We start from the raw sequence: 57671 nt of genomic DNA, 5'->3' as shown, positions 1-57671 counted from the left end.
AATAAGCCGCGCCATTGGCTAACACGTATCACTAAATAAGCGTAATATTTGTTGAATTTCGATATTTACAGCGCTTGTAAGGTCAACTTACAGGCGCTGTTTTTGTTTTAAGATCAGGTTTTCCCCGATATTATATGTTTTCTCTAATGCTTTGTAAAAAAATATGTCGACAATTTAGTTGACAATGAAATCTGAATTCCACACACTCTCCCCGTCCGGACAAAACACCATCAAGAGTGAAGAGCCGGTTGTCTTTTTTGGGGAACAAATTCATGAAATTCAGAAAATCGATCCTCGCGGGTTTGATGGCTTTTGCATTAGGTCATACCGCGCATATTGCTTCTGCTGAGACATTGCGCTGGGGAGCTGCACATGATGTCTATTCGATGGACCCTTATTCCTACGGCGACAGCTATACGATTGCGTTTCTCAGTCACATTTATGAAGGGCTCGTGCGCTATAATGCCGATCTGAAGATCGAGCCTGCTCTTGCAACCAGCTGGGAGGTTGTCGGCGAGAACACATGGCGCTTTAATCTGCGCAAAGATGTGAAGTTCCATGACGGTGCGGATTTCACCGCTAAAGACGTTCTGGCTTCGCTCACCCGTGTAAGCCACCCGACATCGCCGCTGCGTGGTAATCTGCCGGCCTATAAATCCGCTAAAATTGTTGACGACTATACAATCGATATCGAGCTGACTGGCCCTTATCCGCTGCTGCTCAACGACCTGACCAATATTCATATGTTTGATGAAGACTGGCTGGTGAAAAACGATTCTCTGCTGCCAACCGATGTGGGCGGGCAGAAGGAAGGCTATGCGACCTATAACACCAATGGTACCGGCCCGTTCAAGCTTGAAAGCCGTGTGCCGGATAGCAAAACTATCCTGCTGAAAAATGAAGGCTGGTGGGATAAGCCGCAGCATAATATCGACAAGATCGAATTCACCCCGATCACCTCTGCAGCAACCCGCGTAGCAGCTTTGCTTGGCGGCGATGTGGATTTCTCTGAATCCGCACCGACACAGGATCTGGCGCGTTTGGCTTCAGCTCCGGGGCTGCGCCTGATGGAGCGCACTGATCTGCGCACTGTGTTTGTCGGCTTCCAGCGTCGTGAGAAGCTGCACAACGGTAATGAAAACCAGTTCAACAAGCTGGGTGTGCGTCAGGCTTTTGCCCATGCACTGGATATGGATCTGATTAAAAAGCGCATTATGCGTGATAAATCCCGTAATGCCGGTACGATTATTGCACCGGAAATTCCGGGCTATGTGCCGGAGCTGGATACGCTCTACGGCTATGATGTGGATAAAGCGAAATCGCTGCTGAAGGAAAACGGCGCGGAAGGTTTCCCGTTCACACTGGTCTGTACCTATGAGAATTACCTGAATGAAGAAGAGCTGTGCAACGGCATGATTTCCATGCTGACCCGTGCAGGTTTCAAACCGTCGCTGGATATCGGGCCGACAGCCGTACAGGCACCGAAGCGTACAGCCGGTCAGGCGGATGCCTATATTCTCGGCTGGGCGAATGAGCCAATGCTCGACAGCTATTCTATCCTGATGCAGGTCATCCAGACCAAATCCGGCGTTGCCGGTGTGTTCAACTGGGGCGGCTGGTCCTATCCGGAACTGGACAAGCTGGTAACAACAGCTTCCACAGAAATGGATCGTGAGAAGCGTCTGGCTTTGCAGACACAGGCACTGGAAATCGTCAAAAAAGAAATCATCCAGTTGCCGCTGCATCAGCAGCCGATTGCATGGGTTCTCACCGATAAGGTGGAAAGCGTTGTCCAGCAGGCTGATAACAAGCCGCGTCACTGGCTGACTGTTCTGAAGAAATAATAAAATTAGCTATGCCGCAGTCATGCAGATTGCGGCATAGCATGATTATCCTTGGGAGAGGGAACTGAATGCTTGTATTTATAATCAAGCGACTGGCAAATGCGGCGATGGTTATGCTCGCCGTGGCATTGCTGGCTTTCATGATTTTCCGTTTTGCGGGCGATCCTGTTGAACTGATGGCCAATGAACAGATGAGCCAGATCGACCGTGACAATCTGCGCGAGCGGCTGGGGCTGAATGACGGTTTTATCACACAATATGTGCGTTTCGTCAGCGATGCTGTTCAGGGCAATTTCGGTATTTCCTACCGTAACGGTCAGGAAGTGCTGGGGCTGATCGCCGAGAGCTTTCCCGCAACGATGGAGCTGGTGATTGTCGCTACGCTGCTGTCGCTGATTATCGGTATTCCGATGGGGGTGATTACGGCCATCCATCGCGGCAAATGGTATACGGAGCTGTTCCAGTTCGCCTCGATCATCGGCGTGTCCCTGCCGAGTTTCGTAGTCGGTATTCTGCTTATTCTCGTCTTCTCGGTAAGTTTTGGTTTGCTGCCCGCCTTCGGCCGCGGCGATGTTGTGCAGCTCGGCTGGTGGTCAACAGGCTTCCTCACCCATTCCGGTCGCATGGCGCTGATCCTGCCGTCTATTGCTTTGTCGCTTTATCAGATTACGTTGATTATGCGTCTGGTACGCGCTGAAATGCTGGAAACCCTGCGCTCCGATTTCGTTAAATTCGCTCGCGCCCGTGGTATTCCGCGCTATCGCATCTATTTCCGTCATGCATTGCGCAACTGCCTGATGCCGGTTGTGACCATGACCGCGATGAATGTCGGTTCTCTGATCGCCTTTGCACTGATTACAGAAACTGTATTCCAGTGGCCTGGCATGGGTATGCTGTTCATTCAGGCTGTAACCTTCATCGATATTCCGGTAATGGCCGCCTATCTTTGCATTGTTTCTTTCATCTTTGTTGCGCTGAACACGCTTGTTGATATCACCTATGCGGTGATTGATCCGCGCCTGCGCGCCGCTACACGTTAAGGGGCTCTCATGACAGACAAAATAAACGCCCCGCTTGTGAAACCGCAAAGCCGCTGGCAGCGTATGCGCGACAGTGATCTGTGGTGGTCATTCACCCGCAATAAACCGGCAATGATTGCAGCTTTTCTGTTGCTTTTCATGATTGTTACCGCTTTTGCAGCACCACTGATTGCTCCGCAAAATCCGTTTGATCCGTCACAGCTTGATCTGTGGAATTCCGAACTGCCACCGATCTGGAATGCGGACGGTCAGTGGCCATATCTGCTGGGTACAGACACGCAGGGGCGCGATATTCTCTCCGCCATCCTTTACGGGTCGCGTATCTCCATCCTGATTGGTGTGGCTTCCGTTGTGCTGTCGCTGATTGTGGGCTTAAGCTTTGGTCTGATCGCCGGTTATATGCAGGGCATTATCGATAATCTGCTGATGCGTATCGGTGATGTGCTGCTTTCGATCCCGACTATTCTGATCGCAATTCTGGTCAGCGCTGTGGTGCGTCAGATGTTGCCTGCCGACCTGCGTGATTATGCGGCTGCGGGTGTTCTGGTGCTGGCGATCACACTGTCCGGCTGGGTGCAATATGCCCGTACCGTGCGTGCGCAGACGATTGTTGAGCGCTCCAAGGAATATGTGCAGGCTGCACGTCTTCTGAAAGTGCCGTCCCGCCGTATCATGATGTACCATATTCTGCCGAATACACTGACGCCGATCCTTGTGGCCGCGACGCTCAATTTCGGTATGGCAATTCTCACCGAAGCCACGCTCTCCTTCCTTGGTATCGGCATGCCGCCGAGCCAGCCGAGCCTTGGCACACTGATCCGTCTGGGCAACCAGTTCCTGTTCTCCGGCCTGTGGTGGATCACCGTTTTCCCTGTTCTGCAGCTCTGCCTGCTCGTTGTTTCTGTCAACGTGCTCGGCGACTGGCTGCGCGATGCCCTTAATCCGAAACTGAGGTAAAATTTATGTCTGATCTTTTGTTGCGCAATGTGCGCCCGCAGGCAGGTGCTCTCACCGATATTCTGATCCGTAATGGTCGTATCGTTGAATACGGAACCAATCTCAGTGCGGATGATGTGGCTGTTGAGGATGGTCAGGGACATATTGTTATCCCTGGTCTGATTGACGCTCATACCCATCTGGATAAAACCAACTGGGGTCTCGACTGGCATGTAAACGGCAAGCAGGCGAGCTTGCGCGAGCGTATTGATTTTGAACGTGAAAAGCGTCTCGAAATCGGCCTCGACCCGCATATTCAGTCGATGCGCCATGCGATTGGTCTGATCGCTCACGGTTCCAGCCATATTCGCAGCCATGTGGATATTGATACGACCCATGGCCTGAAAATTCTCGAAGGCGTGTTTGAAACCCGCGAGAAACTCAAAGACCTGATCGACATCGAAATCGTGGCTTTCCCGCAATCCGGCCTGATGGTGATGCCGGGTACATTGGAACTGCTGGATGAAGCGTTGCGTCAGGGCTGTGAAGTGCTGGGCGGTATTGATCCTTGCGGTATCGACCGTGATCCGAAAGGCCAGCTGGATGCGCTGTTTGCCTTGGCTGTGAAACATGGCAAGCCGATTGATATTCACCTGCACGAACTGGGTGAGCTCGGCGCTTTCACTATGGAACTGATCTTTGAGCGTATCCGTGCCAATGGCATGCAGGGTAAGGTCGCGATCAGCCATGCTTTCACGCTGGGTGCGAATGATTATCTGCGTGTTTCGAGCCTGCTTGAGCAACTTCGTGAACTCGATGTTGCCATTCTCACGACCGGCGCACCTTCTGTTCCGGTTCCGTCTGTGCTGCGCCTCAAAGAAGCGGGTATCCGCATGGGTGCCGGTTGTGACGGTATCCGCGACACATGGGGCCCGTGGGGACAGTCGGATATGATCGACCGTGCCAAAGTGATCGGCATGAAAAACGGCCTGCGTCGTGACGTTGATCTGGAACATGTGCTGCATATTTGTTCGCAGGGCGGTGCTGATGTGATGCAGCTGGAAGGCTATGGTCTGGATGTTGGTTGCAAGGCTGACATGACATTGCTCACCGGTCAGACACTGGCTCATGCCGTTGTTGATGTGGCACCACGTCCGCTGGTGATTAAAGGCGGTCGTGTTACTGCGCGTAACGGTAAAGCAGTGGTGGAAATGCCATGACAGACAAGACACAATTCACTGCACTTGAAAGCCTGAAGCTGGGTGCGCGTCCTGAAGGGCGTACACTGCTCACAGCACAATGGGTGCTGGGGCATATTGATGGCCAGCACCGCTTGTATAAAAACGGTGAAGTGGTAATCGAAGACGGCACTGTGCTGTTCGTCGGTCATGATTTTGCCGGTGAGGTTGCACGCCGCATTGATCTCGGCAACGCGCTTATCAGTCCGGGGCTGATTGATCTCGATGCGCTGTCTGATCTCGATACGACCATTCTCGGTATTGACCACCATCCGGGTTGGGCGAAAGGCCGTGTCTGGCCAAAATCCTATATCGACAGCGGTCCTTATGAAATGTACAGCCAAGATGAGCTGGCATTCCAGAAGCGCTTCGCTTTTGGCCAGCTTCTGCAAAACGGTATCACCACTGCAGCACCGATTGCCTCGCTGTTTTACCGCGAGTGGGGTGAAACTGTTGCGGAGTTTGACGCGGCAGCGGATGCCGCCGGTGATCTCGGCCTGCGTGTTTATCTGAGCCCTGCTTACCGTTCCGGCGGCATGATGCTGGAAAAACCGGGCAAGATTGTACCGGTCTTTAACGAAGAGCGCGGCTTTGCCGGTCTCAAGGATGCTGCGGATTACATCACCCGCCAGAATGGCCGTCATGGTGATCTGGTGCGTGGTATGCTGGCACCGGATCGCGTCGAAACCTGTACCGCTGATCTGTTGAAGCGCACGCAGGATGTGGCGCGTGAGCTGGATTGTAAAATCCGTCTGCATATGGCGCAGGGGCAGATGGAGGTGGAAACAGTGCGCAGCCTTCACGGCACCACTGCGCCGGTCTGGCTCAACAGCCTTGGTGTGCTTAATGACCGGATTATTGCTCCTCATGCCACCAATGCAACAGATGAAGATCTGACACTATACGCGCAAAATAATGTGTCGATCATTCATTGTCCGCTGGTTTCATCCCGCGGCGGCAGCACGCTGAAGTCGTTCTCCAGTGTGAAAAAGCGCGGCATCAATATTGCTATGGGCACCGACACCACACCGCCTGATATGTTGATGAACCTGCTGATCGGGCTGATTACCTGCCGTATCAATGACGGTACACCGGAAAGCATCCGCTGTGCTGATCTGTTTGATGCAGCCACACTGGGCGGTGCTAAAGCACTGGGACGCGACGATCTTGGCCGCCTGCAGGCAGGCGCTAAAGCTGATATTGCCGTGTTCGGCCTTGATGATACATTCATGGCACCAAGCATTGATCCGATCACCACGCTGGTCACCGGCGGTTCCGGCAAAGTCACTAAAGCTGTGTTTGTGGATGGCCGTCTGTCGATGCGCTTTGGTGAAGTTGCAGGCATTGATATGCAGGCAGCACGCGCACAGGCACAGGCACAATATGATGGCCTGATCGCTAAATATCCTGAGCGTTCCTACAATAATCCGCCGGTCTCAGAGATTTTCCCGCCGAGCTATCCGCTGGCCGGAAAACACGGAGAGGAAGCATAATATGGCAGAAACCTCTTCTCAAAAGCCGACCCTTGAGGTCAAAAATCTGCAGGTTGATTTTCCGGGACGTCGCGGCACACTGACTGCATTGTCGGATGTCAGCCTGTCCATCATGCCGGGAGAAATTCTCGGTGTGGTTGGTGAATCCGGTGCGGGTAAATCCATGACCGGTCTGGCTGTGCAGGGCTTGCTTGAATCTCCGGGGCATATTGCCGGTGGTGAAGTTTTGCTCAATGGCCGCCGCATTGATAATCTCAGCGACAAGGAAATGCAGAAAATCCGCGGCCGTGAAATCGGCGCGATTTTTCAGGACCCGCTGACATCGCTCAATCCGCTTTTCACTATCGGATCGCAGCTGGTGGAAACCATCACTCAGCATCTGCCGCTGAACCGCAAACAGGCACAAGAACGTGCAATTTCGCTGTTGAAAGAAGTGGGCATTCCGGCACCGGAAGACCGCATCAACCATTATCCGCACCAGTTTTCCGGTGGTATGCGCCAGCGTGTTGTGATTGCATTGGCACTGGCCGCAGAACCAAAGCTGATTATTGCGGATGAGCCGACAACCGCGCTGGACGTGTCTATCCAGGCGCAGATTACTTCGCTGTTGCGTCGTCTGTGCAAAGAACATGGCACGGCGGTGATGCTGGTCACCCATGATATGGGCGTGATTGCTGAAACCGCTGACCGTGTGGCCGTGATGTATGCCGGACGTCTGGTAGAAAACGGACCGGTTGAAACCGTGCTGAAAAACCCGAGCCATATGTATACCCGCGGACTGATGAGCTCTATTCCGGCGCTGGGCAAACGTGTGGAACGGCTGAACCAGATTGATGGTTCTATGCCGCGTCTTGATGCCATTCCGTCCGGTTGCGCATTCAATCCGCGCTGCGTGAAAGCGTTTGACCGTTGCCGTAGCGAGCGTCCTGATCTGATGCCGGCTGCGGATGGTACCGGTGTCAGCGCCTGCTGGCTCAATGCGGGAGCTGCCTGATGAGTGATATTGCTATGAAACAGACACCTGCTGCCCTTGAAGTCAAAGGTCTGAGCATTTGCTTTGACGTCTCCGCACCATGGCTCAACCGTGTGATAGAGCGCAAACCGCGTCAGATGCTGCATGCGGTCAATGATATCAGTTTCAGCGTGCCGCAAGGCGGTTGCCTGAGCCTCGTTGGTGAATCCGGTTGCGGCAAATCCACTGTGGCGCGTCTGGTGACGGGACTTTACCGTCCGAGCAATGGTGAAATCCGTTTTGCGCCATCAAAAAGCGGCGCGCCATTGTCAGCCCATATGATCTTTCAGGATCCTTATGCGAGCCTTAATCCGCGCTGGCGGGTACACAGCATCATTGCTGAACCGCTGCGTGAATTGAAACTGCGTAAGACTGAAGCCGAGATCAATGATCGTGTGGAAGAACTGCTGAAAATTGTTGGTCTTGCACCATCGGACGGCAAGAAATTCCCGCATGAGTTCTCCGGTGGCCAGCGCCAGCGTATTTCCATTGCCCGCGCTCTTGCCGGTGAACCGGAATTTCTGGTCTGCGATGAGCCGACTTCAGCGCTGGACGTCTCTGTGCAGGCACAGATTCTTAACCTGATGCGCAGGTTGCAGGACGAGCTTGGTCTGACCTTCCTGTTCATCAGCCATGATATGAGTGTTGTCCGCCATATGTCGGATCGCATTGCGGTGATGTATCTGGGACGGATTGTTGAGGAAGCGGATACAGAAACACTGTTTGCTGATCCGAAGCATCCTTATACGCGTCTGCTTTTGGAAACGATCCCGAATATTGCTGAACCGCATCGTGATCGTGTGGTCGGCGGCGGTGAAGTGCCAAGCCCGCTGAAACCGCCTTCGGGTTGCACATTCCATCCGCGTTGTGCGTTTGCGGACAGCCGTTGCTCGGCAACAAAACCGGAAATGAAAACCTATGAAGATGGCAGTCGTGTTGCCTGTCATCGCATTGGTGAAATCTGAGTTTAAATTTAGACGAACCCTCCGTGCCGGATGTCTTTGGATATCCGGCACCCATCCGGCAAAAGGCGGCAGAGTTCTCTCTGTCGTCTTTTGTTTTTTGCACATAAAAAAGCCTCCGGACATCGCTGGCCGGAGGTTTTTCAATAGCTTTAGTGTGCGTAGTTATTTCACACGCGGATAATCATAGGCACCGGCTTTGGAAGTGCGATATCCGGCGCTGACATAAGCTTCTGCCAGTTTGACCGCAGCGGTCACACCGTCAATCACCGGCAGACCGCAACGCTGTTCCAGCCGTTCGCACAGTTCAGACATACCGGCACAGCCGAGTACAATCGCTTCTGCATGGTCTTCGCGTTTGGCGCGCTCGATTTCCTGCATCAGCATTTCTTCCGTATGGCAGGCATCTTCTTCCAGTGCCAGCACCGGCATATCAATCGAGCGTACGCGACGACAATGATGGGTGGCACCATATTCCTGCACCAGATCCTCAATAATCGGCACCGAGCGGGGCAGGGTGGTGACGACAGAGAAGCGTTTGGAAATGGTCATGGCAACCTGCACAGCGGCCTGACAAATGCCGAAAACCGGCCCGCCGGCAACTTCACGGGCGGCATCCAGTCCCGGATCATCAAAACAGGCGACAACATAGGCATTAAAGCCATTCGCTTCACCTTCGCGGATGAGCTGCAGCATAGAAGGAACAGCCATCGCTTCATCAGCATGACCTTCAATACTGCGCGGGGTGTCTGCCGGATTGATTGCTTCAATGACGGTGGTCGGCAAAGCTGCGCGGCGGGCGCTGCGTTCGGCCTGATCGGTCATGGATTGGGTGGAGTTCGGGTTGATCAGAAGAATGCGCAAAACTTCAACCTTTATTGGTCAGGCGATCCTGAAACGCAGCTAATCCTGGCGATTTCAGTACAAACTGGTTATCGGAAGCGATGTAATTATCGGCATGCAGGCGGGCGATCGGCTGATAGACCTCCGGATTGACATAGCGGCCTGCCTCATCCAGACAGTCGCGGCGCACATGCATATGTACGACCTCACCAAGCACAATCACACGGCGCTCATAGTCGATCAGCCGTTCTACCCGACATTCCATGGAGCACGGCGATTGAGGCAGCCAGCGTGAGCAAACCTGCGTTCCGGCCTCTGAAGTCAGTCCGGCCATGGCGACTTCATCGACATCCGGCTCAAAACCGATCCCGCAAACCAGCATGGCGTCGGAAATCGCCATATCCACCATATTCACGGTAAATTCCTGTGTTCTGCGGATATTGAGAACCGTATCTTTTTCCCGACCGTCCTGCCTTGTCTGAATACCGAGAATGACAATCGCAGGATCATGGGAAAAGACGTTGAAAAAGCTCATCGGGGCGGCATTGTCCTGCCCGTTTTCCGCGCGGGTTGTGACCAGAGCAATCGGGCGCGGGCCGACAAAATTTGTCAGCAACCGGTAGCGATCCTGCGGATCCATGCGCGTGAAATCAAAATCCATTCATGTTCCCCCGTTTATTGTTGTGGAGTCGGTTCAGCTTAGAAAAATTCGGTAATATTGTCTACAAATATGTTGTCAATAATATCTTTCTTTGTTTGCAATTAAAGAAAGGAAATCTGCTGTATTCGGCAAAGCTAAGCTGATATATGAGATTGCAAATCCTGAAAGAAACGGAAGGTCTGGCTGATGATTGGTGGTTCTGATTACGCTACGGAGCTGAGCGCAATTCGCCCGTGGGTTGATATTGCACCGGCAATATCCATTTCGGAGCGGCTGGAGCGTATTGAAAAAGCCCGCAGACTGATGGCGGAGAGTGGCGCAGACGCGCTGATTGTTGGTGCAGGCACCAGCCTCAATTATTTCACCGGTATCGGATGGGGCATGATCGAGCGTCTGGTGGCGATGGTGTTGCCGCTGAAAGGCGAACCTTATCTGATCTGCCCGGCTTTTGAGGCGGGTTCTCTGGAAGCCGTGCGGATTATGGATGCACGCATCCGCCTCTGGGAAGAGCATGAAAACCCGTCTGAGCTCGTGGCGCAAATTCTGAAGGATGAGAATTGCAAGATTCTTGCTATTGATCCGGCGCTGCCATTCGGCATGGCCAGCAGCATAAGCAAAGCTGCACCTTCCGTAACCTTGCAGGATGCAAAGGGGATTATCGACGGTTGCCGCAGCGTGAAGTCACCGGCAGAAATTGCGATCATGAAACAGGCTATGCATATGACACTGGAAGTGCATCGCCGTGCCGCCCGCATTCTTCATGCCGGCATCAAAGCCAGCACAGTTCGCAATTTCATTCATGAAGCCCATAAGGCTATCGGTAGCAATGGCAGCACTTTCTGTGCCGTGCAATTTGGTCGCTCTACGGCTTTTCCGCATGGTCTGCCGCAGGATGATGTGCTGGCTGAAAACGATGTGGTGCTGGTGGATACCGGTTGTCTGGTGCAGGGGTATAATTCCGACCTGACGCGTACCTATATTTTTGGTACGCCGACTGCCGAACAACAACGCATCTGGGATATTGAAAAAGAGGCACAATTGGCGGCTTTTGCGGCTGCTAAAATCGGTGCAACCTGCGGCTCTGTGGACGATGCAGCGCGTGTGGTGCTTGAGCGCCACGGTCTCGGACCGGATTACCAGTTGCCGGGTCTGCCGCATCGTACCGGCCACGGTATCGGGATGACTATTCACGAAGCGCCTTATCTGGTGCGTGGTGATCAGACCGTTCTGCAAGCAGGCATGTGCGCTTCCAACGAGCCGATGATTGTCGTGCCGGAAAAGTTCGGCATCCGGCTGGAAGATCATTTCTATATGACTGAGCAGGGCGCGGAATGGTTTACTGAGCCGGCTTTCAGCATGACGCAACCATTCGCGTGAATTAAGAAAAAGCCGCTCAGTTTTGAGCGGCTTTTTTGTTTCCGGAGCGTGAATTATTTGCGCAATTCGGCTTCAATTTCATCCAGAACCTTGTCTTTGCCGATGCCGGTCAGAAAGGCCAGACCTTTGATAACCGGCTTGGTCACAGATGCTGAGATCGGTGTGGTGGAGACGATGAAATCCACATTATCTGCAAGAGACGGCACTTCCGTAGCTTTGGCCTGCTGAGCGTTGAAAGTGAGGCCGCGCTTTTTCATTTCCTCGGTTACAGTGGCATTCACCGCAGTTGAGGTGGCGATGCCGGTGCCGCAGGCAAAGAGAATGGTTTTCTGTTTAGCCATGAGGTCGCTCCTTATAATATTATTTAACCGAGTAGTTTTTTAAGGTCGTCTGTTGTCTGTGCCAGTTTCAGCCCGTCGAGAATCTCCGGTGACTGAATTGCGCCCATAATGGATTGCAGTGTTTCAATCTGTTTGTCCTTGTCATTAATGGCAAGCAGGAACACGGTGCCGACGCCGACTGTTTCCTCCGGATCTTCCATATTCGCGAAATCAACCGGTGTTTTCAGCGTGGCCATGGCAATTGCTGCTTTCAGCACATGCTCTGGATCAGTGTGTGGCACAGCCACATTGTCAGCTCGCTCCAGCGGCAGGCCGGTCGGCATGGATTGCTCGCGTTTCACAACCGCATCGGTATAGCTGTCTTTGACATAGCCGAGCTGATGCAACCGGCTGGCCAGGAGACGGATAACCTCCTCATTGGTTTTTGCCTCAACGCCGAGCAGAATTGCATCAGCTGTAAGGGAATTGAAGAGGCTGGTAGCCATCCTGTTTCTCCGTTTACTATGAATATTGTGCATTTACCCCGCGATAACGGGGTAAATGCTTCAGATGATTGTCAGGTTGCGGCCTGATCTGCAGACTCATCAGCGGCACCGGCTGCACGCTCCCAAGCCAGCGTATTGCGGCGGTAGAGTACAAACAGGGCAGCCACAACTACAGCCAGTACACCGATACCGGCAACGCCAAGCCACTGAATTGCTTCAATGATAACATATGGAATCCACAGGAAGCCATCGACCACCGAAGTAATCTGCAAAGCATTATCCGGCAGCTTGAAGCCTGAAGAGACGGCGGCGCTGGTGAATAGCGGTGCCAGAGCATTAGCCACATAGAAGCCGATTGTCAGCGTGATTGTACCGACAATAACCATGCGGAACACATTGCCTTTCAAAAGCGGGGCTGTAAGCGCCACGATGAAAGGAATAACCGCAAGATCAGCAAACAGGATAACGCGGTTGCCCGGCAGGATAACCGAGAGCAGGATCGCAATCGGCACAAGGATCAGCGACGAAGAAATCGCAGCCGGATGGCCGATCAGGATCGCTGAATCAAGGCCGACCAGCAATTCGCGGTCGCCGGTGCGCTTGCGCACAAATTCCTGCGCGGCATCAGATACCGGTAACAGGCCTTCCATCAGAATTTTCACCATGCGCGGCAGCAGCAGCATCACAGCGGCCAGTGTCATACCTGTACCGAGAACCTTGGCCAGTACCGTGCCGAAATCACCGGCATTGTAAAAGGCGATGGTTCCCAGAACTAAACCTATAATCAGGCCGAGCACCACCGGTTCCCCGAAAACACCAAAGCGGCGTTCAATGGTTTCTGTGCTGATATTGACTTTGTTGATGCCCGGGATGCGGTCGAGCACCCAGTTTACGACAATGGCAATCGGCAGAATTTGCGCCGATGCAATATGCGGAACAGAAATGCCTGGCACATCATAGAATTGCTGAACGGCACGCGCTGACCAGTCGGCAAATAGCAGCGACAGCGCGGCAACCAGAGCGGCAATGGCAATACCATAGGCCAGATTGTCGGTCGCAGCGACAACGAGCGATCCGATAAAAGCGAAGTGCCAGAAATTCCAGACATCAACATTGAGTGTGCGTGTCCAGCGCATCAGCAGCAATGCAATATTGACTGCGATACCGACCGGAATAACCCACAGGCCGACGGAAGAGCCGAAGGCAATGGCGGCGGCAGAAGGCCAGCCCACATCAACAATGTCACGCTTGATGCCGGTATTGGTAACGATTGCCTGCGCCACTTCACCGATTGAGGTGAACATCAGGCCAAGCACCAGATTGATACCGATAAAGGCAACGCCGATGGTAACGGCCGCGCGAAACGCCTTGCCGACCTTTGCCCCCAGGATGACGGCGATAATAAAGATCACGATTGGCAGCAGGACTGTTGGCCCCAGTGTATCAATCGCGGATTTCAAGCCATTCAGGAATTTATTCATATCTCCAAGCCTCCCGGGATATGTAAGAGCGTTATTATGTTGTGATGCAACATTTGTTTTTTAGTTAATACCAAAGTGTATCTGCGAAATTTATATCCAAGTCAATCGGGGGCAAATATGACCTGAAGAATTTCGCTCTTAATAAGCCGTGTTTTTAGCAGAAAATATACAGAAATTTACGCAGCTCAGAATTTTTCCCTGATGCCACGCATTGGTTTTCGTGACGCTGCGGCGGCATAATTTTACGTTCCTGTACCGTGGCATGCGACTGTTTTACCGCAGATGAATTGAACAGAGGTATTGACTTGAATACAAATGTTCAATACCCGATTATAGAACTGATAAAATCAGACAGAGCGCCAAGCACCCAAAACGCTCTCAGGAGGAACTCATGACCACCAATGTTGCGCTGACAGGGCTTGCCCGCGATATGAAAGCCCGTGCTGATAGCGGCAGGCCAATTCGTATCGGCCTGATCGGATCAGGTGAAATGGGCACAGATATTGTGACCCGTGTTGCGCATATGCCTGGTATTGAGATTGGTGCTATTTCCGAATTGCGTGTGCCGAATGCGCTGAAAGCTGTTGATATTGCTTTTCAGGAAAGTGGTCATGGCCGCGAGGTTAATACTGCATCTGACCTGACAGCCGCTATGGAAGCGCACAAAGTTGCTATAACCGACAATGCTAATCTGATCCTTGAGAATGATCTGATTGATGTAGTGATCGATGCGACGGGCGTGCCTGCCGTTGGTGCGGAAATCGGTCTGCGTGCCATGGAGCACGGCAAACATCTCGTCATGATGAATGTTGAAGCGGATGTAACTATCGGCGCTTATCTGAAGAGTGAGGCTGACCGCCTCGGTGTTACCTATTCACTTGGTGCCGGTGACGAGCCGTCATCCTGCATGGAGCTGATTGAGTTTGTGTCTGCTATGGGACACCCGATTGTTGCTGCCGGTAAAGGCAAGAACAATCCGCTGAACATTGATGCGGTGCCGGACGCCTATATGGAAGAAGCAATCCGCCGCAATATGAATGTGCGCATGCTGGTGGAATTTGTGGACGGTTCCAAAACCATGGTGGAAATGGCGGCAATCGCCAATGCCACCGGTCTGGTACCGGACAAAGCCGGTATGCATGGTCCGGCCGCAACGCTCGATCAGCTGTCCTCAACCCTGATCCCTGAAAAAGATGGTGGTGTGCTCTCCCGTGTGGGCGTTGTCGATTATACGATCGGCAAAGGCGTGGCACCGGGTGTGTTCGTCGTTGCTGATATGTCTCACCCGCGTATTTCCGAGCGTATGGAAGATCTGAAAATGGGTAAAGGCCCGTATTTCACATTCCATCGTCCTTATCACCTGACCTCGCTGGAAGTGCCGCTCACCTGCGCCCGCGTCGTGCTCTACGGTAAGCCGGATATGGTGCCGCTGGATAAGCCTGTGGCGGAAGTCGCAGCTGTGGCCAAGAAGGATATGGCGGTCGGTGAAACCCTCGATGCTATCGGTGAATATTGCTACCGCGCATGGATCATGACGGCCGGTGAGGCACGTAGCGCCAAAGCCATTCCGTGTGGTTTGTTGCAGGGCGGTATCGTTACTGCGCCGATCAAAAAAGGTGAGTTGATCACCTATGCCAATGCCGCTGTGGCAGCAGGTTCCAAGATCGCAGAATTGCGCGCCCGTCAGGACAAACTGGTCTACGGCGCCTGATAGTTTTGAATTTGATGTACGGTCTCATCAGGCCCCCGTTCTGATGAGTGCCTTGAGGAGTAAACTTTGATGGCTCAGGTCAAAAAGGCTCAGACGGACGACAGCGCGAAGGGTGATTTGCGCAATCTGCCCTTTGCTTTCCGTGAATATTCACCGGAAAAGCTCAAAGAAGCGCTGCATAAAATGTATCTGATCCGCCGCTTTGAAGAGGGGGCGGAAGAAAGCTATATGCGCGGACTTATTCACGGCACCATGCATCTGTCCATCGGACAGGAAGCCAGTGCTATGGGAATTTGTCTGCCGCTGGAAGAAAATGACATGATCGGCTCGACCCACCGTGGCCATGGCCATTGTATCGCCAAAGGTGCTGATATTGGCCGCATGTTTGCCGAGTTCTTCGGCAAGGAAACCGGTTATTGCAAAGGCCGCGGCGGCTCCATGCATATTGCAGACGTTTCCAAGGGCAATCTCGGTGCCAATGGTATTGTCGGCGGTGGTATTCCGATTGCTGTGGGTGCTGCGCTGTCGGCCAAGAAACAGAAAAACGGCAAGGTCGTTATTTCCTTCTTTGGTGACGGGGCCAACAATGAGGGCGCGTTTCACGAAGCACTGAACATGGCTTCGGTCTGGAAGCTGCCGGTGGTTTTTGTTTGTGAAAACAATGGCTATGGCATGTCAACCTCGACCAAACGCTCGACAGCGGTTGAAAATATTGCTGACCGTGCGGTGGCCTATAATATGCCGGGTGTGATTGTTGACGGTAATAATCTCTCTGACGTTGCTGAAGCCGCTCATGAGGCGATTGAACGTGCGCGTCGCGGTGAGGGGCCGACCCTGATCGAGAATAAGACCTATCGTCTGCGCGGCCATTCCAAGAGCGACCGCAACCGTTATCGTACCAAGGAAGAGATCGAGGATTGGGCAACCAATCGTGATCCGATCGCCCGTTTTGAGACTGATCTGAAAACTTACGGCTTCATCACCGATGCCGAAATTGAAACAATCCGCACCAATGTCGAAAAAGAGATCGCTGACGCTATCGAGTTCGCCAAGAACAGCCCGTCACCGGATCTCTCCAATCTGACACGCGATGTATACACGGACTGATAGAAAAATGGACACGACAATCCGTGAGTTGAGTTATTCGCAGGCTATTCAGGAAGCGATGGCAATCGCCATGGAACGCGATGAGCGCGTTTTCCTGATGGGTGAAGATATTGGTGTTTACGGCGGTGCTTTTCAGGTCACCGGCGATCTGGTGCATCGTTTCGGTGAAGACCGTGTGATGGATACGCCGATCTCCGAGCTTGGCGGTGCCGGTGTTGCTGTTGGTGCAGCGCTGACCGGTATGCGCCCGATTTTTGAATTCCAGTTCTCTGATTTTGCGGCGCTCGCAATGGAGCAGATCGTCAATCAGGCGGCAAAAATTCGTTACATGCTGGGTGGTGCGGTTTCCGTGCCTCTGGTGATGCGCTTCCCTGCCGGTTCCGGCACCGGTGCCGCAGCGCAGCACAGCCAGAGTATTGAGGCGTGGCTTGGCCATGTGCCGGGTCTGAAAGTTGTCCAGCCTTCCACCCCTTATGATATGAAGGGCATGTTGCTGGCAGCGGTTGAAGATCCTGATCCGGTGATGATTTTCGAGCATAAGCTGCTTTACAAAATGAAGGGCGAAGTGCCGGAAGGCTATTACACCGTGCCGCTTAACAAGGCGAAAGTGGTGCGTGAAGGTACAGACCTCACCATCGTTGCCTCAGCGATTATGGTGCATAAAGCGCTGGATGCAGCGGCAGAGCTGGCCAAAGAAGGCATTAATGTTGAAGTGATTGATCTGCGCTCTGTGCGCCCGATTGACCGCGAAACCATTATTGCCAGTGTGAAGAAAACCTCGAAACTGATGTGTGTTTATGAGGCGGTCAAGACATTGGGTATCGGCGCTGAAATCAGTGCGCTTGTCGCGGAAAGCGATGCATTTGATTATCTCGATGCCCCGATTATTCGTCTTGGCGGTGCGGAAACACCAATCCCTTATAATCCTGATCTTGAACGGGCAACGGTGCCGCAGGTGCCTGATATTCTCAAAAGCGCCCGCGAACTTGTGAAGGGGGCGCGCTAGTCATGGCGGTTGAAGTCATCCTGCCTAAAGTTGATATGGATATGGAGACCGGCCAGATTTCGCGCTGGTACGCCAAGGATGGCGATACGGTCACCAAAGGTCAGTTGCTGTTTGAGATTGAAACAGACAAAGCCGCTATGGAAGTGGATGCACCGGCATCCGGTATTCTAGGCGATGTGTCTGCTGCGGAAGGCGCAGTCGTGCCGGTCGGTCAGGCTGTTGCATGGATCTATGCTGAAGGTGAAGAGCGGAAGGTTGTCAGCCAACCGGTTGCAGAACCCGTTGATGAACCGTACGTGCAGCCTTCAGTCTCTGAAACCCCCGCTGTGCAACCGGTTATTACCTCCGTACCGGTTGCACAGACTGAAATTACAGGCATTCGTGCGACACCACTGGCACGCAGACTGGCAAAAGATGCAGGTCTTGATCTGAATGCGGTACAGGGCTCCGGTCCTAAAGGTCGTATTCAGAAGAAAGACATAGAGTTCAGCTTGACGGCTGCGGCACCTGCTGTTTCGCCGGTGCAGGCCACCGTATCCCGTCCGGTTGTCACATCACCGGCGCAAGGCGCGCTCAATGCCGTCTGGTTGCGCCAAGGTGAAAGAGGGCAGCTGCCGATTGTGCTGATCCATGGCTTCGCGTCAGATCTCAACAGCTGGCGTATGCTGCTGGCCGGCGGTACTTTGCGCAATCCGGTTCTGGCGCTTGATCTGCCAGCCCATGGCGGCTCACCGCGTTACGTGCCGGAGAGTATTGATGCGATTGCGGCCAGTGTGGAAACAACGCTGGCAGCTCATGGGGTTGAAGCCTGTATTCTGGTTGGCCATTCCATGGGCGGTGCTGTGGCAGCTGTCACAGCCGATCGCGGCATTGCGGATGTGCGCTCGCTGGTTCTGATTTCTTCTGCCGGTCTCGGCCCGCAGATCAATGGTGCATTCCTCAACGGTTTGGTGCAGGCCAAAAGTGAGGCAAGCATTGTGCCCTGGCTGAAAGAACTGTTTGCCGATGAAAACATGCTCTCCAGAGCTTTCATCAATGCAACGGTTGTGCAGGCTCAGGATACGGAACTGCGCGCAGCACAGGCCGGTATGGCGGCGCATTTATGTGCGGACAGTACCCAGACGTTTGAAATCCGCTCAAGCCTTGAGGGGCTGGCAATTCCTGTACGGCTGATCTTCGGTGCGCAGGATCGCATTATTCCCGTGGCTCATGCCCATGGCCTGCCGGGAGACGTGGGTGTGCATGTGTTCCGCAATTGCGGACATATGCCTCAGCTGGAGCAACGTGATGCTGTGCTGCGTATCATCGGAGAGTGCAGCAGGGCAGCACAATAAAACTGCAGAAAACAGGTTGCATACCGTTCCCTCTGTATAGCCTGTTCTTCTGATCCACCCCCGCAGGATGCAAGGTTTTCCTTCCATCCTGCGGGGATTTTTTAATTTTAATTCTGTGATGGCTGCGTAAGTGCAACGGCAGGATGGTCCGCGCCGAGTGCGCGCTGCACTGCTGCGCGTGCCGAGGCAAAATCCGGCATCACCCAATTGGGTTCCTGTCCCAAAAATTTGTCGAGAAAGGCAATGGCAAAACCCGGCATTTCAGACGCATTCTCACGATATGTCCACCAGGTGCGCAGATCATTGGCGCTCTGGTCAATATCAGGACTTGTTCCGAACTCCTGTTCCTGTATCGCGGCAATCGCGCAGATACAGTAATTGGTATAAAGAAAACCTTCCGGCCAGAAACGGATGATTTCGTTTAAATTCTCCATCTCGCCTGTCAGAACTTTATCCGGCGCGCTCACTGCTTTGGCGGGGCTGAGGCGGATCAGTTCTTTAAGAACCAGACCGGCGGCAAAAGTAATGAAATCCTTACGGTCTACAGCAGCATAATGCTTGTTCTGATTGACCAGCTCGATCCAGTTGAGAAAGGCTTCCGTCAGGCGTTTTTCATCAATATCATAGCGCATACCGGTCATCTCGGTAATCAGACCGGCATGTTTTCGCAAAGTTGCCCGAAACCAGCGCAGCTGACGCAGCCTGTGCCGTAAATCAGGCACATTTGCCATCTGGTTTTTGAATAGCAGATCCATCATGAGCTCTTTCTTGTATCGGTCTTTTATGCGGGCACTTCATTGACAGTAATCATAAGCGATGACAGGAGAAATGTCATGGTCCATTCGCTTTGACCTGCGTGTAATGAATTATACATATTGACATTGAAAAAAACAAATGTTCTCTAATTCACTCGGGAGAATGAGCTGATGACGGGTTCAGAGGCAGTCGGGAGGATATCGTATGGCGATATGGCAATGGGCATTATTAGCTTTGGCATTGCTCTGGGGTTTCCAGTCGCTGGGTGTCTGGTTCCAGATGCGTCACTATACCGATGTCATGAAGGGCATCAGCAATAAATACAAAGACGGATATGTTGGTGCCGGTCATGTGCGCGGGCGTTTCGGTAAGGGCGTTATTGTTCTGATCGTGGTGGACCGTGATCTGGTTGTGCGCAGATTACTGGAGATGAGTGGTCGCACAGTCTTTGCCAAATTCACCCGTCGTGATGCTTTTGAAGGGCTGACACTGGCCCAATTGCGGGAGCAGCTGGAGCAGGAAAAATTTCAGCCGGCTGTGGCACATGCGGTGCGTTCTGCAATCGAACAGGCTGAAAGGCTGGCTGATACGTCTGACGGAGAGACCGGACTAACCGGTCTGAAGACTGTGGAAGCCTGAACTAAAAAGAGTAGGGGAGGTCGCATTTCCGATGCGGCAATCAGGGAGGTAATATGTCAATTACAGCAATGTTGGCACAACATGCCGACGTCACCATGCAATCCCTGCACCATGCGGGGGGGCTGGTATCCGACGCAGTGTTAAACGCGGGGCTGCACAGCAAAATGGCAGTGCAGCAAAACGGCAATGATCTCGTGGTTCTGGCGCAGGCCAGCACTGATACGGGAACAGCGGCTGCAACCGGCGGCAATATCACTGTCGATCAGTTCCGTGAACGCCTGCAAAATGTGCAGCAGGAAGAGCAGCTGGGCTGGCTCACTGCTTTGGGTAAACACTTTATCGGTGTGTTCCAGAAGGGCGGCGAGGTTCTGACCGGCTTTGTTACCGGCATCATCCCGACATTGATCGTGCTGATGACCGCTTTCTACGCGATCACCGAACTGGTGGGTGAAAAGCGTGTGCATGGTCTGGCGCGCGGTGCCGGACGTATCGCGCTGACCCGCTATACGGTTTTGCCTTTGCTTTCGGTCTTCTTCCTGACCAATCCTATGGCTTATACTTTCGGTTCGTTTCTCGAAGAAAAGCACAAGCCTGCATTTTACGATGCTGCGGTTTCCTATGTGCATCCGCCGCTTGGTCTGTTCCCGCATATCAATCCGGGCGAGTATTTCGTCTGGGGCGGCATTCTTGTGGCGCTGCTGGAACTGGAAAAGAAGGGCGCAGTGCCGGGCGGTTATCATATCACGGTGCCCATCTGGTATGCGCTGGTCGGCCTCGTGGTGATCCTGCTCAAAGGTATGCTGACAGAACGTATTACCGCCATTATGGCGCGCCGTCAGGGCATTGAGCTCTGAGGGGCGGGAGGGGAACATGGCAAAAACCTATAAATCCGTAACGATTAATCCGGGTTCCGGCGGCTGGGGCGGCCCGCTGACCATTCAGCCGACCGAACAGCGCAACAAGGTTGTTTCTGTCACCGGCGGCGGTATTCACCCGATTGCCCGTCAGATTGCAGATCTGACCGGCGCAGAAGCGGTTGACGGCTTTAAAAGCCCGCCGATTGAAAGCGAAATGGCTGTTGTAATCGTGGATTGCGGCGGCACAGCACGCTGCGGTGTGTATCCGCGCAAACGTATTCCGACCGTTAATGTGATGCCTGTTGGCCAGTCCGGTCCGCTTGCGCAATATATTACCGAAGACATTTATGTGTCGGGTGTGAAGTCTGAAAATATCGCCCTTGCAGATGGTTCCGCACCGGCTGCTGCCGCTGCGGCACAGACCAAGGCTGAGGCGCCTGCCGCTGCACCGGTTGAACAGCCTTCTGAAGGCGGTCTGATCGGCTTTATCAGCAGTGTCGGCCGTGTAATGGGCGGTATTGTCGGCGTGTTCTTTAATGCCGGTCGCCGTACCATCGATCAGGTTATCCGTAATGTTCTGCCATTCATGGCCTTCGTTACAATGCTGATCGGCTTTATCCTCTATACCGGTATCGGCGATATTCTTGCACAGCCGCTGGGACCGCTTGCCAATAATATTATCGGCCTGCTGATCCTGTCCGCAATCTGCGGTCTGCCGTTTCTGTCACCGGTACTCGGGCCCGGTGCGGTGATTGCGCAGGTGGTTGGTGTGGCAATTATCGGGCCGCAAATTGCTAATGGTACAATTGCTCCGGCAATGGCTCTGCCTGCACTGTTTGCCTATAACACACAGGTCGGTTGTGACTTTGTGCCGGTCGGTCTGGCATTGGGTGAAGCCAAGCCGAAAACCATCGAGATCGGTGTGCCTGCGGTTCTCATCAGCCGTCAGATCATGGGGCCGGTTTCGGTGCTGATTGCATGGGCTGTGAGCCTGATGGTTCTTTAAAATACACAATACAAAGAGCGGTCTGGTCGTCAGGGGCTGACCGCTCTTTCAATACTAATTTGAATGACAGATTGAAAGGTTCCGCCATTATGACAATTTCTTTTAAAACGCGGATTACCGCTGTGGGTCCTGAAGTGGCGGATCTGGCTGAAGGCGGCGTAGTTATCCTGTTTGCTGACGGCTCTCCGTCAGAACTGGCTGAGGTATCTGTGCTTCATGCGGTGGAAGACCAACCGTCTGCAGAAGCCCCTGCTACCGGCGCAAAGATCAGCATCGGTTCTCTTGAGGCGACTATCACTTCTGTCGGCTCCAGCGCGTGGCAAAAAGTGCTGGATATCGGCCATGTGGTGATTTCGTTCAACGGTTCTGAAAGCACCGAGCGTCCGGGAGAAATTTGCGCTTCCGAAGTGGATACGCAGGCGCTGGTGGCACAATTGCAGGCCGGCGCCGCTATTATCATTCACGCATAATATTTAGACGACTGAAACAGGTATAGCATGGAACGCTCGACAATCGTACGGGTGCATGAAGGTTTACATGCACGGCCGGCTACCCGCTTTGTGAAGCTTGCCAAGAGCTTTGAATCGGACATTGAGATCGCTAAAGCGGACAAAAGTGTCAGCGCAAAAAGCTCTGTGAAGCTGATGCTGCTCGGGGTCAAGGAAAATGACACGGTGACCGTACGAGCCGAAGGTGCAGATGCGATTGAGGCACTGGAAACGCTGATCGGCTATCTGGAAAATCCGCTGTCGGGTCTGGATGAAAATGCGGATGCTCTTGTTGCTGCGAGCGTGCCAGCACCTGTTGAAATAGCCGTTCCGGCTGTTGCGCAGGCAGAGCCGGAAGATGCCGGTTTTATCACTGGTATTGCGGCCAGTGAAGGTGTGGCAATCGGGGAGGCCTATCCGTTTTTTCCGCCGGAAATCGCTGCCGATAACCGCACGTTGAAAACCTCTGAAATACCCGCAGAACTGACCCGCTTTCATGACGCTGTCGCGCATGTTCAGCAGCGCATGGATGCGGAGTTGAAAGCGGATAATCTTGCCGAGAGCGATCGCGGTATTATTGCGGCATTGAAGGATATTGCTGCGGACGAGACCTTGCTTGATGAAGCAACAGGCCTGATCCGTGGCGGGCTGGATGCGCTCTCCGCCATGCTCGGTGCCAGTGCAGCCGTTGCCCGTCAGTTCTCAGAGATTGATGATCCTTATCTCAATGCCCGTGCCGATGATGTGCAGGCCGTTGGCCGTCAGATTTGTCTGGCGCTTCTGGGACAGCAGGATATCAGTCTTGAAGCCTTGCCGGATGGTGCCATTCTGATCGCTGAAGATATCGGCGCATGGGATTTCGCCCGCGCACCGCTGAAAAAAATCGGTGCGATTGTCTGTGGCCATGGCGGCGCAACCTCCCATGTGGCGATCATTGCCCGCACCCATGGTATTCCGGCGGTGCTCGGTCTGGGTAAAGCGGTGCATCAGCTGAAAGAGGTGAAGCAGATTGCGGTTGACGGCAGTAAAGGCCGTGTTGCGCCGGATCCTGATGAAACAATATGTGCGGATTTCAAGCAGCGTATTACAGACGCGAAGCTTGAAAAACAGGCTTTGGAAGCCTACCGCACCATGATCCCGCAGCGGTCAGATGGTACGGTGATTGAGGTGGCCGCTAATCTCGGTGCGCTGGAAGAAATTGAGGTGGCGCAGGCCGCCGGTGCGATGGGCGTCGGCTTGTTCCGTACCGAGCTGCTGTTCATGAAACATATGCATCTGCCATCGGAAGATATGCAGACAGAAACCTATTCGGCTTTGCTGAAAGCTTTTGCACCTTATCCGGTGATTGTGCGCACGCTTGATATTGGCGGGGACAAGCCGATTGCCGGTATTGAATTTCCGCAAGAGGAAAACCCGTTTCTCGGCTGGCGCGGTATCCGTATGTGTCTTGACCGGCCGGATATTTTCAAGCCGCAATTGCGTGCCCTGCTGCGTTCTGCCGTGCATGGTCAGCTTAAAGTCATGCTGCCGATGATCTCGGATGTGGCGGAAATCCGTGCAACCAAAGCTTTAATTGAAACCTGCCGGCAGGAACTGCTCAGTGAGGGCAAGGCTTGCGGTCAGTTTGATCTTGGTGTGATGATTGAAACGCCTGCCGCTGTTTTCGCCGCACAACAGCTGGCACAGGAAGCCGCTTTCTTCTCAATCGGCACCAATGATCTGACCCAATATGTCATGGCTGCAGACCGGCTTAATCCGACCGTTGCCAAGCTGAATGATGTTTCACATCCGGCGGTAATGGCTGCCATTGAGATGACAGCAAAAGCAGGCATTGAGGCCGGTATTATGGTGGGAATGTGCGGTGAGGCGGCAGCAAGGCCGGATCTGATTGCAGAATTTATCCGCATGGGGCTGACAGAACTGAGCATGAGTCCCGCTTCAATCCCGCGGGCAAAGAAGCTGATTTCTGAGCTTAAATAAATTTAAACACCGCCGTAAAATACATTCTTATGGCGGTGTCTTGTCTTTACGGCAGATGAAAAATCAGTGTGGCAAATAGTTTTTGCAGAGCCGCTTCATCCTTGTTCTGCAAGCTTTCAAGAATACGCTCGCCGCGTGCTTCCACTGCCAGCAGGGCGCTTTCCAGATTATCAATATTTTCCATATCCACCGGTTTGGCCGTTGCCAGACCGCAGGCCAGACTAATGGCAGCAAAGCCCGAAATCAGGGCTTGTTCGGACAGGCTGCTGGACTGGCGCACCGGTTGCTGGCGCAATATTTCCTGAAACAGCGCCGTGCACAGTCTGGCAGTCTGCTGGATCACATCTGTTTTCGGGTCATGCAGGCGGGCAATATCCGCACTATAGCGCTGTTTCATATGGTTATAGACCGACATGAAAACCGCTTCCTGAATCAATACATTTTCAGCTTTATTACGGCGTAATACGGCTTTGGTCAGATAATACATATCGCGATGAAACGCGCGCTGCCCTTCTTGTCCGCTTGTGAAATAGAAGCTCAAACCCTGCACATCCGGCGCATTTTCATGAATGGACGGATTGTCGGAAACCAGTGAAATAGAGATATTTTCGGCCGTACTGAATGCTTTATCCATCACGGTTGCCGCAACATGTGCGGCACGGGTGAGGACAATATCCGGCAGGATTGCCGGTTCTGCAACCTCATTCTGACCGTGACGGGTACGGCGCAGGGCATAACGCAGGCCTCGCAGCTTGTCTTTGATACTGACGGCGATGTCGTTCGGAATGTCCTGATGCATGGTCGTTCATCCTGCGCGCATGATGCGGGTATAACCCGAAATGATGACGGGATTATTGTTTCTTCATGGCGGAAAAAGCAATAAGCTGCGTGCAGAAAAACATGCGTATCGGCCGGTCTTTCAGCGGGCAGTATAAGTATATGCAAAATATTCGGGGAATTGGGTTGAAAAGCACGAAACGCAAATCGGGTAATGTTCAGGAAACACCGGAATTTATCGTCGGATCAGAGAGCGTCGCCAGCGAAAATAAGACCAACCGGCTGCGCACCCGCGCGGCATGGATGTATTATGTCGAGCAGATGACCCAGAACGACATTGCGGATGTGCTTGGTGTCGGTCGTGTAACAATTGTGCGGTTGCTGGCTGAAGCCCGTGCCCGCAATGAGGTGAAAATCACGATTGAAGGCAAGCTGGCCGGTCTGACTGCTCTGGAAAGAATGCTGGAGCAGACCTTCGGGCTGGAACGGGCAATCGTTGCGCCATTGTCAACACCGGAGACCGATCCGATTGTGCCGATTGCCGCTGCAACCGGTGCCTATCTTTCCGAAAAAGTACAGCATGGCATGCGTATTGGTGTGGGCTGGGGGCGCACATTATCCGGCACTTTGCAGCATATCGGTGCGCGCAGTCTTAATGATCTTAAAGTGATTTCGCTTCTCGGCGGAATTGCACAGCCGCGCCGGTTCAATCCGCCGGAATTTGCCTGGCAATTTGCGCAGATTTTTCAGGGCGAGGGCTATCTGATCCCCGCACCGGCACTGGTTGACAGTCAGGAAACCCGCGAGGCATTGGTTGAGCGCTGCGGTTTGAAAGACGTTTTCGAAATGGCTGATGATCTGGACATGGTTCTGCTCAGCATCGGCGGCATTGAGACGGCCAGCAGCACATCTTATCGTGTTGGTCTGATTGATGACGCGCAGAAGCGCTCTTTGATTGAGAATGGTGCAGTCGGCGATATGCTGTTCCATTTCTATGACCGCAATGGCGAGATCGTTGCCGATCCGGTGCATGAGCGCGTGATGTCGGTCAGTATGGATAAGTTGCAAAAAGCTCCAATGCGTATCCTCACTTCCGGCGGGCCGGAAAAAGTTGTGGCATTGCTCGGTGCGATGAAACTGCTGAAGCCAACGGTTTTCATCACCGATGAAATCAGTGCCGCTGAAATGCTGAAGAAATATCAGGTTGAGAGTTAAAACTCTAACGTCCCCCTCCGGCTGAGGAGGGGGATGGCTAGCTGACCCTTGGATTAAAGATTTTTGATCGCATTGATGCGATCAATACCACCGACAACCGGTGCAAAATCATCCCAGACGGTCTTTGCACCGGCCTGCCACTGGTCATAATTTTCCGGTTGCAGAACCTGCGCACCATGCTCTTTGGCCGTGGTGATCGCTGCGGCTTCATCATCAACGATCAGCTGATTAAAATAGGTGGTGGCCTCTTGGGATGCTTCCTGCAGTACCTGCTGCTGCTCGGCGTTCAGGCCATTCCAGAAATTGGCAGAGAAATAGACCACGCCCGACGCCCAGATATGGCTGGTTTCCGTGACAAACGGCACCACCTCATAGAGTTTGAAACTCGCATAGGCGGATTTTGTCAGATCCATCGCATCGGCAACACCGGTTTCCAGTGCATTATAGGTTTCGGTGATCGGAATGCCCACAGGCGTGGTGCCGAAATTACTCCAGAGCTTGGTATGCAGCGGGCTTTGAATAACACGGATACGTTTGCCTTTAAGTTGCTCCGGTTTGGTCACGGCCTCTTTGGTCAGCAAATGCCGTGCGCCGTAATTGATGAAGCCGGTGGCAATAAAATTCTGAGCCTTCAGTTTTTCTTTCAGATCATTGCCAGTCTCGCCCTGCACAGTTTTCAGCACATGGTCAGCATCTTTGAACAGGAATGGCAGGTCGAGAATTTGCAGTTCCGGCACCCAGCCGGACAAAGCGGAAACTGTGGAGAGACTGCCTTGCACGGAACCAAGGCGGATACCCTCAGCCACTTCCTTCTCACCACCCAAAGCACTGTCTTTGACGATATTGAAACGGAATTGTCCCGGCAGTTTTGCTTCCACGAGATCACGGATTTTCAGCCAGATTTTGGTTTCCGGCTTATCATCGCCGAACAGTGAGGCAATCGTGATGGCGGTTTTGGCCTGTGCCGTACGGATGAGGGCTGGCATGGCAAGTGCAGTTGCAGTGCCGAGCGTGGCTGTGCGCAGAAAATGGCGACGGTTAAGCGTAATCATAGCGGATAATCCTTTATGCGGACGGGTCAGATGAGCAAAGCCCATGCGCCGAGAATGACGAGAGAAAACAGCAGAGCGATGAAATAGGGTGTCATGGCTCTGAAAAGGGCGGTGGCGGGCAGGCGGGTAACACCGCTGACTACAAAGACCAGCATACCAACTGGTGGTGTTAGTCCCCCTATCATCAGATTGACCACGAGGATGACGCCGAACATCACCGGATCAATACCGGCGGCAACCGCAATCGGCAGAAAAATCGGACCGAAGAGCAGAATTGCAGCGCCGATATCCAGAACAAGACCGACAACCAGTAGCACGAGATTGATGATGATCAGGATAACAACCGGATTGGCACCGAAACCACTGACCAGATCGGAAATCGTGCCGGAAATATCATCCACCGCCAGCAGAAACGCGAAGGGACTGGCCGTGCCGATCAGCAGGCCGATCGCAGAGGCCTCTTTGCCGGATTGCCTGAAAATATCATAGAGCGAAGTGATGCCGATTTTGCCGATCGCAGCCATGATCAGCGTATAGATTGCGGCAATGGCGGCGGCCTCCGTAGTGGTGACAACACCCATGCGGATGCCGACCACAACGATAATACCAAGGCCAAAAGCTGGTATAGCACCAATGGCTGCCTGTACACGCTCCCGCCCACTGGCACGCGGTTGTGCAACCTGTTCCTTCACTGTCAGGTGAATGGCTACAGCGAGGCACACGGCCATGACAGCACCGGCAAAGAAGCCGCCGACCAGCAGAGCACCGACGGAGAGATTGGTTGCTGCTGCGAGAATAAGAAAGGCAATCGACGGCGGGATGACATTATCCAACACGGAAGTGGCCGCTATAATCGCACCGGCCTGTGCAGGCGGATAACCACGCTTCACCAGTTCAGGCTGAAAGGTTGCCGAGCTGAAAGCGGCATTGGCGACAGAAGAACCGGAGGCACCAGAAAACAGCACACTGGTCAGCAGCGTGGTTTGTGCCAGTCCGGCACGGCGATGCCCAACAAGAGAAGAGGCACAATGCACGATTTTCTGGGCAATACCCGCGGCGGTGAGCAGGCTTCCGGCCAACAGAAAGAACGGGATCGCCAGCAACAGGAATTTGGAAACACCGGTGACAGTGGAGGAAACCACAGCCGGTTCCGGCAAGGTACTGCCAAAGGCAATGGCAATATAGGCACCGGCGAGAAAAGCATGCGGCAGAGGTGCTGCAACCAGCAGGCCGGCTAGTGCGATCAGACCCAGTACAATACTCGGGCTCAAATCCGTATCAATATGGCTATGACTGACCGCGATATAGAGCGCTGTCGCTATAATACCGGCGATCAGGATGTCAGCGGTTTTATTCTCGCTGATGCGCTGCAATCCCAGTACAATCACGATAAAGAACCCGCCCAGCCCGAGAAAGCCGAACCTGATCCATTCCGGCAGACCAAGTGTCGGAGAAATGCCGCCAAGTAAGGTGGCAATACGTGCACTGCCGAAACTTAAAATCAGCCCGCTCATCAGTGTGAAAACATCGGCAAAAACCGACGTCACACGCTGACCGGCAGGAGACAAACGCGAAGTCACCAGATCAAGCCGCATCGCCAATGCCGAATTGATGGCCAGCGGTGCGCCGAAGGCGATCAGAGCAACATAGAGCCATGTCGCCAGCTCTTCAGAGCCGAGAAGACCGGTATTGAAGCCGTAGCGCAGCACAACCGTTGTCAGCACAATCAGCAGCAGTGCAGCCAGCAATGTGGCGCAGATTGCCCCCAGCATGGCCTCAATACCTGCCAGCAATGTTCTGGCAAGTGACTGAACCGGTGTGGCTGCAATTGCGGGATAGGTCTTCACTGTACTCATCATCAGGCCGTTTTGAGCTTGGAGAGGTCGCGGTCAAACAGAGTTGACCATGTATAATGCTTTGCTTGCGTTACTTCGGTCGAAACATCAAGGCGTGGCAGCACAGTTTCTCCGAAACGATAGGCTTCCTCCAAAAGCGGCATGCCGGAGAGGATGAATGTTTCCACACCCGCTTCACGATAGGCTTCCAGTGTACGGATAACCGTATCCGGCGAGCCGACAATGGCTGTGCCAGGCCCCGGACGGACAAGACCAATGCCTGCCCAGAGGTTCGGCGCAATTTCCAGATCACGCAGGTTCTCAGGCTTAACGCCGCCATGCAAAGCGCTCATCCGCTGCTGGCCAACGGAATCCGTATTGGAAACGAAACGCTGATTAGCGGCAATGGATGCGGCATCCATCTGGGCATAGAGATCATTGGCGACTTCCCATGCTTTGGCATCTGTATCACGCACAATCACATAAAGGCGGATACCATATTGCATGGTGCGGCCGAATTGCTTGGCGCGTTCTTTAACCTTGGCGATTTTCGCACCGATCTGCTCCGGCGTTTCACCCCATGACAGGTAAGTGTCGGTATGCTTGGCGGAAACATCGAGCGCTTTATCGGAGGAGCCGCCGAACCAGAGCGGCGGCGGGGCAATCGTATCCCCCACCGGCAGTGCGAGTTTGGCGCCCGTCGTGGAGAAATATTTGCCCTGATAATCCACGCTCTCACCGGCAAACAGCTTGTGCCAGATGGTCAGATATTCATCGGCCATGTCATAGCGTTCATCATGGGGAATGTTCGTACCATAGGCGCCGAGCATTTTGGCGTCACCCGATACGACATTGACCAACAGGCGACCGTTGGAAAATTCCTGAAAACTCGTAGCCATTTTGGCAAGCAAAGTCGGCGCAATCAGACCCGGATGGATGGCAACGAGGAATTTCAGCCGCTCCGTATAAGGCAGCAGTGAATTGGCCAATCCCCATACATCATGGGCGCCGGTGGCAAAGAGTGCGCCGGTATAACCCAGCTGGTCATAGGCCATGGCAAGCTGCTTGTAATAGCCGAGATCAACCTTGCGGGAACCTTCAGGCTTCCACGGATAGGCACCGTCAGGTGCGCACATATACCAGAAAATATTCATATCATTGTCCGTATTCTTAAATTTAGGAGATTGTGGCGATCAGGCAGCTTGCGGATAAATCTGAGCAAGGCGGTCAAAGTGACCATGACGATGCAGAACCTCTGCTTCTGTCTGCTGTTCTGTGAGAATGATGTCATCAGCCGGAATGATGGTGAAATCGCGAGAGGCAATTACCTTTTCCCAACCTCGCAGGCTGGCTTCCGTTGCACCGCTTTCCACCAGCCTGCGGGCGGCCTGATGCGGATCTGCTGTGATTTCGCGGCCGATACGTGCCAGCTCCTGTGCAATTGCTAAGCGGGTTTCGAAATCAAGTCCGCTGTCTTCAAGCGTCCAGAACAGAGAGCGGTTAGGAATGGTGGAGCCGCAACGTGAGAGCAGACGGATATCATCACGCTCAAGTGCATTTTCCAGACGCGGTGCCATGGCAATCCACGCATCAACACGCCCGTCGAGCAGAGCTGGCAGGGCGTCATTCACTTCCGGCTCGACGCGTTCAATATCAGCGAGGTTGAGACCGGCCTCTTCAAGATTGCGTGCCAGATAATAAGTCTGGAAAGAACCGTCGACCAGCCCGATACGGCGGTGCTTCAGATCAGGAATGGATTTGATCGGGCTGTCAGCGCGCACCAGAATTGCGCCATTGGCAGGGCGCGGAGCAGAGGCGGCAATATATTTTACCTTCAATCCGTCCAGTGCGGCAGTAATCGGTGGCGTTGAGCCGGTGCCACCAAAATCAATCTTGCCTTCCGCAATCAGGCGGCCGGTGTCGCGCCCTTCACGATAGCTGACAAACTCACCATCCAGTGCGGCAAAGGCATCAGGCCAGACTTGTGCGATACGCAGATGCAGATTGCTGGGATGAACACCGATTTTCATAAACTGCCCTTTCAGATGGCAGGCAGAAACCGGAATTCTCTGCCTGTGGTACTGAGTTACAATTTACGTTTTTGTAAAATGAATGCCAAAGCGGGCTGTTCTAATTTTGCGCGGATTTGTAACGGATTATTCTAGTTTTTGACACGGGCGCAGGTCATAATTTTTAACGCTTTAATTTATAACATATTGATTAATATTGGTTATCAATATATTTTTTTATAGAATGTTTGCGCGTTGGTTATAAAGAGAGGTTTAATGACCAAGCCGGTTGCAGCCCGTTTATGCCGTTCGGTCACTACAGCGAGTGACCTGCTCAAGCTGATTGCCAATGCAAACCGGCTGGCGCTGGTCTGCTATCTGATGGAGCAGGAAGCGCAGGTCGGTGAGCTGGAAGCGGAACTGCGTATTCCGCAGCCGAGCCTGTCGCAACAATTGAGTATTCTGCGTGAGGCAGGTGCCATTGCTTGCAGACGCGACGGTAAGACAATGATCTACAGCGTGGCTGATCCGCGTGTTGAGCAAATTGTGCTGCGGTTGCGGGAGATTTTTGACGGGCTGGAAGATGTGACCGGACGTAATATGATAAACCGTCCATCATCCGACGCGATGCCTGAGTTAATGTTCGACTGATATGATTGATCTCTACACATGGATAACGCCCAACGGGCTGAAAACCTCCATTGCGCTGGAAGAGTTTGGCTTGCCCTATCAGGCGCATGCAATTGATCTGACCAAAGGCGAGCAGTTCTCGGATAGTTACCGCAAGATTAATGCAGGTTCTAAAATTCCGGCGATTATCGATCATTCAAACGGGCTGGCATTGCTGGAATCCGGTGCAATCCTGACATATCTCGGAGAGAAGACCGGCAGATTTTTGCCAGCCTCAGGCGCTGAACGTTATGCAGTGCTGGAATGGGTTTTCTGGCAGGTTGGCGGTTTTGGCCCCACACTTGGCCATGCGCATTATTTTCTGACCTATCATCCGGATGCGGCGCCGGCAGCCTCCGCGCTCTTCGCGCAGGAAACCAAACGGCTTTATGAAAAGCTGGAGCTGCATCTCACCGGCAAAGACTATCTGGCAGGAGACTATTCCATTGCCGATATGTCGGTCTGGCCGTGGGTGTCACGTTTTGAACGCCATAAAATCAATCTTAATGATTATCCTGCCGTACGGCGCTGGTATCTGAAGATCGCGCAGCGTGAAGCTGTGCAACGCGGTTACCGCGTACCGGTTTTTACGGGAGACATTCCTTTGCCTCTCCCGCTGACACATGACACATCTGAAAATTCCGAGGAAAGACTATGACTGCGCCCCGCATAACCGGATTTTCCGGCAACCTCACCAGCCCGTCTAAAACCCGCGGCTTTGTTGAACATATTTCCGGACAGGCAGCTTTGTCGCTTGGCGGTGTGTCATCCGTCTATGATATTGCCGATCTGGGGGCATCTTTTCCGGCTGCACGCTGGCCGTCACAACTCGACAAGCAGGCTTCTGATATTGTGGATGAAATCGCTGCGGCTGATCTGCTGGTTGTCGGCACACCGACCTATAAAGGCAGCTATACAGGGCTGTTCAAACATTTCTTCGATCTGCTCGATCCGAAATTACTGCGTGGCAAGCCGGTTATTCTGGCGGCAACCGGCGGCGGTGACCGCCATTCGCTGATTGTCGAGCATCAGTTGCGCCCGCTGTTTGGCTTTTTCGAAGCTTTTGCATTACCGACTGCAATCTATGTCTCAGACCGTGATTTTACCGATGGCAAGCTCAGCAATGTGCTGATTGAGAACCGCATTGCACAAGCGGTTTCTGAAGCTGTGCGTGTGGTTTCCGGCCATCATTATCAACAGCAAGCTGCTGAGTGAGGGTTTCACTCAGCGCAGCATAATCAGTGCCATTCCGGCGACAACCAGCAGCGCACCAAGCCATGCACCATTGGCGGGGCGTTCACCGGTGCGCAGCCATAGTAGCGGCAGAATAATCACCGGTGTTGTGGCCGAGATGGTGGAGACGATACCGACTTTGCCGCCGGAAAGTGCAAAGAGCAGCAAAGTCATGCCCAATGCCAGCGAGAGAAAGCCGGTCAAAGCGGTGAGGAACGCAATCTTCAGCGTAAAAGGTTTTTTCGGTTTGAGTGCCGGAAACGGTAATTGTGTCAGCACGGTCAAACAGCAGGCGGCAATACCGACGCGGAGCAGGGATGCCAGTGCCGGATCAATACCGCTGGCCATCACAGGGCGTGCGATAATCGAGCCGATGGCCTGACCGGTCGCTGCTGCCAGCCCCAGCCCGACACCGATCCACAGCGGGCCTTTGATCTTTTCCCATTCATGGATTTGCGCACGGCGCTTGCCGAACAGAATGGCCAGCAAAACGCCGGAAATGGTGATGGCAATACCAAGCACACCCATAGGCGATAATGTTTCATCCAGCAGCAGCCAGCCAAGCACGGCGGCAATCGGCGCATTGAGGGCAAACAGAATACCGGAACGGCGGGGGCCAAGACGGTTCAGAGCGGTAAACAGCAAAGAGTCGCCGACAAAAATCCCGATCAGGCCGGAGAGCAGCAGCGGCACAGCGCTATCCCAGCTGAGATCCTGCCATGTACCGGTGATCAGCACATAGATCAGTAATAATCCGGTGACGAAAACCTGTCTGCCACGGTTGAATGCCAGTGCGCCGACATGGCCTGCCGGAATAGCGGAAATAATACCTGTAAACGCCCAGCAAGTCGCGGCTCCGAGTGCGGCGAGTTCATATACAGGCATAGTCGTGATCCGGATGCAGGATGAGAAATGTTTGAATAACAAAGGCTTCTACAGATACAAAGCCTTGCCGTCCAATCATATTGCGCAGAGCGGATCATCAAAGTTTCAGATCAGATCATGTCTTTATGCGATGACCGGGTTTGAACATGGTCTTACTGCTTTGGCTCACGCATAAAAAATGTGGCCGCGAAAATCGCAGCCACATTCATGATTTCAAATTGTATCTGTAACTTATGGAGTTACGTCAAAACCGAACCATTTTTCGGACAGCTTTTTGATTGTGCCGTCTGCTTTTGCAGCTTCAATCGCTTCGCTGAACTTCTTCTGCAGCTCAGGTTCGTTCTTACGCAGACCTACAGCAACACCACGGCCCAATACGCCGCCTTTGAAGTAAGGACCTGTCAGAACCATATCTTCATTGCCTGGCTTTTTAGCGGCATCGGCCAGATAGGCCAGCGAAGCAACAACCAGATCAACGCGGCCGGACTTCAAATCCAGATCATGCTGTTCAGTGGTTTTATATTCGCGGATATCAGCGGAATCTTTGAAATAGGTGTTGAGCAGAGTCAGGCCGAGCGAAGCGGTCTGTACGCCAACGGTACGGCCTTCGATCGACGTTGCGAATTCGCTGATCAGCTTCTTGGTGGCTTCGTCGTCGTTCGCAAGAAACGCGGTTTCACCGGTATGTGGCAGTTTCGCATACGGGCTGTCTTTCAGCGTCGCGAAAGTCTGTGGTGTCAGGCCATAGGAAACCGAGAAATCAATGGTTTCTTCACGCTTGGCAGTGGCAGTCAGACCAGCCATGATTGCATCAAACTTACCGGCGTTCAGCGCAGGGATCATGCTGTCGAACGGTGTTGCAACGATCGTGCATTCCACTTTCATGTGGTCGCAGAGATATTTGCTCAGCTCGATTTCATAGCCGTCGAGTGTGCCGTCAGCTTTGGTGAAGTTGTACGGACGGTAAGCACCTTCAGTTGCGATGGTTACTTTGGTCCATTTCTTTTCTTCAGCCTGTGCAGTGACGCTGGCCGATACGGCGCCGAGCAGCATTGCAGAAGCAAGAAGCGATTTGGTGATGAGGCTGATTTTCATAGAAGCACCCTGTTTCATATCATTTTTATTCATTTAGAGCGGCTCCATTCAGGATTGAACTTTTGAGCCGCTCTGTATCTTTGTTGTTACGCATTATCCTACACAAAACCGCTTCACGCTTTTGCTGGAAATGCTTTTAAGCCGCATTTTCGTGGCTGATGAATTTGCGGAAACGCTCTGATTTGGAATTGGTGAAGACTTCAGACGGCGCGCCGTCTTCTTCAACCTGACCCTGATGCACAAAGATAACGCGGTTGGACACGTCACGGGCAAAGCCCATTTCATGGGTCACAACCAGCATGGTACGGCCTTCTTCGGCAAGACCGCGCATCACGCGCAGAACTTCGCCGACCAGTTCCGGATCAAGCGCGGAAGTCGGTTCGTCAAACAGCATGACCTTTGGCTTCATCGCCAGAGCGCGGGCAATCGCTGCACGCTGCTGCTGACCACCTGAGAGATGTGAAGGATAGTAGTTGCGTTTGTCAGCAATACCAACTTTTGCCAGCAATGCTTCGGCCTCTTCAATGACTTCAGCGCGGTTGCGTCCTTGCACATAGATCGGCGCTTCGATCACATTTTCCAGAATGGTTTTATGTGACCAGAGATTGAAGCTCTGGAATACCATGCCGAGTTCCGAGCGAATGCGCGAGACCTGTTTCTTGTCAGTCGGGTGATTTTCGCCTTTGGAATTCTGTGCCATCTTGATGGTTTCACCGGAAATGGTGACCGTGCCGGATGTCGGTGTTTCCAGAAGGTTGATGCAACGCAGCAGCGTGGATTTGCCGGAACCGGAAGAGCCGAGAATGGAGATCACTTCGCCTTCGCGGGCTTCGAGCGAAATACCTTTCAGCACTTCGACCTGACCGAAATTCTTGCGCAGGTTTTCGACTTTCAGCGCGACCGGTGCGGATGCGGATACAGTGTTGCTCACGATAGTTTTCCTTCTGTAGGAACATTGCCGCCAGAGGTTGGATTGCTGGTCGGTACGCTGACAGGAACAGGCTGACGCAGATATGGCGTCAGGTGGTATTCAGCCAGCAGCAGAAGACGGGTCAGAATGAAGTTGATAGCCAGATAAATCGCACCGGCAACAATGAAGACTTCAATGGCGCGGTAGCTCTCGGCAATCAGTTTGGCAGCAATACCGGTGACTTCCATCAGTGTGATGATCGAAGCCAGCGAAGTGGCCTTGACCATAGAGATCATTTCATTGCCGTAAGCCGGCAATGCCTGACGAATAGCCAGTGGCATTGTAATGCGGCGGAAGGTGGTGAAACGTGACATGCCGGAGGCTTTGGCAGCTTCAATCTGACCATGAGGCACGGATAGCAGGCCGCCACGAATAATCTCACCGGCATAGGCTGCGGTGTTCATCGTCAGTGCGATCACCGCACACCAGTAAGGCTCACGCAGGATCGGCCACAGGAAAGAGTGGCGAACCGCCGGAAACTGGCTGAGGCCGTAATAAATGATGAAAATCTGTACCAGCAGCGGCGTGCCGCGGAACACAAACACATAGATGCGTGCAATCCAGTCCAGCACGAAATTGCCGGAGAGGCGCATCATAGCGATGATCAGCGCAAGACAGGCACCCAATGCAATGGCTGTTGCAGCCAGTTTCAGGGTCAGCGGCAAACCTGCCAGCATCGCCATGAAGGATTCAGCGAAAAACTCAAAACTCATTGGGCTCTCCTCACGCCGCGCGAGAAATAGCGCTCAGCAGACTGCAGAATGCCGCCGGAAACAGACGAAATCAGCAGATAGAGGGCACCGGCGATCAGGAAGAAGTTGAACGGCAGACCGGTAGAACCGGCACCGATCTGTGCCTGACGCAGCAGTTCCACAACACCGGTGACAGATACCAGAGCGGATTCTTTCAAGGAGACCTGCCACACATTGCCCAGACCCGGCAAAGCATGACGCAGTGACAGAGGCGCAATAATACGGCGGAATTTCATCCAGCGGCCCATGCCGCAGGCTGTTGCCGCTTCCAGCTCGCCTTTGGCAACGGCTTTGAACGCACCGCGGAAAACTTCCGTATGATGTGCGCCGCAGGAAATAGCGATGGCCAGCATACCGGCGAGGAAGCCCGGAAAGCCGAGGAAACCTTCCGCACCGAACAATTTGCCGATTGCGGTAATCGCTGCGCTGCCACCGAAATAAAACAGATAGATGATCAGCAGATCGGGAATGCCACGGATGATCGTTGTATAGCCGTCCGCAATGGTACGGGTTACACGTCCGCCGGAGATTTTAGCCCATGCGCCGAACACACCGATGACAGCGCCGAGCAAAAAGCCGGTCACAGCAAGGGCAACACTCATCAAGGCACCGGTGAGCAGAACATGCCCCCAGCCGTCAGGCCCGAAGCTGAGGATTTCAAAAAAGCTGAGTTGCTTCATAATGTCCTTGGCCTGTTAGAGAATAAAAGAGAGAAAGTCATAGTGATATCCTGTAGCCGGCCTTTAGTGCAGTTGACGGGGCAAGGCTGGCTGAACATCGTCCGTTGCAGGACGGATGGAAACTGTTATGCCGGAGCGTTTTGTCAGACCGGCACGGGCAGCAGGCATTTCAGCCCGCGCAACCATTTGTCCGGTCATTTTCCATAAAGGCAGTCGTGTATCCTGCACACAACCGGCATCTGCGATGTCGCTGAGGTCAAAATAAGCAGGGCTTTTCTCTTCCACGATATCCCAGATATCAGAATGATTTTTCATTGCCTGCTCCGTTTGACCCTGCGCTCCACAGGGTGTCTGCCATTATAGCGCTTTCGCGCGGATTTACCCGTCAGGCTGGGAACCTCAACCGGTAATACAACTTATTATTGCGTTCTGATAAAATTCCTTGGCTCCGCATACAAGTGCTGTTTTGCATAATATGCTCACATTCAACATAGTTTGATGCAGAATGTGTGTATGCAAAGACCTGTCAGGGGCAGAGGTATATCCTCCGTTGCAGACAACCTCCTCTTTCTGCAACGCAAATAACTACAGTGACGAAATGGCAGAGTACAGGCACAATAGTGCTCAAAAAGGCGTATCTATCTGCCATTTTGGGCAGGTGATATACCGTTTTGCGCGTTTGTTTGTAAATTTACAGCAATGAAGTTATGTTCTGTATGCGACTTATGGGGACGCACTCAGGACTCATGCACAGATGCACGTCAAATTATTGACTGTTCACTAACCCTAAGATCAGCTGATGGACATTGCCGCCCTGTGACATTTCCAGACGGTCAAAATCGCGACCGCGCTGGCGTTGTTCCTGAAACAGTTCCGAGAGCACTTTATTCAGTTCTGTCTTGAACTTTACGCATTTCGGGTCTTTGGCAACAGACATGCCGACGGTCGCAGCTTCAATTTTCTGCACCATCTCTTTGATGTAATCACCATGAATATGTTCATGTTTTTCAATGCCATCAAAGAAGGTTGACCAAAGGGCTGCGGTTTGCGGCGGCAGCTTCTGTGCCGGTTTCGGCAATGTATAAGTGATGGTCAGTTTCGGTTTTGCAGACACTAAAGTGCAATTACCGTCATCGGTTTTATATTTACGCGACCAAAGAAGGGTATAATTTGTATGAGCAATGGTGCGGATATTTTTGCCGATCAGTGGCCCTTTTTCGCCGATAGCGGCATAGAGTGCAGGACCTGTGGTGCCGGAAATGGCGTAGGGTTTAACCTTTTCAATGACCTCAGCCTGAGCGTGGCCTGCCCATAGAGTGGTGCCTGCGAGCAGTGTATAAAAAATGCTTTTCAGTGACATCAATAATTTCCGGTTTGACCGACATTACACAGGATTGCCGGAACCGGCTGTCTGCAACACTTAAAGCATTTTAACCGGCAGGGGAATCACCAATCCGGCAGGTTTTTCAGATCTGCCGGATGATGCTGTTATGCTGAGATATTTGAATTATCGTACAGGGATCGCAACCGGACGCAGTGGTGCTGCATCACCCCCACGGATTTTCAGAGGCCCGCCGATAAAGGCAAATTCATAGACTTTGTCTTTTGAGAGTTCATCCAGAGCAATCAGCTCAATAATCGGTGCGCCCTGTTGTGCCAGCAGATAGGTATGCAACGGCACATAATCATCGGCAACTTCTGACGGGAAAGTTTCGAAGCTCAGATTATCCGCACCAACAATCATCGCGCCGCCTTCTTCAACCAGATAACGTGCTGCATCAAGACCCATTCCCGGAGGTGCAGCCATATAGGCTTTTGGGTCATTGAAGAGCTTCATGCGACCGGTGCGGATCAGGACAATATCGCCTTCCTGAAGCGTGGTCTTTTGTTTGGCCAGTGCATCTTTGAGATCCTGCGGTGTGATGCGGTATTGATCCGGCAGCATATCCACGCCTTTGGCAGCAGCCACGTCAATCATCACGCCACGGGCAATCAGCGGCGGGAATTTTTCAATACCGGTGCGGTTCCAGCCACGATCACCAAGATGTTCATCGGCTTTGAAACCGTTCCAGATTTTACCGTGAATACCGAAATGGTTGAGCGCATCAATATGTGTGCCGGTATGGCTATACATGGAGAAAGCCGTGCCGGTATAGCTGCGGGTCGTGTTCATATCTTTGCCGACACCCATCGGGTCGTCAATCTCGGTACCGCGCGGCGTATGGGTCATCCAGAACTGATAATGCGGGTCACCGGCATCCTGCCAGCTCGGCATGCCCAGATAATAATCTGTTGCCAGATCATAGACTTTACTGCCGTCGATACGGGAGAGAATGGCCGCACGTGAAGCGGGGGTAATCAGATTGAGGCGGCCGATTTCATCTTCCGGCCCCCATGGGCTGATGCCGACTTCCTGCCCGCTGGCAGCAACAGCCGGTTTGGCTGCGGTCTCAGCGAGTGCAGGGGAAAAGGTGGCGGAGAAGCTGGCAGTGCCGAGCATCAGCAGGCCGAGCAAGCGGCCGGAGAAGTTTACAGGCATGATTGTTCCTTTTGGAAATATAGTGTTTGGGAGGAGGAGTGTTCAGGCGGCTTGCATCATGTCCTGCAAACGGCTTTTCAGCAGTTCAGCAGGCGTGGTTTGCAAACGGATCGGGTCGGTTATTTTGTCCGCAGAGCTGACAATCAGAGTGGGAATTGAGCGGATACCAAGCTGCATGGCCTGCATTCGGTCTGCTTGTACGCGTTGTGCTGCATCTTCACTGGTCATAGCGGTGGTGAAAGCATCACGATCAAAGCCCAGAGAGGCAGCAATATCTGTGAGCACTGCGGCATCACCGATATTGCGGTTTTCTGTGAGATGGGCACGCTGTACTGCATCGAAGTAATCCCAATGGGCTGTGTCTCCGCCAAACATGTGAGCAGCCTGACAGGCGTGTGCCGAAGCCAGTCCGTTCGGATACTCAAAGGTCTGCGCGCGCATACCTTCAATATTGATGCGCTGTGCATCGTCCTGCCTGGCGCAGGCTTCCCAGTGACCCAGAATTTCGCTCTTGGCACGCTCCATAGAGCCGAATACTTGCACCATCTGTTCGCGGGAATCCTGCAAGACAAATGTGTGGTGACGTACCTGAATGCCGAGTTCACCGGCGACCTGACGCAGGCGTGGCGACATGACGTAGCACCAGCCGCATACAGCATCATGATAGAAATCAATGATCAGCGGTGAGGTGACGTTGTTTGCTTGGAGTGTCATTGTGATGTCCTTTCGTTGAACATCACATTACCGGTCTCACCGCAGCGGAATAAGCACGTGGCGGTGCATACAGTTTTTACTGCAGGTTAAGAATGCGCGTTCAGCCCACCTGCAAAGCCCGTGGCAGGTGCTGGCTGAGAAAGTCGACAAAGGCTTTGACCTTGGGCTGCAAATGGCGGCTGGTCGGATAGACCGCATAAATATGACGCGGTTCATTCACGAGAGCAGGCAGGATGCGCTGTAATTTGCCATCACGAATAGCGGGATCTGCAAGGAAAGACGGTAAGGCGCCGATTCCCAATCCGGCAATCAGCAAATCACGCAGCATCAGACTATTATTGACCTGACTGTGATCACCATTAGGTGACAGAGCGTTGCTGTCCGGTTCCTGCGTCTCACTGTCAATGGTAACGCCTTGCGTATGTGCCAGACTGTAATTCAGTATTTTATGGCGATGGAGATCCGCCGCTGTTTCCGGTGTGCCGTATTTCTCAAGATAGACCGGCGCGGCACAGAGTTTCTGTTCAAGAGAGGCAAGGCGGCGGGCAATGAGTGTGGAATCTTCCAGCGTATTGCGCAGTCTTATGGAAACATCAAAACCATGGGCAACGGCATCAACCAGCCGGTCTTCCATCACCAAATCCAGCTGCAAATCCGGATATTGTTGCAGAAATCCGGCCAGTAACGGGGAGAGTGTGCTGAGTGCAAAAGACAAAGGCGCATTAACACGTAATTTGCCGCTCACCCGCTGGGATTGTTGTTTGATTGAGCGCTCGAGCATATCCAGCTCGTCCAATATCCGGCAACAATCGGCATAATAGGTGCGACCGGTTTCTGTCAGGCTCATACTGCGTGTGGTGCGCTGAATGAGTACCGTATCGAGATGCGCTTCCAGCGCCCGCAATTGTTTGCTGAGACCGGCGGGGGAGATGCCCAAATCTTCTGCAGCCTTTGCCAGCCCGCCAAGTTCGACAATGCGGCGAAAGGTGCGCATAGTGTTGAATGTATCCATGACGGCGGGGGCTCCGGTTTTGCTTCAGACAAATGAGTTCTGGCTGGCATCCCTGTTTTTAGTTGGGATCATTGGTGTTTCATATAAAATAATCAATGGAACTAAAACAGAGATCGTTCCACTATCATCTTGCGGAATCACCTGATCTGCTCAGGTGCCGGATGGAATTGGGGAATACCATATGAATATTTATACAAAGGCCCTTTCAGCCACTGCGCTTGCATTGGTACTGGGCGGGCTGGCTTCAGCGCAGGCTTCAGCCAAAACACTGATCTACTGCTCGGAAGCAGCGCCGGACAATTTTGATGCGGCAACCACCACATCAGGGGCAACTTATGACGCTTCGGCGCGTAACGTGTCCAATGGTCTGATTAAAATCAAGCGCGGCTCAACAGAGCTGGAACCGGGATTGGCGACAAGCTGGGAGATTTCGGAAGACGGTAAGGAATATACGTTTCATCTGCGTAAAGGCGTGAAGTTCCAGACAACCAGCTATTTCACACCGACCCGTGAATTCAATGCGGATGATGTGATTTTCAGCTTTGACCGTCAGGGTAATAAAGAAAACCCGTTTTACGGTAAGGGAACCTGGCCGCAATATGGTGCCTATTCTTTCCCGACACTGATTAAAGAAATCCAGAAGATCGACGATCATACGGTTAAGTTCGTGCTGAACCGTCCGGAAGCAACCATGATTGCTTCGCTGTCGCTGACATTTGCAGTCATTCAGTCCAAGGAATATGCAGATCAGCTGGTAGCAGAAGGCAAGACCGATCAGCTAAGCCAGTTGCCGGTTGGTACAGGTCCGTATCAATATGTGGATTATCAGGCGAACAGCGCTGTGCGTTTTCAGGCCAATCCTGACTATTGGGGCGGTAAGCAGAAAATCGACAATCTGATTTTCGCGATCACGCCGGATGCATCGGTACGCTTTCAGAAGCTGAAAGCGGGTGAATGCCATATCATCGCTTATCCGAACCCTGCGGATATTGATGAGATGAAAGCCGATCCTTCGCTTGAAGTGCAGCGCAAAGAAGGCCTGAATATTGCATTCATGGCCTATAATACTGTTGTTGCACCGTTCGATGATGTGCGCGTGCGTAAAGCGCTGAATATGGCGATCAACAAACAGGCGATCATTGATGCCGTCTTTGGTTCAACCGGTATGGTCGCGATCAACGCAATGCCTCCGGGCGTATGGGGTTACAATAAAGACGTCAAAGACGACGCCTATGATATTGAAGCATCGCGCAAGCTTCTTGATGAAGCCGGTATTAAAGATCTTTCCATGAAGATCTGGGCAATGCCGGTGCAGCGTCCTTATATGCCGAATGCACGCCGTGCAGCAGAGCTGATGCAGGCGGATCTGGCGAAAGTTGGCGTGAAGGCTGAGATCGTCTCCTATGACTGGAGCGAATATCTCAAGCGCTCGCTCGAAAAAGACCGTGATGGTGCGGTGATGCTCGGCTGGACCGGTGGTATGGCTGATCCGGATAACTTCCTCGCAGCTTTGCTGGGTTGTGAAGCTGTCGGCAGCAGTAACCGTGCCAACTGGTGTAATGCGGATTTCGAAAAGCTTATTCAGGCGGCTAAGCTGACAACTGATCAGGCAGAACGCACCAAGCTTTATGAACAGGCTCAGGTAGTCTTTAAAGAACAGGCACCTTGGCTGACGATTGCCCATCAGGTGATGGAACAGCCGGTTAGCAAGAAAGTCAAAGATTTCCGTGTTGATCCTTTTGGCGGTTATCTCTTTGAAGATGTTGATATCGAAGAATAAGCAACACGATCTTACCCGTTTTTGGTGAGCACTTGTTTGAAAATCAATGGCGCCGTCACCGGCGCCATTTCTGCAAGATGAAATGAAACTGTAAGCTGAGTTGAAAGAATCCGATGGATATTGTTGAACGCTTTCTGAACTATACCCGTATTAATACCACAGCCGTATCCGATGCGGGAAAACTCCCGTCCAGCAGCGGCCAGACGGAACTCGCCAATCTGTTGGCAGGAGAACTGCGTGATCTGGGGCTTGACGTGGAAATGAGAGATCATTCCATCGTGGTTGGTACATTGCCGTCCAATATCAAAGATGCCGGCCGTCAGGCACCGGTGATCGCATGGGTCGCCCATATGGATACCAGCGGTGAATATACCACTGATACCAAGGCGCATGTGGTGGAGTATCAGGGCGGGGATATCGTCCTCAATAAAGCACTTGATATCGTTATGCGCGTTGAGGAATTTCCGGAACTGAAGCGTTACGAAGGCGACCGTATTATAGTGACAGACGGCACCAGCCTGCTGGGTGCGGATAATAAGTCAGCGATCGCTGAAGTGATGCATGCGATGCAGGTGTTGCAGGATAATCCGCAGATTGAACATGGCGAGGTTAAAGTCGTGTTTGTGCCGGATGAGGAGATCGGCCTGCTTGGTGCGAAAGCTCTGGATGTGCCGAGCCTCAATGCGGATTTCGCCTATACGCTGGATTGCTGTGCAGTGGGTGAAATTGTTTATGAAAACTGGAATGCCGGTGAGTTTCACATCACTTTCCGCGGCCAGCCTGCCCACCCGATGTCGGCTAAGGGCAAGCTGCGTAATGCCATTCTCTATGCCCAGCAATATGTTGGTATGCTGCCGGCGGGTGAGCGGCCGGAACATACGGAAAATCGTGAAGGCTATTACTGGGTCAAAGGTATTCAGGGCAGCGTGGCATCGGCCAAAATCGTGGTTGATATCCGCGATTTTACTGTAGAGGGCTATGATAAACGCCGTAATTTCATTGATACACTCGCGGCAAGCTTTAACCAGTTGCATGGTGAAGGCACAGTCTCGGTTGAGTATCGTCCGATGTATCGCAATGCTGCCGAAGGACTGAAGGGCGATAATTTCTATCCGGTTGAACTGGCTTTGGAAGCGATGAAAGCTATTGGTGTCGAACCTTATGCCATTCCGATGCGCGGTGGCTATGATGGTGCAGTTCTGTCAGAAAAAGGTCTGCCTTGCCCGAACCTGTTCTGCGGTGCGCATAATTTCCATTCAATCTACGAGTTCCTGCCGGTGGCTTCACTGAACAAGGCCTCGGAGATGGTGATTGAGATTTTGAAACGCGCAGCAGCGGCTAAACGCTGATTAAACATACGAAAACAGTTATGAATGTTACAGGCGCGGTGTTATTCCGCGCCTGTTTTTATTCGGTCAGCAACAATGTGTGGAAGCCGGTAATACGCAGCAGATGCGCGCGCCATTCGGCAATGGCCTGATAATTATTCACATACCAGCGCAAGGCTGAATAGACCTGATTGAACGCACCGACTGTCATCATCAGCCCGCCGAAATTAAGACCGCCGGAAAAATAGATCGGCGCAGCAGCCAAAATCGGCACCACAATAGCCATCCAGCCAAAGCCTGATGAAATCCAAGTAAGATTGGTTTCCATAAGGATCAGCTTTTTTATGCTGGAATACAGGCCTTGAAATTTACCGCGCAAAAAACCGATTTTCCGCTCGCTCTCATTGGCCATCGGATAATTATCGTTTTCACTGATAATCTTAACAAGAGCGGTTCTGAACTCGGCTTCCTGCGCTTCACGGGCGGCGTTCAGTTTGACCAGCCCGCGCCCCACTAAACGGCTTAGGGCAGAGGCAAGTCCAACATAGAGAATGGCCGCCCAGACCATATAGCCCGGCAGTGAGAATTCGTAGCCGTTATAGCGAAATACAAAACCTTCCGACACATTCCACAGAATGCCGATAAAACTGAATAAGAGGATGGAAGACTGAATGAAACCGATTGTCAGCCCCGTGGTTGAATCCGCCAGCTGTCTTGTATCCTGATGGATGCGCTGGTCGGGATTTTGCGCATAAAAACCGGTCTTATCGAGTTTGGATGCCTTGTTGCCATGTAGCCAGCAATCAAGAAGATTTTTGACGATAGCTTTGCGCATCACTACGGAAAGCGTTTGCTGAAACCAGTTTTGCGCAACATTGAGAACCAGCAATCCGGCAGCAATAAAGACAAAGATCTGCAACTGCCGGATAAATTCCGGAACATCCCGCTGCTCAATGGAATTATAAAACGGTACATTCCATTGATTGAGTGTTACCTGCCCATAGGCGGTTGCCAGCAAAATCAGCAGCAGCGTAACAGACATGGCCGCCAGTTTCAGAAACTCTTCCGAGGAATTCAGAAGCCTGCGCAGAATGCCGAGTTGCGTGAAAAAGGGAATGTCCGGTAGGTGGCTGTCGCTCTGAGGGTCTTGTTGATGTGGCACCGAAATGACTTCTTTCAGCTGCTGCATAATTTAAAATCTTAGAGCGACCTTTGTGCGTCCAATGGGGTGCACGGCTCTCTGATGACCCTGTAATTTTAGGCTGACTGCAAAGTAATTGAATTCGGGGAGCCGATCCAGAGCGGCCATTGAAAAAAATACGCAGCAATTTCATGGATAGTGGAAGAAATAAGCAAAAAAATCCCCCGAACCATTGCTGGTCGGGGGATTGTATCTCAGACTGAACAGGAAGATTAGTCTTCTTTGCCGTAAATGCCGGTATGGATCACGCCGTCTGCACCACACCAAGCGCGATACATGCCAGGGCTGTTGAACGGCAGCTCGATATTACCTTTGGCATCAACGGCGATCAGGCCGCCGGAACCGCCGAGTTCGCCCAGTTCCTGCACCACATCGCCTGCAGCCTGTGCAAGGCTCTGGCCTGCCCAGCGCATACGCGCATCAATTTCGTGGCCAACCGCCCAGCGAATGAAATATTCGCCATGACCGGTGGCGGAAATCGCTGCGGTTTTATCGTCAGCCCAAGTACCGGCACCAATCACAGGGCTGTCACCCACGCGACCCGGTGTTTTAGCGGTCATGCCGCCGGTGGAGGTGGCAGCAGCAATATGGCCGTGTTTGTCGAGTGCAACAGCGCCAACGGTGCCGTGTTTGCGTGCCGGATCACCATCATCAGCAAGACCGAGACGGCGGCGTTCCATTTCCGCTTTCAGCGCGTCCAGACGTTGCTGGGTGCCGAACCATTCCGGTTCCATCATTTCCAGACCGGCATTTTCGCAGAAACGTTTTGCGCCTTCACCAGCGAGAAACACATGTTCGGTCCGTTCCATCACCGCGCGTGCTGCCAGCACCGGATGACGCGGGCCGCAAATGCCGGTGATCGCACCGCAGGCACGGGTTGCGCCGTCCATCACGGCAGCATCCATTTCGTGGGTAGCATCAGTGGTATAAACCGCGCCGCGACCGGCATTGAACAGCGGGTTTTCTTCCAGCGCCATAACGGCTGCAGTGGTTGCATCCAATGCGCTGCCGCCTTCATGTAAAATTTTCAGACCGGCTTCGAGACAGGCTTTGAGGCCTGCGTGATAGGCGGCTTCCCGTTCCGGTGTCATGTTGGATTTCAGGATCGTGCCTGCACCGCCGTGGAGTGCAATTACAGGAGTAGTTTCAGACATAATATTCCTCAGATATTGAAAAGCCGGAGAAATTTGCCGCTATTTCACCAACAGCGGCAAGTTCATCAGTCAGAGCGCAGTTTCGGATCCAATGCGTCGCGCAGACCGTCACCAAACAGGTTGAAACCCAGAACCGTTACGAAGATTGCAATGCCCGGAAACAGGGTCAGGTGATCGGCAACGCCCATATAGGAGCGACCGTCTGCCAGCATGGCACCCCATTCTGGACTTGGTGGCTGTGCGCCCAGACCGATGAAGGAGAGGGATGCCGCAGTCAGAATGGATGTCCCGATACGCATGGAGAAATAGACGATCACATTCGGCAGTGTGCCCGGCAGAATATGGCGCAGCATGATCACGCGGTCTTTAACCCCGATAGCGCGGGATGCATCCACGTAAACAGTGCGCTTGAGCTGCAATGTTGTGCCGCGGGCAAGACGGGCAAAAACCGGAATCGAGAAGATCGCAACCGCATAGATCACATTGGTGATGCCAGGTCCGAGAATGGCGATAACAGCGATCGCCAGCAGGATACCCGGAAAGGCCAGCAGCAGATCGCACAGACGCATCACAGCGGAGTCAATCCAGCGACCGTAATAACCGGAGATGATGCCGAGCGAGACGCCCACCAGAGCACCCAGTGTTACGGACAGGAAGCCGACGGACAGCGAAATCCGTGCTCCCCAGATGATACGGCTGAAAATATCGCGGCCATAGGTATCCGTGCCTGCCCAATGGGCGGCACTTGGCCCTTGCAGCACAGCATTATAATCCGGAATTGTCGGATCATAAGGGGCAACAAACGGCGCGAAGATAGCCATCAGCACCAGTGTGATGATGAAGATAAGCGCAACCATAGCCACTTTTTGTTTTTTAAAGCGGCGCCAGAATTCAGCCAAAGGCTTGCGCATTTTTTCGGTGGGTTCCACCACAACAGTTGTCGCACTCATTTGTAGCGGATCTCCGGATTTGCGAAAGCATACAGCACATCAACCAGCATATTGATGAAAATGAACTGCAGCGAGAACAGCAGGATCAGCGCCTGAATGACCGGATAGTCACGATAGGAAACTGAATCGACCAGCAGACGGCCGAGACCCGGCCATGAAAATACGCTCTCAACCACAATCGAGCCGCCGAGCAGGAAGCCGAATTGCAGACCGACCATGGTGATGATCGGGATCAGCGCATTGCGCAGGGAGTGTTTCCAGATCACACGGCGCTCCGGCACACCTTTGGCGCGCGCAGTGCGGACATAATCTTCACGGGCAATTTCGATGAAGGAAGAACGGGTGAAACGCGCCATCACCGCAGCAACACCGACGCCGAGTGTAAAGGACGGCATGACAAAATGCTGCCATGTGCCGTAGCCGCCGGTCGGGAACCAGCCGAGATGTACGGAAAACAGATTGATAAGCAGCAGGCCGAGCCAGAAAGGCGGAAAGGAAATACCGGAAACCGCAATAATCATACCCGCATAATCAGGCCATTTGCCGCGTTTGACAGCGGAGACAACGCCGATCAGCAAGCCGAGAGCCGTTGACCAGAGCATGGCGAACAAGGTCAGCCAGACGGTTGGCATCAGGCGGGCGCCGATTTCTTCCGCAACGGTGCGGCGGGTTTTCAGCGAAATGCCGAAGTCGCCCTGTACAGCGCGGGTAAAATAGCGGACGAACTGTTCAGGCAGCGGTTTATCAAGCCCGAGCGAGGAGCGCACAACGGCGACATCTTCAGCGCTGGCTTCAGGGCCGGCAACAAGACGGGCAGGATCACCGGGCAACATATGCACGAAGGCAAAAACGCAGACCATCACCATCGCAATGACAGGGACAGTGGCCAACAGCCGTTTGATCAGATAGGCAAACATGGGTTCCCTTCCGGAAAAGCAGTGCTGGCCTTCAAAGCATATCCCGAAAAATGCGAAGCGGTTTTCGGATAAGATATGCGTCAAAATAGAAGCCAGAGCATTTTCGATGATAAAATCAGACTGAAAATGCTCTGGTAAAGGCCAGCACGTTATTTCACGCGCTGTTATTCAGCAAAAGCGGCATCTTCGAGCAGGAAGCCGCGGTCAGGCAGCATATAAACGCCCGACAGGCTTTTGCTCTTGGCTGCAATATTCTGACCTACACCAAGGAAAATCCACGGTGCATCCTGCCAAGCAAGCTTCTGCACTTCCGCATAGGCTTCAGCACGTTTTGCCGGATCCGCGGTTGCAATACCTGCTTCAATCGCAGCATCAACCTTCGGGTTTTTATAATATGCAACATTGAACATTGCAGGCGGGAAGCTCTGGCCGTAAAGCAGCGGGCGAATACCCCAGTCAGCATCACCTGTCGAAGCAGACCAGCCGCCGTAATACAGCTGCACAGTTGCATCTTCAGGCTTATCAACACCCCAGACTTTCTGCGCGGCAACACCGGCTTCAAGCGGCACGACATTGACCTTTACATTGATCTGCGCCAGCTGTTGCTGGATGAACTGCGCGGCACGCAGGGAGCCGGTATTGGAGGCAGCCCAGACTTCTGTTTCAAAACCGGCTTCGAGACCTGCTTCTTTCATCAGTTCTTTGGCTTTGTCGAGATTGAAAGTGTAGTCACCGGCTTTCACATGGAATGCCAGAGCCGAAGGAATGATGGAATCTGCTGGCGAGCAGTAACCATTGGAAACAACTTTACAGAAAGCGTCTTTATCAACGGCATAGTTCAGAGCCTGACGCACGCGCAGATCATCAAACGGCTTCTTCAGGTTGTTCATGGCGACATAGGTTTCAACGATAGACGGTGTCGCTTCGACCTGAACATTCGGATTATTTTCGACTGCCTTCATCAGTTCAGTCGGGAATGTCGGAATGTACTGAGCTTCGCCGGTCTGCAGCATAGCGAAACGGGCGCCGGATTCCGGAACGGAGCGGATGGTCACGCCGTCAACTTTCGGCATGCCTTCTTTCCAGTAATTGTCGTTTTTCACGACTTCCAGTGTATCTGCAGCCCAATGTTTGAAAGTGAACGGGCCGGTGCCGACCGGATTACGGTCGATATCTTTGCCGAATTTTTCCAGCGCTGCCGGAGAAATCATCATCGCGCCCGGATGGGCGAGAGAGGCAACCATGGCACCGAAAGGCTCTTTGAGGATCAGCTTGATGGTTGAATCGTCTACGGCCTGTACTTCCTTAACCATGGAAACAAGGCTGCGGCGGGACAGTTTGTTATCCGGATTGGCAAGACGGTCGATGTTAAACTTGGCAGCCGCAGCATTGAAATCTGTGCCGTCGTGGAACTTGATGCCCTTGCGCAGTTTGATTGTAAACTCGGTGGCATTTTCATTGGCTTCATAGCTTTCAGCGAGAAGCGGGATCAGTTTCATATCCTTGTCGAAACCGAACAGACCTTGATAAATCAGGCGCAGTGAAGTCTGGGACAGGGTGTCATTGACCACAGCAGGATCAAGACCGGTCAGGTTGTCCTGAACAGCAACAGTGAGCGATTTCGCCCATACAGTGCCCGGAAGCATGACAGCGGCAGCTAATGCCGATGACAGCAGAATTGATTTCAGTTTCATTAGTTTCTCCTTCCACTTATTATTTAAAATCACCGATCGGGTGGCGGGCTACAAAATGGCCGGGTTCCACCTCAATCAATGGCTTGACAACAGGCATATCGTCGGGCTTGCGCACCGGACTTGGAATTTCGCCCTCGATCAGCGGTCTGTTGCGGTCGCGCCGTGCCGGATCGGCAATCGGCACCGCAGAGAGCAAACGACGGGTATAAGCATGCTGCGGATTTTCAAAAATCTGGCGGCGCTGACCGATTTCAACAATCTGACCGAGATACATCACGGCAACACGGTGCGAGACGCGCTCAACCACGGCCATGTCATGGCTGATGAAAATATAGGACAGGCCACGTTTTTCCTGCAATTCCATCATCAGGTTGATGACCTGCGCCTGAATGGAAACGTCCAGTGCGGCCACAGCCTCATCCGTAATCAGAATATCCGGATCACCGGCCAGAGCGCGGGCAATACAGATACGCTGACGCTGACCGCCGGAGAACTGATGCGGATAGCGGCGCGCATGTTCCGGCTGCATGCCGACATCGCGCAGCAATTGCACAACGCGCTCCTCAATCTCATTGCCCTTGGCAAGGCCGTGGGTAATCAGCGGTTCGGCAATTGAGAAGCCAACTGTCAGGCGCGGATCGAGCGAGGCAAACGGGTCCTGAAACACATATTGGATCTTGCGGCGAACGGCGAGTTTCTCAGCGCCGCTCAGCTTGAAAATATCCTTGCCGCGATACTGTACAGAGCCGGAAGTGGCTTCCTGCAGCATCATCAAGGTGCGGCCGGTGGTGGATTTTCCGCAGCCGGATTCCCCCACCAGTGCCAGAGTTTCGCCCTGACGCAGATCAAAATTGACCTGTTCAACCGCGTGTACACGACCGGCCAGTTTGGAGAAGAAGCCACGGCGGATATCAAAACGGGTAACCAGATTCTGTACTTTCAGCACTGGTTCGTCGGATTTGATTGTATCCTGCGGCGGGGAGACTTCAAATTCGGCAGGTTTGCCGTCTGCATGATCGGCTTTGAGCATCGGGAAACGGCGCGGCAGATCTTCACCATTCAGTGCACCAAGACGTGGCACAGCAGCCTGCAAAGCGCGGGTATAAGGATGCTGCGGTGATTTGAAGACATCTTCCACAGTGCCTTCCTCAACCTTCTCACCGTGACGCATCACGAGAACGCGGTCGGCTACTTCTGCCACCACACCCATATCATGGGTGATGAACAGTACAGCCATGCCCATTTCTTCCTGCAGCAGGCGGATGAGGCGCAAAATCTGTGCCTGAATGGTCACGTCAAGCGCTGTGGTCGGCTCATCGGCGATCAGCAGTTTCGGTTTGCAGGACAGCGCCATTGCAATCATCACGCGCTGGCGCATACCACCGGAAAGCTGATGCGGGTGGCGGTCAAGCAGGCGTGCTGCATCGGGAATACGGACTTTTTCCAGCATGCGCAGCGCTTCCGCACGCGCTTCTGAAGCAGAGCAATTCTGGTGCAAACGCACAGCTTCGGCAATTTGTTCGCCAACGGTGAAAACCGGATTGAGCGAGGTCATTGGTTCCTGAAAGATCATGGCAATATCATTGCCGCGGATCTTTTCCATCGCTTTCAGGGAATGTTTGGTGAGATCGGTGGTAACACCGTCATTGCCGGTAAAGTGGATGCCGCCTTCGGTGATCTTGCCGCCGCCGCTTTCCACCAGACGCATGATTGCCAGCGAGGTTACGGATTTACCAGAGCCGGATTCACCAACCACAGCCAGCGTTTCTCCGGCCTTGATCTCGAAAGACAGGTTCTTAACCGCACGGAATGTGCTTTCATCACCTTTGAAATCAACGCTGATATTCTCAACGCGGATCACCGGTGCTGTTTGCGGGTTACTCGGCTTCACTGACATCCGTGGTCCTCGTTTTGGACTGCGGATGCTGTTCATCATCCGCATAAAAATAGGGCATGAGAAAGCGTGTCATCGATACGGCATCGGACACGCTCTGATGATGGGCCGCCAGAACGGCGAGAATAGTTTCAAAAGCAGCAAGTGCGGCAATGCCGGAACTGTGCAGAACCGGATGATCCGCCGGAATAAAAATTTGCTCATGGCTGAGGGCGCAAAGCGGAGAATGCGCTCCGTCTGTAACCGCGATGCAATAGGTGCCGCGACCGCGGGCGAGTTTCATAAAATCGACTGTGTGTTGTGAATAGCGTGGCAATGCCATGGCAATCAGCAGATCTTCAGGGCCGAGGCCTGCGATTTTAAGCGCGACCCGCTCCATGCCGTTCTCACCGGTCAGCATGACCTGCGCACGGCTGAAAGGCAGCAACCTGTCGGCAAAAAGCTGAAGCAGATTGCCGCTGACACCAAAGCCTAAGAAAGCGATGCGCTGGGCGTTCTGGATACGCATGGCGGCGCTTTCCCAGACCGGATTGTCGGCTTGCTTTGCAACAGTCTGCACCTGTGAAAGAGCATTTTTGAAGGCATCTTTAATCACACGGCGCGGCGGTATGTGGCGGGCGCGATCGATGTTTTCAACCGGCTTCAGCAGAGACTGATAACCTTGTACGGCATGGGCGCGAAATTCGGTGAAACCGTTCAGGCCAAGCGCTTTGACAAAACGTGTGATGGTGGCGGTAGAGGTTTCGGTGGCTGTTGCCAGCTCTTCAATGCCCATTGTGGCAACCGGAAAGGGGTTCGTCAGCACGAAATCAGCAATTTTCTGCTGATTGGCTGTCAGGCGTGACCACTGTGCTTCAATAAGCGCCGGTAGATTCACCGATCTTTCCCCCCTCATTATTCTCCCGAAAAAAATCCTATCAAAAAAGATTCAAAATGAAAATCTTTTTCATTGACGTGTCACAGAAATAAATTTCTACGATGCAGAATGAAATTCAGCCGCTGTTCTGGTGAGAGCAGCGGCTGAAACAGATTCAACAGGAGGGGAACTGAAGGCTTTGTTATTTCAGGCTTTTGACCGCGCCAATATCTGAACCATCCGTGCGAGTTCGGCTTCACTTGAATTGGCAAAGCCAATGCGGAAAGCCTGTGTGGCACGGCTTTTATCCAGCTCAAAATGCGCACCGGGCAAGACGGAGAGGCCGGAACGGGCAGCATTTTCAGACCATGTTTGTGCGCAAAGTCCCTGATTGAGTCTGAACCAGATGGCCAGACCACCGGCCGGAAGTGAGAATCGGCCGTCTTCGCCGAGTAAGCTTTGCAATTGTCCGGCGAGAAAATCGCGCCTTGCGTGATAAATGCGGCGGGCTTTGCGGGCATGGCGCTTGATAGTGCCGTCAGCGAGAAGGTCACTCAGGGCAAGTTCCAGCGGCAGGTCGCCTTGCCGGTCAATCGCCTCACGGTGCCGGATCATCCGCTTGAGAATATCCGCCGGTGCAACAGCATAGCCGATACGAATGCCCGGAGCCAGAACCTTGGACAGGGAACCGAGATAGATAACCGGCAGTTCCTTGCCGGAACGCGCCGTTAGTGGCAGGACGGGACGGCCGTCATAGCGATATTCATTGTCATAATCATCTTCGATAATGACCAGTCCGTAACGCTGTGCAATATCAAACAGGCGCAGGCGTCTTGCGGCGCCGAGTGTGACTGTTGTCGGATATTGATGATGCGGTGTCAGGTAAACGGCTTTGAGTTGCGGGTCTTGTCGGGCAAGTGCTTCAAGAGCATCAACATCAATGCCGCCTTCATCCACCGCTATGCCGCAGATGTCTGCGCCCGCTGCACGAAATGCTGACCATGCCAAAGGATAACCTGGCTGTTCGACGGCAATTTTTGTGCCGGGCTCAATGATTGCTTTTGCAGCCAGAAACAGCGCCATCTGGCTGCCGCGGGTAATGAGGATATCTTTCTCAGTTGCCACCAGACCGCGCTCGACATTCAGATAGGCTGAAAGATTTTCCCGCAGGGATTTATTGCCTGCCGGATCACTGTATGAGCCGCCATGGGTGAAATTGGTGCTTGTCAGTGCACGGCGGAAAGCCTGTGCAAAGGCGGTGGTCGGCAGCAGTCGCGCATCCGGTGCGCCGTCAGAAAATTTGAGCGTAAAAAGCGGCAGATTGCTGTTCACCGGAGAGGGTTGTTTTCCGGCCGGTGCTGTTTTTCCCGATCCGGAAACGTCCGGCAGGTCATGGGAAACAAAGGTGCCGCGCGAAGGTTCCGCTGAAAGCCAGCCCTGCATTGTCAGTTCGTGATAGGCCGCATCAACAGTATTGCGGTTGAGTTTGAGTGTTTGCGCCAGCGAACGTGTGCCGGGCAATGCCGCGCCGGGTTTAAGGCGGCCACGTTCAATCTCGCCGATAATGGAGCGGGCTAAGGCCAGAAAAATCGGTTCCCGTTCGCGGGCAGAGACTTCGATTGCAAGTGCGGTGCTTTTTCTCATCACAGACCTGAATTGATAAAAGGCAGGATACTGCCTGTTCCATATTAGAGCGGAAGAGAGGCTTCAGACGCCGGTCAGCCTTGCAGGCGGCGTGACCAGTCCTCCGTTTTCCGTGTGGCCAGACGTTTGACAGCATAATCGCGCCAGCTCTGCGCAAGATGTTCAAGATCAGCCATCACAGCCAGTTCTGCAAAATTTAGCGTGTCGACATATAAAATATGCCACGCCTTGCGGATGGTCCAGTCAGGTGAGGGACGTTCAATCAGCCGTAATGTATCGCCGGCTTCAACAAAGCCCTCCTGCAGAACACGATAATACCAGCCGGTTCGGCCGCTGCGCTGGACGCGCAGAGACATGTCGCCGGTATCAAAGCGGAAATTAAGCTTCCAGCAGGGCTGACGCCCCTGACTGACCTGAATAATGGCGTCGCCAGCCTGAAATATATCCCCGATTGCAATATTTTCTTCTGTCAGGCCGGTGGTCGAAATATTTTCGCCGAACGCGCCTGCCTGTTGCAAGACATCCCGCTCGCCGATTTCCTGCTTCCAGACGGCATAATGTTCATAGGCGTAATGATGAATAGCCTTTTCCGGCCCGCCATGATGTTTGCGATCGCCTTGTGCATCCTTGGTAAGGCCTTCGGTGCCGAGCCAGTTCTTGCCCTGTGACGGGATTTTGGCAATTGCACTGGGGGCTTCGCGGGGCCCGAGCGGGGCGACGGAACCGGTCAGAACTGTATTTATCGAAATCATATCTGCGTTCTCTGGGCATAAGGAGAGAGCCATTTCTGATCAATATCATGTTTGACATTGATCAGAAATGGAGGCCGATCTTGGATTTGAACCAAGCTGAACGGATTTGCAATCCGTTGCGTAACCTCTCCGCCATTCGGCCTGATCTTGGGGCTTAGGATCGTGCGATTTTAAAAATATCTTGGGAGGATGTTTTGTAAAACCGTCTCCTGAATAATGCTGTTCAGGGTAAAGCGGATGGTCCGGTTTTTATATTTTGATCAGGCCGGTAACGCTGCGTAATGCATAGAAACACAGAATAAGCAGCCAGATTAATCAGTATATCTGCCAGTCAACCGGCCTGTTGTTGTCGGATTATTTCTGCCATTGCTTATATTACAGGTCGAGATTGCGCAGCCAGTTTTCAAAACTGACCTGCTTGCTGTTCGGTACAGGAAAATCTGTCGGTTCCGGATGTGGCGCGGATAGGTTTTTGCGTACTTTGCTCGGGCTGACGCCGAATTCATTGGTGAATGCGCGGGTAAAATTTGCGGCAACATCAAAACCGGCTGTTTGGGCAATATCCAGAATTCTGTCCTGATTGGCCGGATCCTGCAATGTTTCATAGGCCGCTTGCAGACGTTGTTTGCGGATATAATTCAGGACGCCGCCATGAGACTCGAACAGTTGATAAAGCCGCGTGCGGGATATGCCGACCGACCGGCAGATTTTCTCTGCTGTGAGTTGCGGATCGTGAAGATTGTGATGAATGTAGTGATGCACCCGCTCCATGGTTCCGAAGCCGATTTGCCCTGGATGGTTATGGTCTGAGCGGACGCAGGGCTCAACGCCGTTCACAATCATATTCCTGATTGTTTGTACGATGCCGGGCAGGTCATCCAGTGTCAGCGAGGGTAAATGTGTTTCAACCTGAGCCAGAAAATTCGCCAGCAGCGCGGCAAGTGTACCTGACAGAATGGAATTATTGACAGACTTGAATAGACCGGCCTCGCCGGAAAACAGGCTATATGGCATATAAAGCAAGACAATTTCAGAACTGGTGCAACGTCCGCGATAGGGGTGTCCGAGTGTGCGGAAGGCCACACGACCCGAGCCGGTTTTAATGACCTTGCCGTCAACCTCCGTCCATGCCTGCCCGCTGCGTCTTAGTCCCAGATACCAGTGATCAATAGGGCTGTAGCGCAATTGTGCAGCTGTGCGGGCGTAGCTATAGGCATCACTCTGTTGCCGGACAAACAGCATTTTCCCGAAATGCCAGACAGTATGGGTCGCGAAAAATCCGTCTTCAGGCAAAACATTGTCCGGTAAACGGACATCAATAATCGGCCGCATATAGGCGCGCCATGCCTCGAATTGCTCTTTAGGGGGCAGATCCTGCGTGGAGAAATGCAGTGATGGTAAAGGCGGCGCGGTTGAGGGAATGATCACCGGCTCAATGACATCCTGACCGGTGCGGGGGAAGCGACG

Annotated in this window: 54 protein-coding genes, 1 tRNA gene and 1 pseudogene (2 of these 56 running past the window's edge); 24 read left to right on the top strand and 32 right to left on the bottom strand. The window is 53.0% G+C overall.

Annotated features, from left to right (window positions below; translation table 11 throughout):
- From HBA93_RS00730 to HBA93_RS00695, 8 genes are all read left to right on the top strand, one after another.
- Positions 1 to 39, top strand: the final stretch of a protein-coding gene (locus HBA93_RS00730; RefSeq protein ID WP_221721986.1) for an ABC transporter substrate-binding protein. Its footprint begins 1527 nt before the window's first position; 39 of the gene's 1566 nt are visible here — the last part of the coding sequence; the start codon falls outside the window, past its left edge; the stop codon is at positions 37 to 39.
- 233 nt (positions 40 to 272) lie between these two features.
- On the top strand, positions 273 to 1844 hold the full coding sequence (locus HBA93_RS00725) for an ABC transporter substrate-binding protein (protein WP_502909998.1): 1572 nt from the start codon (positions 273 to 275) through the stop codon (positions 1842 to 1844).
- A gap of 68 nt (positions 1845 to 1912) precedes the next feature.
- Positions 1913 to 2884 (top strand): ABC transporter permease, encoded by a 972-nt coding sequence (locus HBA93_RS00720; RefSeq protein WP_121993883.1) that lies wholly within the window; start codon positions 1913 to 1915, stop codon positions 2882 to 2884.
- Between the two features lie 9 nt (positions 2885 to 2893).
- Positions 2894 to 3841, top strand: coding sequence for an ABC transporter permease (locus HBA93_RS00715; RefSeq protein ID WP_121993884.1), 948 nt, complete (start codon positions 2894 to 2896; stop codon positions 3839 to 3841).
- Positions 3842 to 3846: 5 nt separating this feature from the next.
- A complete protein-coding gene (locus tag HBA93_RS00710) occupies positions 3847 to 5040 on the top strand; it encodes an amidohydrolase family protein (protein ID WP_221721985.1) in 1194 nt (397 codons plus the stop codon).
- A complete protein-coding gene (locus HBA93_RS00705; protein ID WP_122008978.1) occupies positions 5037 to 6551 on the top strand; it encodes an amidohydrolase family protein in 1515 nt (504 codons plus the stop codon). The genes HBA93_RS00710 and HBA93_RS00705 overlap by 4 nt, the downstream gene beginning before the upstream one ends.
- 1 nt (position 6552) lies before the next feature.
- Positions 6553 to 7545 (top strand): ABC transporter ATP-binding protein, encoded by a 993-nt coding sequence (locus HBA93_RS00700; protein WP_221721984.1) that lies wholly within the window; start codon positions 6553 to 6555, stop codon positions 7543 to 7545.
- Positions 7545 to 8528 (top strand): ABC transporter ATP-binding protein, encoded by a 984-nt coding sequence (locus HBA93_RS00695; RefSeq protein ID WP_221721983.1) that lies wholly within the window; start codon positions 7545 to 7547, stop codon positions 8526 to 8528. The genes HBA93_RS00700 and HBA93_RS00695 overlap by 1 nt, the downstream gene beginning before the upstream one ends.
- A 162-nt stretch (positions 8529 to 8690) precedes the next feature.
- On the opposite strand, the gene HBA93_RS00690 is transcribed toward HBA93_RS00695, so the two are convergent.
- The gene (locus tag HBA93_RS00690) at positions 8691 to 9389 is read right to left on the bottom strand and encodes an aspartate/glutamate racemase family protein (RefSeq protein ID WP_221721982.1); all 699 of its coding nucleotides are present in this window, start codon (positions 9387 to 9389) and stop codon (positions 8691 to 8693) included.
- 4 nt (positions 9390 to 9393) lie between these two features.
- A complete protein-coding gene (locus HBA93_RS00685) occupies positions 9394 to 10029 on the bottom strand; it encodes a flavin reductase family protein (protein ID WP_121993889.1) in 636 nt (211 codons plus the stop codon).
- 186 nt (positions 10030 to 10215) lie between these two features.
- Between HBA93_RS00685 and HBA93_RS00680 the strand changes: the two genes are divergently transcribed.
- Positions 10216 to 11406 carry a M24 family metallopeptidase gene (locus tag HBA93_RS00680; RefSeq protein ID WP_221721981.1) on the top strand — a complete coding sequence of 397 codons (1191 nt, stop codon included), beginning with the start codon at positions 10216 to 10218 and terminating at the stop codon, positions 11404 to 11406.
- A 53-nt stretch (positions 11407 to 11459) separates the two neighbouring features.
- Here the strand turns inward: HBA93_RS00680 and HBA93_RS00675 are convergent, their stop codons facing one another.
- The 3 genes from HBA93_RS00675 to HBA93_RS00665 form a co-directional block, all read right to left on the bottom strand.
- A complete protein-coding gene (locus tag HBA93_RS00675; protein ID WP_022710189.1) occupies positions 11460 to 11747 on the bottom strand; it encodes a PTS sugar transporter subunit IIB in 288 nt (95 codons plus the stop codon).
- Between the two features lie 23 nt (positions 11748 to 11770).
- Complete coding sequence (locus HBA93_RS00670; RefSeq protein WP_221721980.1) at positions 11771 to 12232, bottom strand: PTS sugar transporter subunit IIA; 462 nt, start codon at positions 12230 to 12232, stop codon at positions 11771 to 11773.
- A gap of 71 nt (positions 12233 to 12303) precedes the next feature.
- On the bottom strand, positions 12304 to 13713 hold the full coding sequence (locus tag HBA93_RS00665) for a PTS galactitol transporter subunit IIC (RefSeq protein WP_221721979.1): 1410 nt from the start codon (positions 13711 to 13713) through the stop codon (positions 12304 to 12306).
- Between the two features lie 391 nt (positions 13714 to 14104).
- Between HBA93_RS00665 and HBA93_RS00660 the strand changes: the two genes are divergently transcribed.
- From HBA93_RS00660 to HBA93_RS00645, 4 genes are all read left to right on the top strand, one after another.
- Complete coding sequence (locus HBA93_RS00660) at positions 14105 to 15424, top strand: NAD(P)H-dependent oxidoreductase (RefSeq protein ID WP_221721978.1); 1320 nt, start codon at positions 14105 to 14107, stop codon at positions 15422 to 15424.
- Between the two features lie 69 nt (positions 15425 to 15493).
- Positions 15494 to 16531, top strand: coding sequence for a thiamine pyrophosphate-dependent dehydrogenase E1 component subunit alpha (locus HBA93_RS00655; protein ID WP_122092356.1), 1038 nt, complete (start codon positions 15494 to 15496; stop codon positions 16529 to 16531).
- 7 nt (positions 16532 to 16538) lie between these two features.
- Positions 16539 to 17537, top strand: a complete 999-nt coding sequence (locus HBA93_RS00650) for an alpha-ketoacid dehydrogenase subunit beta (protein ID WP_022710184.1) — start codon at positions 16539 to 16541, stop codon at positions 17535 to 17537.
- A 2-nt stretch (positions 17538 to 17539) separates the two neighbouring features.
- Positions 17540 to 18871 carry an acetoin dehydrogenase dihydrolipoyllysine-residue acetyltransferase subunit gene (locus HBA93_RS00645; RefSeq protein WP_221721977.1) on the top strand — a complete coding sequence of 444 codons (1332 nt, stop codon included), beginning with the start codon at positions 17540 to 17542 and terminating at the stop codon, positions 18869 to 18871.
- Between the two features lie 107 nt (positions 18872 to 18978).
- On the opposite strand, the gene HBA93_RS00640 is transcribed toward HBA93_RS00645, so the two are convergent.
- Positions 18979 to 19626 carry a hypothetical protein gene (locus HBA93_RS00640; RefSeq protein ID WP_221722178.1) on the bottom strand — a complete coding sequence of 216 codons (648 nt, stop codon included), beginning with the start codon at positions 19624 to 19626 and terminating at the stop codon, positions 18979 to 18981.
- A 205-nt stretch (positions 19627 to 19831) separates the two neighbouring features.
- Here HBA93_RS00640 and HBA93_RS00635 point away from each other — a divergent pair, with 205 nt between their 5' ends.
- From HBA93_RS00635 to ptsP, 5 genes are all read left to right on the top strand, one after another.
- The gene (locus tag HBA93_RS00635) at positions 19832 to 20266 is read left to right on the top strand and encodes a transcriptional regulator GutM (RefSeq protein ID WP_221721976.1); all 435 of its coding nucleotides are present in this window, start codon (positions 19832 to 19834) and stop codon (positions 20264 to 20266) included.
- 53 nt (positions 20267 to 20319) lie between these two features.
- Positions 20320 to 21120, top strand: coding sequence for a PTS glucitol/sorbitol transporter subunit IIC (srlA, locus tag HBA93_RS00630; RefSeq protein WP_221721975.1), 801 nt, complete (start codon positions 20320 to 20322; stop codon positions 21118 to 21120).
- A 16-nt stretch (positions 21121 to 21136) separates the two neighbouring features.
- Positions 21137 to 22129: a PTS glucitol/sorbitol transporter subunit IIB gene (gene srlE, locus HBA93_RS00625; protein WP_075654241.1), complete on the top strand. Its 993-nt coding sequence runs from the start codon at positions 21137 to 21139 to the stop codon at positions 22127 to 22129.
- Positions 22130 to 22218: 89 nt separating this feature from the next.
- Positions 22219 to 22599, top strand: a complete 381-nt coding sequence (locus HBA93_RS00620; RefSeq protein WP_221721974.1) for a PTS glucitol/sorbitol transporter subunit IIA — start codon at positions 22219 to 22221, stop codon at positions 22597 to 22599.
- Positions 22600 to 22626: 27 nt separating this feature from the next.
- Positions 22627 to 24597, top strand: coding sequence for a phosphoenolpyruvate--protein phosphotransferase (ptsP, locus tag HBA93_RS00615; protein WP_221721973.1), 1971 nt, complete (start codon positions 22627 to 22629; stop codon positions 24595 to 24597).
- A 46-nt stretch (positions 24598 to 24643) separates the two neighbouring features.
- On the opposite strand, the gene HBA93_RS00610 is transcribed toward ptsP, so the two are convergent.
- Positions 24644 to 25396 carry a hypothetical protein gene (locus HBA93_RS00610; RefSeq protein ID WP_121993899.1) on the bottom strand — a complete coding sequence of 251 codons (753 nt, stop codon included), beginning with the start codon at positions 25394 to 25396 and terminating at the stop codon, positions 24644 to 24646.
- 140 nt (positions 25397 to 25536) lie between these two features.
- Between HBA93_RS00610 and HBA93_RS00605 the strand changes: the two genes are divergently transcribed.
- Positions 25537 to 26589, top strand: coding sequence for a sugar-binding transcriptional regulator (locus tag HBA93_RS00605; protein ID WP_221721972.1), 1053 nt, complete (start codon positions 25537 to 25539; stop codon positions 26587 to 26589).
- Between the two features lie 53 nt (positions 26590 to 26642).
- On the opposite strand, the gene HBA93_RS00600 is transcribed toward HBA93_RS00605, so the two are convergent.
- Genes HBA93_RS00600 through HBA93_RS00585 form a run of 4 tightly spaced genes read right to left on the bottom strand, consistent with a single transcriptional unit; the run spans position 26643 to position 31506 of the window.
- Entirely contained in the window at positions 26643 to 27641 is a 999-nt protein-coding gene (locus HBA93_RS00600; RefSeq protein ID WP_221721971.1) for a TRAP transporter substrate-binding protein, read from the bottom strand.
- A 26-nt stretch (positions 27642 to 27667) separates the two neighbouring features.
- The gene (locus tag HBA93_RS00595; protein ID WP_221721970.1) at positions 27668 to 29497 is read right to left on the bottom strand and encodes a TRAP transporter large permease; all 1830 of its coding nucleotides are present in this window, start codon (positions 29495 to 29497) and stop codon (positions 27668 to 27670) included.
- Positions 29498 to 29499: 2 nt separating this feature from the next.
- Positions 29500 to 30630, bottom strand: a complete 1131-nt coding sequence (locus HBA93_RS00590; RefSeq protein WP_221721969.1) for an LLM class flavin-dependent oxidoreductase — start codon at positions 30628 to 30630, stop codon at positions 29500 to 29502.
- 39 nt (positions 30631 to 30669) lie between these two features.
- Entirely contained in the window at positions 30670 to 31506 is an 837-nt protein-coding gene (locus HBA93_RS00585) for an ABC transporter substrate-binding protein (RefSeq protein WP_221721968.1), read from the bottom strand.
- A gap of 255 nt (positions 31507 to 31761) precedes the next feature.
- On the opposite strand from HBA93_RS00585, the gene HBA93_RS00580 reads away from it, so the two are divergent.
- Genes HBA93_RS00580 through msuE form a run of 3 tightly spaced genes read left to right on the top strand, consistent with a single transcriptional unit; the run spans position 31762 to position 33369 of the window.
- On the top strand, positions 31762 to 32136 hold the full coding sequence (locus tag HBA93_RS00580) for an ArsR/SmtB family transcription factor (RefSeq protein WP_221721967.1): 375 nt from the start codon (positions 31762 to 31764) through the stop codon (positions 32134 to 32136).
- Position 32137: 1 nt separating this feature from the next.
- Entirely contained in the window at positions 32138 to 32812 is a 675-nt protein-coding gene (locus HBA93_RS00575; RefSeq protein WP_221721966.1) for a glutathione S-transferase family protein, read from the top strand.
- Positions 32809 to 33369 carry an FMN reductase gene (gene msuE, locus HBA93_RS00570; RefSeq protein WP_221721965.1) on the top strand — a complete coding sequence of 187 codons (561 nt, stop codon included), beginning with the start codon at positions 32809 to 32811 and terminating at the stop codon, positions 33367 to 33369. Before HBA93_RS00575 ends, msuE begins: the two co-directional genes overlap by 4 nt.
- 9 nt (positions 33370 to 33378) lie before the next feature.
- Here msuE and HBA93_RS00565 read toward each other — a convergent pair whose 3' ends face one another.
- From HBA93_RS00565 to HBA93_RS00520, 10 genes are all read right to left on the bottom strand, one after another.
- A complete protein-coding gene (locus tag HBA93_RS00565; RefSeq protein WP_221721964.1) occupies positions 33379 to 34272 on the bottom strand; it encodes a DMT family transporter in 894 nt (297 codons plus the stop codon).
- A gap of 231 nt (positions 34273 to 34503) precedes the next feature.
- Positions 34504 to 35367, bottom strand: coding sequence for a transporter substrate-binding domain-containing protein (locus tag HBA93_RS00560; RefSeq protein ID WP_113943366.1), 864 nt, complete (start codon positions 35365 to 35367; stop codon positions 34504 to 34506).
- A 136-nt stretch (positions 35368 to 35503) separates the two neighbouring features.
- The gene (locus tag HBA93_RS00555) at positions 35504 to 36298 is read right to left on the bottom strand and encodes an ABC transporter ATP-binding protein (RefSeq protein WP_121993908.1); all 795 of its coding nucleotides are present in this window, start codon (positions 36296 to 36298) and stop codon (positions 35504 to 35506) included.
- Positions 36295 to 37050: an ABC transporter permease gene (locus tag HBA93_RS00550; protein ID WP_122008966.1), complete on the bottom strand. Its 756-nt coding sequence runs from the start codon at positions 37048 to 37050 to the stop codon at positions 36295 to 36297. Before HBA93_RS00550 ends, HBA93_RS00555 begins: the two co-directional genes overlap by 4 nt.
- The gene (locus tag HBA93_RS00545) at positions 37047 to 37769 is read right to left on the bottom strand and encodes an ABC transporter permease (RefSeq protein ID WP_121993910.1); all 723 of its coding nucleotides are present in this window, start codon (positions 37767 to 37769) and stop codon (positions 37047 to 37049) included. Before HBA93_RS00545 ends, HBA93_RS00550 begins: the two co-directional genes overlap by 4 nt.
- A gap of 63 nt (positions 37770 to 37832) precedes the next feature.
- On the bottom strand, positions 37833 to 38084 hold the full coding sequence (locus tag HBA93_RS00540; protein ID WP_122092341.1) for a hypothetical protein: 252 nt from the start codon (positions 38082 to 38084) through the stop codon (positions 37833 to 37835).
- A 451-nt stretch (positions 38085 to 38535) separates the two neighbouring features.
- Complete coding sequence (locus HBA93_RS00535; protein WP_122092340.1) at positions 38536 to 39129, bottom strand: DUF922 domain-containing Zn-dependent protease; 594 nt, start codon at positions 39127 to 39129, stop codon at positions 38536 to 38538.
- A gap of 147 nt (positions 39130 to 39276) precedes the next feature.
- Complete coding sequence (locus HBA93_RS00530) at positions 39277 to 40308, bottom strand: cyclase family protein (RefSeq protein WP_122092339.1); 1032 nt, start codon at positions 40306 to 40308, stop codon at positions 39277 to 39279.
- A 42-nt stretch (positions 40309 to 40350) separates the two neighbouring features.
- A complete protein-coding gene (locus HBA93_RS00525) occupies positions 40351 to 41022 on the bottom strand; it encodes a DsbA family oxidoreductase (protein WP_221721963.1) in 672 nt (223 codons plus the stop codon).
- A 100-nt stretch (positions 41023 to 41122) separates the two neighbouring features.
- A complete protein-coding gene (locus HBA93_RS00520; protein WP_221721962.1) occupies positions 41123 to 42034 on the bottom strand; it encodes a LysR family transcriptional regulator in 912 nt (303 codons plus the stop codon).
- Between the two features lie 181 nt (positions 42035 to 42215).
- Between HBA93_RS00520 and HBA93_RS00515 the strand changes: the two genes are divergently transcribed.
- Together HBA93_RS00515 and pepT are read left to right on the top strand one after the other, a co-directional pair.
- Positions 42216 to 43814 carry an ABC transporter substrate-binding protein gene (locus HBA93_RS00515; RefSeq protein WP_221721961.1) on the top strand — a complete coding sequence of 533 codons (1599 nt, stop codon included), beginning with the start codon at positions 42216 to 42218 and terminating at the stop codon, positions 43812 to 43814.
- A 113-nt stretch (positions 43815 to 43927) separates the two neighbouring features.
- Positions 43928 to 45163: a peptidase T gene (pepT, locus tag HBA93_RS00510; RefSeq protein ID WP_121993917.1), complete on the top strand. Its 1236-nt coding sequence runs from the start codon at positions 43928 to 43930 to the stop codon at positions 45161 to 45163.
- 67 nt (positions 45164 to 45230) lie between these two features.
- Here pepT and HBA93_RS00505 read toward each other — a convergent pair.
- From HBA93_RS00505 to HBA93_RS00455, 11 genes and pseudogenes are all read right to left on the bottom strand, one after another.
- Positions 45231 to 46166: pseudogene (locus tag HBA93_RS00505) on the bottom strand (SbmA/BacA-like family transporter); the annotation flags it as partial.
- Between the two features lie 389 nt (positions 46167 to 46555).
- Positions 46556 to 47497, bottom strand: a complete 942-nt coding sequence (locus HBA93_RS00500; RefSeq protein WP_121993919.1) for an isoaspartyl peptidase/L-asparaginase family protein — start codon at positions 47495 to 47497, stop codon at positions 46556 to 46558.
- Positions 47498 to 47562: 65 nt separating this feature from the next.
- Positions 47563 to 48447: an ABC transporter permease subunit gene (locus tag HBA93_RS00495; RefSeq protein WP_022710156.1), complete on the bottom strand. Its 885-nt coding sequence runs from the start codon at positions 48445 to 48447 to the stop codon at positions 47563 to 47565.
- Positions 48444 to 49364, bottom strand: a complete 921-nt coding sequence (gene gsiC / locus HBA93_RS00490) for a glutathione ABC transporter permease GsiC (protein WP_022710155.1) — start codon at positions 49362 to 49364, stop codon at positions 48444 to 48446. Before gsiC ends, HBA93_RS00495 begins: the two co-directional genes overlap by 4 nt.
- A 164-nt stretch (positions 49365 to 49528) precedes the next feature.
- A complete protein-coding gene (locus HBA93_RS00485) occupies positions 49529 to 51058 on the bottom strand; it encodes a glutathione ABC transporter substrate-binding protein (protein WP_121993920.1) in 1530 nt (509 codons plus the stop codon).
- 19 nt (positions 51059 to 51077) lie between these two features.
- On the bottom strand, positions 51078 to 52955 hold the full coding sequence (locus HBA93_RS00480; protein WP_221721960.1) for an ABC transporter ATP-binding protein: 1878 nt from the start codon (positions 52953 to 52955) through the stop codon (positions 51078 to 51080).
- Complete coding sequence (locus tag HBA93_RS00475; protein ID WP_075654260.1) at positions 52936 to 53829, bottom strand: MurR/RpiR family transcriptional regulator; 894 nt, start codon at positions 53827 to 53829, stop codon at positions 52936 to 52938. The genes HBA93_RS00480 and HBA93_RS00475 overlap by 20 nt, the downstream gene beginning before the upstream one ends.
- Before the next feature lie 186 nt (positions 53830 to 54015).
- Positions 54016 to 55452: a MocR-like pyridoxine biosynthesis transcription factor PdxR gene (gene pdxR, locus HBA93_RS00470; protein WP_221721959.1), complete on the bottom strand. Its 1437-nt coding sequence runs from the start codon at positions 55450 to 55452 to the stop codon at positions 54016 to 54018.
- 74 nt (positions 55453 to 55526) lie between these two features.
- On the bottom strand, positions 55527 to 56204 hold the full coding sequence (locus HBA93_RS00465) for an MOSC domain-containing protein (RefSeq protein WP_121993924.1): 678 nt from the start codon (positions 56202 to 56204) through the stop codon (positions 55527 to 55529).
- A 68-nt stretch (positions 56205 to 56272) separates the two neighbouring features.
- A tRNA-Cys gene (locus tag HBA93_RS00460) sits at positions 56273 to 56346 on the bottom strand.
- Positions 56347 to 56579: 233 nt separating this feature from the next.
- Positions 56580 to 57671 carry the 3' portion of a helix-turn-helix transcriptional regulator gene (locus tag HBA93_RS00455; RefSeq protein WP_221721958.1) on the bottom strand. Its footprint extends 78 nt past the window's final position, so 1092 of the gene's 1170 nt are visible here — the last part of the coding sequence; the start codon falls outside the window, past its right edge; it ends in the stop codon at positions 56580 to 56582.

The sequence above is a fragment of the Ochrobactrum sp. SFR4 genome, from assembly GCF_019730395.1.
Taxonomy (GTDB): domain Bacteria; phylum Pseudomonadota; class Alphaproteobacteria; order Rhizobiales; family Rhizobiaceae; genus Pseudochrobactrum.
This window is presented reverse-complemented; position numbering and strand designations above follow the sequence as displayed.

Coding starts and splice junctions, on each gene's coding strand:
- HBA93_RS00500 (WP_121993919.1), bottom strand. CDS start 47,497: ATGTCTGAAACTACTCCTGTAATTGCACTCCACGGCGGTGCAGGCACG.
- HBA93_RS00520 (WP_221721962.1), bottom strand. CDS start 42,034: ATGGATACATTCAACACTATGCGCACCTTTCGCCGCATTGTCGAACTT.
- HBA93_RS00680 (WP_221721981.1), top strand. CDS start 10,216: ATGATTGGTGGTTCTGATTACGCTACGGAGCTGAGCGCAATTCGCCCG.
- srlA (WP_221721975.1), top strand. CDS start 20,320: ATGTCAATTACAGCAATGTTGGCACAACATGCCGACGTCACCATGCAA.
- HBA93_RS00595 (WP_221721970.1), bottom strand. CDS start 29,497: ATGAGTACAGTGAAGACCTATCCCGCAATTGCAGCCACACCGGTTCAG.
- HBA93_RS00575 (WP_221721966.1), top strand. CDS start 32,138: ATGATTGATCTCTACACATGGATAACGCCCAACGGGCTGAAAACCTCC.
- HBA93_RS00670 (WP_221721980.1), bottom strand. CDS start 12,232: ATGGCTACCAGCCTCTTCAATTCCCTTACAGCTGATGCAATTCTGCTC.
- HBA93_RS00635 (WP_221721976.1), top strand. CDS start 19,832: ATGGCGATATGGCAATGGGCATTATTAGCTTTGGCATTGCTCTGGGGT.
- HBA93_RS00640 (WP_221722178.1), bottom strand. CDS start 19,626: ATGGATCTGCTATTCAAAAACCAGATGGCAAATGTGCCTGATTTACGG.
- HBA93_RS00650 (WP_022710184.1), top strand. CDS start 16,539: ATGGACACGACAATCCGTGAGTTGAGTTATTCGCAGGCTATTCAGGAA.
- HBA93_RS00515 (WP_221721961.1), top strand. CDS start 42,216: ATGAATATTTATACAAAGGCCCTTTCAGCCACTGCGCTTGCATTGGTA.
- HBA93_RS00535 (WP_122092340.1), bottom strand. CDS start 39,129: ATGTCACTGAAAAGCATTTTTTATACACTGCTCGCAGGCACCACTCTA.
- HBA93_RS00685 (WP_121993889.1), bottom strand. CDS start 10,029: ATGGATTTTGATTTCACGCGCATGGATCCGCAGGATCGCTACCGGTTG.
- HBA93_RS00530 (WP_122092339.1), bottom strand. CDS start 40,308: ATGCCTGTAAACTTCTCCGGCCGCTTGCTCGGCCTGCTGATGCTCGGC.
- HBA93_RS00675 (WP_022710189.1), bottom strand. CDS start 11,747: ATGGCTAAACAGAAAACCATTCTCTTTGCCTGCGGCACCGGCATCGCC.
- HBA93_RS00695 (WP_221721983.1), top strand. CDS start 7,545: ATGAGTGATATTGCTATGAAACAGACACCTGCTGCCCTTGAAGTCAAA.
- HBA93_RS00480 (WP_221721960.1), bottom strand. CDS start 52,955: ATGTCAGTGAAGCCGAGTAACCCGCAAACAGCACCGGTGATCCGCGTT.
- HBA93_RS00665 (WP_221721979.1), bottom strand. CDS start 13,713: ATGAATAAATTCCTGAATGGCTTGAAATCCGCGATTGATACACTGGGG.
- HBA93_RS00565 (WP_221721964.1), bottom strand. CDS start 34,272: ATGCCTGTATATGAACTCGCCGCACTCGGAGCCGCGACTTGCTGGGCG.
- HBA93_RS00705 (WP_122008978.1), top strand. CDS start 5,037: ATGACAGACAAGACACAATTCACTGCACTTGAAAGCCTGAAGCTGGGT.
- HBA93_RS00660 (WP_221721978.1), top strand. CDS start 14,105: ATGACCACCAATGTTGCGCTGACAGGGCTTGCCCGCGATATGAAAGCC.
- HBA93_RS00495 (WP_022710156.1), bottom strand. CDS start 48,447: ATGAGTGCGACAACTGTTGTGGTGGAACCCACCGAAAAAATGCGCAAG.
- msuE (WP_221721965.1), top strand. CDS start 32,809: ATGACTGCGCCCCGCATAACCGGATTTTCCGGCAACCTCACCAGCCCG.
- HBA93_RS00605 (WP_221721972.1), top strand. CDS start 25,537: ATGCAAAATATTCGGGGAATTGGGTTGAAAAGCACGAAACGCAAATCG.
- HBA93_RS00715 (WP_121993884.1), top strand. CDS start 2,894: ATGACAGACAAAATAAACGCCCCGCTTGTGAAACCGCAAAGCCGCTGG.
- HBA93_RS00590 (WP_221721969.1), bottom strand. CDS start 30,630: ATGAATATTTTCTGGTATATGTGCGCACCTGACGGTGCCTATCCGTGG.
- HBA93_RS00600 (WP_221721971.1), bottom strand. CDS start 27,641: ATGATTACGCTTAACCGTCGCCATTTTCTGCGCACAGCCACGCTCGGC.
- HBA93_RS00465 (WP_121993924.1), bottom strand. CDS start 56,204: ATGATTTCGATAAATACAGTTCTGACCGGTTCCGTCGCCCCGCTCGGG.
- HBA93_RS00700 (WP_221721984.1), top strand. CDS start 6,553: ATGGCAGAAACCTCTTCTCAAAAGCCGACCCTTGAGGTCAAAAATCTG.
- HBA93_RS00610 (WP_121993899.1), bottom strand. CDS start 25,396: ATGCATCAGGACATTCCGAACGACATCGCCGTCAGTATCAAAGACAAG.
- HBA93_RS00725 (WP_502909998.1), top strand. CDS start 273: ATGAAATTCAGAAAATCGATCCTCGCGGGTTTGATGGCTTTTGCATTA.
- gsiC (WP_022710155.1), bottom strand. CDS start 49,364: ATGTTTGCCTATCTGATCAAACGGCTGTTGGCCACTGTCCCTGTCATT.
- HBA93_RS00720 (WP_121993883.1), top strand. CDS start 1,913: ATGCTTGTATTTATAATCAAGCGACTGGCAAATGCGGCGATGGTTATG.
- HBA93_RS00645 (WP_221721977.1), top strand. CDS start 17,540: ATGGCGGTTGAAGTCATCCTGCCTAAAGTTGATATGGATATGGAGACC.
- HBA93_RS00655 (WP_122092356.1), top strand. CDS start 15,494: ATGGCTCAGGTCAAAAAGGCTCAGACGGACGACAGCGCGAAGGGTGAT.
- pdxR (WP_221721959.1), bottom strand. CDS start 55,452: ATGAGAAAAAGCACCGCACTTGCAATCGAAGTCTCTGCCCGCGAACGG.
- HBA93_RS00580 (WP_221721967.1), top strand. CDS start 31,762: ATGACCAAGCCGGTTGCAGCCCGTTTATGCCGTTCGGTCACTACAGCG.
- HBA93_RS00545 (WP_121993910.1), bottom strand. CDS start 37,769: ATGAAGCAACTCAGCTTTTTTGAAATCCTCAGCTTCGGGCCTGACGGC.
- HBA93_RS00550 (WP_122008966.1), bottom strand. CDS start 37,050: ATGAGTTTTGAGTTTTTCGCTGAATCCTTCATGGCGATGCTGGCAGGT.
- srlE (WP_075654241.1), top strand. CDS start 21,137: ATGGCAAAAACCTATAAATCCGTAACGATTAATCCGGGTTCCGGCGGC.
- pepT (WP_121993917.1), top strand. CDS start 43,928: ATGGATATTGTTGAACGCTTTCTGAACTATACCCGTATTAATACCACA.
- HBA93_RS00485 (WP_121993920.1), bottom strand. CDS start 51,058: ATGAAACTGAAATCAATTCTGCTGTCATCGGCATTAGCTGCCGCTGTC.
- HBA93_RS00585 (WP_221721968.1), bottom strand. CDS start 31,506: ATGAAAATCGGTGTTCATCCCAGCAATCTGCATCTGCGTATCGCACAA.
- HBA93_RS00560 (WP_113943366.1), bottom strand. CDS start 35,367: ATGAAAATCAGCCTCATCACCAAATCGCTTCTTGCTTCTGCAATGCTG.
- ptsP (WP_221721973.1), top strand. CDS start 22,627: ATGGAACGCTCGACAATCGTACGGGTGCATGAAGGTTTACATGCACGG.
- HBA93_RS00540 (WP_122092341.1), bottom strand. CDS start 38,084: ATGAAAAATCATTCTGATATCTGGGATATCGTGGAAGAGAAAAGCCCT.
- HBA93_RS00710 (WP_221721985.1), top strand. CDS start 3,847: ATGTCTGATCTTTTGTTGCGCAATGTGCGCCCGCAGGCAGGTGCTCTC.
- HBA93_RS00620 (WP_221721974.1), top strand. CDS start 22,219: ATGACAATTTCTTTTAAAACGCGGATTACCGCTGTGGGTCCTGAAGTG.
- HBA93_RS00525 (WP_221721963.1), bottom strand. CDS start 41,022: ATGACACTCCAAGCAAACAACGTCACCTCACCGCTGATCATTGATTTC.